Source organism: Rhizobium sp. TH2, assembly GCF_024707525.1.
Taxonomy (GTDB): Bacteria; Pseudomonadota; Alphaproteobacteria; order Rhizobiales; family Rhizobiaceae; genus Rhizobium_E.
The window spans coordinates 1-56,497 of record NZ_CP062234.1; the positions used below are offsets into that span (position 1 = coordinate 1).

Below are 56,497 nucleotides of genomic sequence, written 5' to 3' on the forward strand. Positions count from 1 at the left end.
ATGAACGTCAACATGACTCCTCCGAAGAATTTCGGCGAGACCCTTCTCGAGCACGGCGGCGAGATTTCGTCCAAATTGAACATGCTGAGGAAAGAGCGGTTTCCCCCAAACGCCCAGAAGACAATTAGAGAATTCTCCTTGGCAGAAGCTGCCGAGTTTATCGGTGTCTCAGATAGCTACCTTCGAAAGCTACATCTGGCTGGTAAAAGTGTCGATCCAACCACGGTCAATCAGCTGGGCCGACGCTATTATTCAATCAGCCGCATAAACGAGTTGCGAGAGCAACTTGGCCGCCTGCCCCATCGGAAAGATCATGAAAAACTGCAGATAATTTCGGTCGTAAATTTCAAAGGTGGGTCGGGAAAGACGACTTCAGCCGCCCATTTGGCACAATATTTCGGCCTCCGTGGATACCGAACTCTTGCAATCGACCTAGATCCTCAAGCGTCGCTCACAACTCTGTTCGGAATTCAACCAGAGCTGGATGGGAAGCCGTCGCTCTATGAAACTCTTCGATATGACGACGAGCGCCGGGCAATCAGTGAAACTATTCAACGGACAAATATTCCTAACCTTGACATCATTCCGGCGAACCTCGAGCTCCAAGAATACGAGTATGAGACGCCGCTCTCGATGCAACATGGGTCGAAGGAAGGGCGGCAGTTTCATACCCGGATCACAAACGCCCTTAAGGAAGTCGACATCCTCTATGATGTGGTGATTATCGACTGCCCTCCCCAACTTGGTTATCTTACGCTGACAGCGCTAGGTGCATCTACGGCAGTGTTGATAACCATTCATCCGCAGATGCTCGACGTCATGTCGATGTCCCAATTTCAATTGATGCTGGGGGGTACCCTTCAGACGCTTGATGAGGCCGGCATCGAGATTGGCCTCGACTGGTTCCGTTACATGGTGACGCGGTACGAACCGATGGACATACCCCAGCAGCAAATGGTCGGCTTCCTTCAGTCGATGTTCGCGGAACACCTACTCAAAAAGCCGATGCTTAAGTCGACTGCGATTTCGGATGCCGGCATTAGCAAGCAGACTCTTTATGAAGTGGAACGATCCAACATGATCCGCTCGACCTACGATCGAGCGAGGGAGTCTTTGGACGCTGTGAATGGTGAGGTCTTGGATCTCGTGCAGCAAGTTTGGGGGCGATGATGGTTAGGAAGAACCTTCTCGCAGGGCTAGTGTCTGACGAAGCTGATCGTCAGACGGCACAGAGCTACACGAACCAGGGAGCCGCGAAGTCTCTTAAGACGAATATGGAGTCATTGTCTGAAAAAGCATTAATGGTGGAGCGCGGCGATGTTTTGCTTACACTTGATCCAGGCGTAATCGACCCCTCACCTTTTCGCGATCGTTTGCCGGATTTCGACCCGCAGCCATTCAAAGACTTTAAACAGTCGATCGCAGACGAAGGTCAAAAAGTACCGATTCAAGTGCGCCCGCATCCCTCGGTACCTAAGCGCTACCAAGTGATCTACGGTCATCGTCGACTGCAGGCCGTCACAGAGCTTGGTCTTCAGATCAAGGCTATTCCGATTGAAATTTCCGACGCAGAGCTAGTCGTAGCGCAAGGGATCGAGAATGCGGCTCGCCAGGATCTGAGTTGGATCGAGCGGGCGCTCTTCGCAAAGACCATGGAGGATGCTGGAGTAAAGCCGCGCCATATTAAGGCGGCGTTGGCCATAAACGACAATCAATTGTCCATGATGAGGTCTGTCTATCAAATCCTTCCTACCGATATAATTGAATCTATCGGACGCGCACCGAAAGTGGGACGACCGAGGTGGACTGACCTTTCCAAACGCTTCAAGCAGAACCCGCAAGCCGGTCAAGTGCTTCGAAAAACCTTCACAGTTGTGAAGGTTTTGGACTCAAACGAGCGTTTCGAGATCGCGCTTGACGCTCTGAGGGGCCCACGATTTTCCGCGAAAACTACGGCTTTAGATTTTCAGTTCAAGGATATCGGCAGTGTGAAAGTTATCGCAGATACTCCACTAGGCGAGGCTTTTGCGGGTTTCCTAGAAATCCGACTGCCAGATCTCGTGGCAGAGTTTAGGCTCCTCAAAGGGGAGTTTAAAAAAGGAGAAAGTTAGCAAAAGAAAAAGGCCCCCAAACGTTCCCGTCGTGGAAGCCTTCCTCAGATCTAGACACCCTGAAGATCGCACCTCCACGAATCATTGTCAAGATGGGCACCGTTTCGGTGAGCTGGCCTCTTTTGCCTTATTGAGAGGGTGAAGGACTATGCAGATTGGAAGTGTGACGACGCCCTTTGGGCGGCGGCCGGCGAAGCTTGCGCTTGTTCGGCAGCAAATGGATATGAGCCCCCCTGCCCGATCGGCAGACAAATGGAAGATATTCAGAGATGTTTGCGAGGCGCGAGATCTACTCGGTGTTCCCGACCGCGCCTTGACAGTGCTGAACGCCCTCCTGAGCTTCTATCCGGAGACGGAACTGCGGCATGATGGCCAACTCATCGTCTTCCCGTCAAACAATCAGCTGGCAGCTCGGGCACACGGAATCGCCGGCGCGACCCTGCGACGGCATCTGGCGGCTCTCGTGGAGGCCGGCATCATCATTCGGCAGGATAGCCCGAATGGCAAACGCTACGCCAGGAAAGATCGGGCAGGCGACATCGAGACTGCGTTCGGTTTCGATCTCACATCGCTGCTCGCTCGCGCCGACGAATTTGCCCTACTTGCACAGCAAATCGCTGCCGACCGGGCAGCGCATAGACGGCTGAAGGAAGCACTGACCATTTGCCGGCGGGATGTCCGTAAGCTGATCACAGCCGCCATGGAGGAGGGCGCCGATGGCGATTGGGCGACGATCGAGGCCATGTATATTGACCAGGTCAGCAGGATTCCACGCTCTCCAACCTCGGAGAATTTGAAGGAAATCCTCGAAGACATGCAGATGCTGCGCTTGGAAATCCTCAACATTCTGGAAATGCAGCTAAAATCAGAAAAAACGGACGCCAATGATGACCATTTTGAGCGTCACATACAGAATTCAAATCCCGACTCTATCCATGATCTTGAACCGCGCTCTGAAAAAGAGCAGGGGGTAAAACCTGAGCTGAAAAGCTTCCCCCTGGGCATGGTGCTGAAGGCCTGCCCGGAAATCATCATGTACGGCAAGGGCGGCGAGATTGGCAGCTGGCGTGATCTGATGGCCGCCGCGGTGGTGGTGCGGTCGATGCTGGGCGTCAGCCCCTCGGCCTATCAGCAAGCCTGCGAGGTGATGGGGCCAGAGAACGCCGCCGCCGTGATGGCAAGCATTCTCGAGCGGGGAGGGCATATCAACTCTGCCGGCGGCTATTTGAGGTCGCTCACCGAACGGGCGCGGAAGGGAGAGTTTTCCCTGGGTCCGATGCTGATGGCGCTGCTCAGGGCGAACGGGATGGAATTGCCAAGGACGGGGTGAGGGGCATGCGTATGGTGCGAGCGGCTAGTCCTCCGGCACAAGGCCATCGAACACTTCGAGCAGCGCATCGACAATCGCCTGACCCAGCAAGTTGGCCGTGTCTGCGATCTTGTCCTCGGACATGTCACGCGCAGCAAGGGCCAGATTGCCGCCCTGTTCAGCAACGATGGCGCGTGATCGTTCGATTGCCCATTGGGCAAAGTCGCTGCGGTTTTCGATCGACATGGTTTCGGTTGGGAGCTCGTCGTTCATGTAGGGCCTTTCGGTAGGGGTGACGTGTTGCGTGAAGAGGTGGCGGTGCTTCTAGATGTGATGCGGCACGTTCGCGTCAGGTGTCCTCATCCGCTGCGGCGTGGGTCAGCCTGGCCAGATGCTTCTGTCGCTCCGAGAGCCGGGTTTGCAATCGTCCCAGAAACTTCGCTGTCAGTACCGTGGGCTCACCCAGCCGCTGCAATTCGGCAACCACGCGTTCCTGCTGGGTGATCGCCCGTTGAAGCTCAGAAATCTGGCTATGCAATGAAACGGCATCGTCTGCATCCGGAAACATTGGCTCATTCTCATCAAATTTAGATCTAAGTATCTGGGTAGCGACTGGCAGACCATTTTTTAAGCGATAAAACAAGGAAGACGCGATTGCGGACAACGATCGTATCTCACCAAACGGATGGTTCTCCCCATCAGGCGGCCTGGGCAAAATCAGGTTGGACTGCCGCGATTTCGTTTCGAACGCCCCCAAAACGAAAGTCATTCGCATACGAACGAATGTCGTTTTACTGAAACAAATCATTTCTATCAGGGGTGCCGACACGAACGACTGACCGCGGGACAAAGCATCATGGACGTGATTAACTCGGTTATCGCAGTGGCAGCAACCCTCGCCGGCCTCTGGACATCGGCGGTGCTTCAGGATGTTCGCGCCGCACGAAACGAAGATATCGTCGTAGCGTCCTCTGCAACAAAGACCCGCGGCTTCGATATGTCCGTCGCTTCGCCGGTGCGGGCGGCCCCCAAACCGATCGGGGGTGGGCGACCAATTCGATAATACGATCCGATCGAGGTCGCCACGATCAAGCGCGCGGAACCGGGCTATCTCGTGTCGAACAACGCTCTGTCTCCTTTAAGACCTATTCCGAGCCTCTCCAGGCCAAGCTTGATTTCTGGTGCGTCCATAAAGAGATCCCATAGAAGCCCCGACCGGTGGTTTTCGATCATCGCCACGATCGGCCCCTGGTTTACCGCGAGATAGCTCTTCGAAATCCACTGGCCGCTGGCAGCGAACGCATCGACGAAACCGTAGCGGCCCCAGAGTCGGCCGTCGGCAACTGCCAGATAATGCCTCAGCGCGGCTTCGGCCTCTGCCGGCAGATATGGAAAACTCGAGAGTGCAGCAGTCGGGGCAATAATGCCTAAATCATGGTCCGGCGCGCTCGCCAGGTAATTCCGTGGGCCATGTGACGACGTCAATCCCCAGCAAGCCGCTCCATAGCCGACATGTTGGTTCGGATTGGCGACAGCATGCGCATGGTGGATTGATGCATGGGCCAGGTTCTGTTCCCAATAGTCGCAATATCGGTCCAGCATGCGGCTCGGATCGAGGCCACAGAATGCGGAATGCGCGAGGAAGAGCGGACCTCCGAACGGCCGGCCTACCGGCAGGACGTGACCGTAATAGCTGTTGCCATTGCGCAAGGCGCCATTCCCGGCCCAGCCGTGATGGAACACGCTTTCATCGACTGCGTGTTGTCGTGCACCGGCCGCGAGAACGTAAGCGAGCAGACCCTCGTTCCAACCGGTGATTGGAAGCGCCATCTTCCATTGATGCTTTGGACTCCAATGCCAATACAGCGGCTTGGATGGCTCGGGCGCGTACCAACACCACTCCACCTCATCGATCAATGCCTGGATCGATCTTCGTAGCCGACGCTCACCTGGCGCTTCGCCATCGAAATACTGTCGTGCGCAAATCAAGCCTTGCAGAAGGAGCGCGGTCTCGACGAGATCGCCGCCATCGTCGCGACGTGAGAAAGGGACGACGTCTCCCGTCGCTCCGTTGATGAAATGCGGGAAGGCGCCATGGAAGCGCGGCACTTTCGTGAGAAAGGCAACCATCTGAAGCATCCGCTCCAGCGCCTGTCGGCGGTCGATCCCGCCACGGCTGACGGCGACAATGATTGCCAGGAACGAAAAGCCCGAGCCGCCGATCGAAACGAGATCATTGCGTGGCTTGCCAAAACTCAAACGTCGATCATAGGCAAGCCCGCTGACGGGATGCGCACCCTCCCAGAAATACGAGATCGTTGCCCTTTGAACGTGATTAAGCAGCTCAGCCAGGGGCATTGTATAGGGGGGCGTCAGCATGACGGAAGTTGGTAAACTCGGCATTGTCATTGTCTTGTACCATAACACTGATGCCCGCAATGCGATCCGCGTGTCAGGCATTGTGACGTCGCTGTCCTTTGTTGTATCAGCGGGAACCGACTGAGAGGCTCGAGGATTTCTGGTCCATCTGAAACGCGAGGGTCTTGCGATGGACTGGGATAGAAGAGGCAGCGTGCTTTGGCTTGAGCCATATTCCGAGCAGCCGGAAGCATCACGTTTCGAAACCGATATGGCATCGGTCAAATACCCTCACGCCATAGAGGCGCTTCGCGAGGTTTATACCCGTCTTCAGGAGCCGAACCCGCCCGCGACCGAGCCCTGGATGCTGTGGAACGATGGGACGATTTTCTCGCCGGGCCAGATCATCGCGGTGAAGGACCTGTTCGACCAGGAGAGCAAAGGCCGCGGCGGCCCATTGGGCAGGCCGATGCCAGCCGGGATGATATCTACCGATTGAGACGGCCCCGGCAAATGCACTGCGAGCGGCCGGTCGGCAAAAAAAGGCCGCACGTGGCGGCCAAAGACGGGTCGCAGGGGGCGACCCGCGGGGAATATCTCACAGGGCGCCTAACAGGAGGGGAAGGCCAATGAGAACGTTGGGCTTCTACGACGGCTTTGTTTCGGGTCGATGACATCTGCATTTAGCCGGCCAAAACGCCCCTACTTCCAGTACCGCAAATCACATTCGCCACAGTCGATTTAAGGTGCCCGCACCCGCAGTGACCGGGTCAGTATCGGGAAGTGCGCAATCTCGGATCGCGGTAAGATCGGCCTCGCTCGGGGCGTCGGTTTTCATGTCGGCGGTCTGGCCCGGCGGGTAAGCGCCGATCACCAGGAAATCGGCGGTGGCGCTCAGCCGGCAGTGACCGGTTCCGGCAGGTAGAAGGAGACAGTCTCCCGCCGAGACATCGACGAGCTGCGCGCCCTGGCCACCGAGAGCAACACGCGCCTTGCCGCCGGCTATGCCAAGGGCCTCGTGCGCCTTGGTATGATAGTGGTGATAATTGTAGATCCCGTTTCGCCAGACATGCTGCCACCCGTTTCGGGCAAATTCCGCTTCGAAGGCAGCTGCGAGACCCTCTGGAACTATCAGTGCCTGGCGATAGACGATGACGGGCAGGGCAGGATGGTTGGGAACGAAACCATTCGGTTTCAGCAAGAGGGTTTCGATGTTCATAGGAGCCTCAGGAATTAGGCAATTGAACGTCGGCACAAGGTTGAGGTTCCGTGCTGCGAAGCCCGTCGCTCAACATCCAGCCGTCAGGTCGATAAGACCAGCGCAATGACAATCAACCACATCACGACCTGGACGACATCGATATTGAAATTGACGCTAAATCGAAACCGCTTTTCGCTATTCATGGCAATCTCCATCAAGGAATATAATCCTATATTGGCTGACGAGTCTCGATGAGTCAAGGGGCGCGCGCAGGCGCCTGATGTTAGCGTCTCAATTTCCGTTGCCTTGGGCGATGCAAATCGGCGTTGATGCATCGTGGCCAGGCATTCTGTGCCTATGGCTCGAACGAGACCGTTAAATATATAAGCAAGTTCAGATATTTCTATCGACGCAAGTTTCGCACAAGCTTGGGAGAGTGAACTTCACCTGCGCTGCGCATTAATGCGCGGCCGGTGGGTGGCCCCTTAACCAACTTGCCGGCTGCGTCTAGCATCACAATGACTGACTAGCATTTGCCGCGATTGATCAAACGAGATACTGAGCCGACGACCGGGCGATTTGTGCGAAGTCATAATTTGGCGGGCGGGGGCTTAGCCCGCTTGTTTCTATGCGCTGTCAATCACTTCCTTGCGGGCCGTCTTGGGCGAATGCGACTCCAAGCGGTTCTCGATCCGCTCGCAAGTCCGTACTATTCGCCTGTAACTGTCGGAGTCTGCATGCTCATGACCTCGTGACCTTCCGGGTCGAATATGCGAGCAACGGTGACGCCTGACATCAGATGACGAAGCAAGCCGATGGTTGCTTCGAACTCGACTTTTGCCAATGGACCAGAATGCGTTGTTGTCGCGATGACATTCTGGCCTGATTGATACTCGATCATAAATGTCATGACGGTATTCAGCTCATCATGGACAGGTAAAGGGCCGGAACCGGGAAGCTTAATCCCACAGTGATAGGAACTGTCAGCTTGATCAATTGGAGTTTGAATGTCCTGCGACCATGCCAATGGTAAGTCATGCTCTTATCTCCTTCACAAGAAAAGAAGACGATGTCACTCAGAGAGTCAATCGATTCGGTCGGCGTCGGGAATAATATTCACTGAGACTAGAACAATCTGTCGTTGTTATGTGACTGCCAGTAAGATGATTGAGCTTCAACTGGTCGCGTCGTCTTGGCGTGAGCCGAACAGTGCCATGCAAGCCTGGCTGCAGTCCGCGGCTAGTTTTTGTCTACTAACCTATTGGTCTGGTCTGGGTCACCGCTACCCCGACAATTCCGCTGCCGGGAGCGGCTTGTCCTGACCTCCAAATCGCTGCAGAGTGAGGGCGTTCAATCCAGCGGGCCGTCAGGCCCTAAATATCGAAAGAGAAGATATGGCTACCGGAACTGTCAAATGGTTCAATGAAACAAAGGGTTTCGGATTTATACAGCCGGACGACGGGAGCGCTGACGTGTTCGTGCATGTGTCCGCCGTCCAACGCGCTGGGCTTCGTGGTCTCAACGAAGGGCAGAAAATTTCCTATGAACTGGTGAAAGATCGCAAATCTGGGAAGATGTCAGCCGATAACCTCCAGAGCTGACAGCCATCTTTCGGTATAGATCACTGTGTTGGAGGGAAAGGCACAGTTTGGCATGAACAAAAAGATTGAGGCGGCCAGAAAGTTGGCCGCCCAAAAACATGGCACTAGACTGGATAGTGGGCTTAATGCAGCCGAGATCAATAGAGACATAAGGGAATATCGCTGAGGCCGCCAACTCTGGTCTTCAAAAGCTTTGGGCGCAGGCCTTGGAGGCATGATCTACGTGTGCCGTCGTTGAGGATCAGTCGAACGTCGTGCTATTGAGAAACTCGGACAGTCCGACGAAGGTCTGAACGAACTCCGTATCTGGAGTTGGTTTCCAGGGGGCATGTCCAGCCAACACAAGCCTCGCACTGTGTTCCGCCGCTGAGGCATTCCAGGCCTTTTGATAGCTGCGAGTAGCAACCCGGGAAATGCCTGATGTTCCGGTCACGATGATTAGAGAAGGCCGGAGCTTTCGGAGAAGCTTCTGGATCTCCCCTGGTGGCGGCCCCTCGCCGACAAAAAACACACGCCAGCCCGCTTCGGCTAGAACCAACTCCGCAAGGGATAGCCCGAGTTGATGTCGTTCACCAGGAATTGAGCACATGACAACGCGGGGCGCTCCAGGAGAGCGGGGAAGGTCGCTGGCGCAACTTGCAGCGGCCCGGCGAAGCGCTTCAGTGGCTATGTGCTCCTCAAATATCAGGCAGTCTCCCACTTCCCAACGCCGCCCAAGCTCTACCAAAACTGATGCAAGTTCATCGGCCATTTGGGCCCAACTCAGACGGTGTCGCCGTACCGCCAGCATCTCCGCTCTGATCTCACGTTCCTCACCGGAGAGCAGGCATTCAAGCCAGGTTTGGAGCGGCTCGGGTAAATCGGATTTGCGGGAGGACGCAATATATCTGCGCACTTCAGCGAGAGATATACGGCGATGACCGCCGGCTGTGCGCTCTGCGTCTAAAATTCCAAAATCCACCCATCGCTGAACCGTTGCCGTCGCAACGCCGAGAATTCGGGCAGCTTCACCGGTGGCAACTCGATCTCGTGTCATTGCTAACGACTTTACCTCTATCCATTTCGCTCGCCATCTTACCGAACTTTACCAAATTAGCACTCAAACAAAGTTGACAGTTTGAGCGATTTTCGATATCGAAAATTGATCAAAATGACAACCTGCCATGCCGGGTGACGTCCCCCATAGAGTTTGGATCGACCCGGAGATAGAAGGAATAGCCTAACTCAGTTCATCAAAAACGTGGAGGAATGCACAATGCCGATGCCAAGTATCACAGGAACTGTGTTGTCGCTCAGCGGATCCAGCGGCTACGACGAAAATGGAGACGATTTCGACATCCTGCGCGATCTCCTGATAACCACAGACCAGATCTCCGATGACCCTTTCGGGGGAATAGGCCTGGTCGCGTCACTCGACACTGTCGCCAATCTCACTGTCTTCGCGCCAAAGGACGACGCTTTCGGAAGCCTGGCATCGACGATTGCAGCCGTAACCGGAAATGACGCGCCAACGACCGAAGCAGGGACAATTGGATTTCTGGCTGATACGCTGACATTGCTTGGAAAAGGCGATCCATCGGCTCTGCTAACAAGTATCCTGACCTATCACGTAGCACCCGGCGTGTTGCGGCTGGCGGATATCGCAGCCTTGGGCGATGGTGCGGAACTGACCACACTGCAGGGAAACACGATCACCACTGACCTCGACACCACGCCGCCAAGTTTGATCGATGCGGACGACGGAATAGCGAACCCGGGCGTTGTCGCAACCGACATCGAGGCGTTGAATGGTGTGATTCACGTCGTCGACGGTGTGCTGCTGCCCGTCTCCGTTTCCAGCATTCTTACGAGGAAGGGAACGGACCTGGAAATAGGTGACGATGATAACGAGCGTTTCTCGACCGGGCGGGGTATCGACTTCGTCGACGGAAACGGCGGATCCGACCTAATCAATACGGGTGCAGGACGCGATGTGGTCAATGGCGGCAGCGGGAGCGACTGGCTTATTGGCGGTGTTGGCGCGGATACCTTTGTGTTCGCGGTGGACTCCGGACTGGACATTATCGCGGACTTCCACAATGGCCAGGACAAGATTGATCTGTCGGGTTACGTCGGAATAGAGAGCTTCGATGATATATTGGACAGTATCGAGAATTTCGGAAAAGGCGTGAAAATCGAACTGGACGGCTGCGACAGCCTGCTGTTGTTTGGAGTTCGGAAAGGTCAACTGGACGCCAGCGACTTCACCTTCTGATTTTGCGTCCGATTGCTCCGAAATTCCCGCAAAGTCTACCGGAGCGCGACCGCCGACGGCGCGCTCCCGGCAGATAGAGTATGAGCCGGGAAGGGTTATGTGCGCACGAACACGGAAATAGCAAGGCAACTGTCTCCGTCGAAGGTTAGGCCCAAGCATACCACCTCGCCCCGCACTTCACGCGCTCAACATCCAATCGAGGGAAGTGACATGACGAAGATGAAGATATTGATCACAGTCGCGGCACTGCTTCTGGCAAATCCGGCTTTCGCGCTTGAACCGATCCCGGGGAGCATCACCTACGGGGGCCAGCCGCGCACGAATCTCAAGAAAGCCCCCATCGGAAGTCCTGTAGTTCACCGTTTCGAGAGCGGGGGCATTGAGTATGAAGAGCGCTATATTATTCAACCGGACCGCAGCCTCAAGCTTGTTTCCCGAAGCCGTGGGACCATGCATTAGAAGAATATGCGCGGGTGCCGCGCCTTCGCGTGTCGGTATGGCGACCGTACGGAGGACCGGCAGACTGCGTTTGATACTTGAGAGGCGAGACTGGCTCCAGGTCGCTATTCAGACGACCAGCCTTGCCGCCCGGCCGAGCATACGTTCACTGTTGTTATAATAGCTCGCCGCCTGGGTGAGCGACTTGTGCTGGGACTGCTGCATGGCTTCGGGCAGCGGAATGCCACGATTGGCGGCCTCGGTGAGATAGCCGGCGCGCAGGCCATGCGCGGAATAGGCTGTGGCATCCAGCCCGGCCTGGGCGGCCCGAGCCTTGAGCACCAAATTGACTGACTGTGGTGTCAGCGCCCGGCGGCTGAGATTGCCCCATTGATCGACCTTTCGGAAGACCGGTCCGGCTTCGATCCCCGCCGTTGCCAGCCACGCCTTCAGTGCGACCACCGGCCGGCCGATCAGCAGCACGGTGGCGTCGTCCTCGATATCCGTGGTCTTGGTGCGGCCGAGATGGATGCTTAGGCAAGCCAGCTTTGGCGAGTCCGGGACCTTGGGATCGGTTGGCACCGGATCTTCATCGATGAGATCCTCGACGCGCAGACCGGCGACCTCCGAGCGCCGCCTTCCGCCCGAGGCAAAGGCAAGCAGCAGCAGCGCCCGATCCCTGATATCGACAGGGCGGTCGGTGGCACAGGTCGCGAGTAGTTTGGCCAGGATATCGCCGGTCACTGCCTTCTTGCTCTTGCGTTGCCTTGGCCGGCCGGTGGCGCGAACCGCGAACCGGAGTGCGCTCTTCAGCGACGGGGCGCCAAAACTACCGGTCAGCCCTCTCCAGCGGGTGAGGATCGACCAGCTGGTCAGCCGGCGCCGGACGGTCGCCGGCGCGTGCGGCCCGTCGGTCCTGAGCCAGCCACGGGTCTTGAGATGCTCGGCCAGCTCCGCCGGCATGCCATGCGCCGGATCGGTCTGGCGGCGAATGGGGTCCCAGAGATGATGGGCGATGAATTTCAGGAGCAGGCTTTCCGGCGCCGGCCAGGGCAGGGGCGTTCCGATCGCCGCGGCCGCCCAGGCCTCGAGATAGGCGAGGTCGGAGGCCAGCGCCCTGAGCGTGTTGTCGCCCATGCCCTGGGAGGCCAAGTGCTTGAGGGTCTCGACATCGTCGTCGGTCAGGATTTCGGCGAGCTGGTCGCGGCGGTCGAGCGGCAGGATGGCGTCGAGCGCATCGAGCTCAGTCGATCGCTTGAGCACGGCGTCGCTGGGGATCTCGGGTAGGGGGCGCTTGGCCATCTTCGGCTCCGGGATTATATTCTCGGTCGGGCGACGCGACCGTGATTTGCCCCGAGTCTAGGGTAATGTTACTGCCGCTTCAAAGAAATCTCGCTTGTGGTCACTATTTTCCCCGTCGCCGGGTCCTGATCAGTGGTGATCAGAGTCATTCCCCCATCCCCGACTTTTTGAACAGTGAGCGTTGCGTCGCGGTCACCGTTCACGTTCTTAGCCCAGCGGACGTTAAATGCGAGCGAATTGCCACGTCGTTTACCTCTGAGCGCGGCAGGTCCGGTGCCGGCGCCGAGGTAGGTTCCTCTGTATCCTGTCCCTGTGACTTGAATATCGGCGCCGATCTTCCTGGAAATGACCAGTAGTCCCGTACAAGAACCATTCAGAGAGAGCGACTGAACGTCGGCCGACGATTTGAATTTGCATTTGACGGATATGGGTTTTGATGTCGTACGGAGCTTTACGGTCCCCTTGCCCGAATAGGATCCTTCGAGCGTCTTCAGAAAACTGGCCTCTCCTGCGAGAGCTTGGTTCGCGACCACCACGGCGGATGTCACAAGCAGTGCTTTCCAGATTGTTCGCATAATACAACTCTCAATCTTCTCGGATCGGCTAAGGCGCGGTCCCTATGCCTTCGGTTCCGAGATCGAATGAACCTCTTTTGGCGGCAGCCAAGCATCTCCATCAACACGGTGGAGCCCGCTTGGTTCGTGAAGACGTCTAAGAAATTCACTCCCGACCAATGTCATTCTCACGGCGTCAGTGGAATGACGGAAACCACCTTCCCCTCAAGCCACAGCGTTTTGCGCATTGACGCGACCTGTTCGACAGCGTCTCGCTCGGAACGAGCCCAGATGTCGATGCTATAACGTCGATCGTTGTGGCGATATCCGACGGAGAACATGAAAACTGGATGCCCCTCGGCATCTGTGGAGAGACAATCAGCATCCGGCGCATTTCGCATTGCACGTGCCGTCTCGATATCGATTAACTCTGCCATTTTACGCTGACTCGCATTTCGATCAGGGAACACCAAGGTCGCGATTGAGTTCCTCAGCAATATTCTTGTCATGGAGAGCACCAATGTCCGACGATCCAAAGAAAACGGGCCAAGATCGCAAGCTGGTTTCCAACCAGGAACACGAGATCGCTCATGTCATGAAATCGGCCGGCGTCACGCGTCAAATGGCCAAGAAGGCAATCAAGGAAGCGGGACCAAGCCGAGACAAGGTCATGGCTTATCTGAAAGATCAGAAATAGCTTTCTCGCTTTGTGACGGCGGTGCCGCCTCTACCGTCTCCACGATACCGAGCGGCTTACTGCGTGCTCGCAGAATATCCAGGATCATGCCTCATGAGAGGAACCGGTTCGTCGGGCTCGTTCCAAAAACAATGGGAGAAGACAATGGCAGACGAAAGCCAACTCACAAGACCGCCCTTGGTAACCCAAAACGGTGACCCGCTCGGGATCGAGCCCGCCGCAATCGACGATCAGGCGGCTCAGATCAAGGCATTGAAGGCTGAAATCGAGTCCCTCAAAGAGTCGGTTGCGGCAGTTGCCTCCACTGCCAAAACCCTTGTTGGCACGAGCGCCAATGTGGCCATGGACGACGTCGAGGAGATTTTGAAGCGCAACGTCTTTGCTTCGGTGGGTATCGCAGCTTTCTTAGGCTATTTGTGGGGACGGATTCGTTAGCTGCCTGCAGCCCTAATCCCCTCCGCTATCTCCGACGTCGAAACTCAGAAAGGATTTGGCGGAATTCTTATTGCCGGAGAATAGCCGGCCGTGAGGCGAGCAATGGGGAAAGATTTTGGGTTTGCCCTAAGGTGCGACCGAAAACGCATTGCTGTTCGCCGGCTCAAGCCTCCGGGGCGTAACTTCGGCGAGATATAGGCAATAGTCGTCAAATGCGTCGGCAAGGGACAGCGCCGTCTCGCTCTCGCGCCAGCCGGCCTGGACCATCTGGACCACAAGTTGCCGAGCGATCACTGATGCCGCCTTACGCCTTTCCAAGTCCCGTCGGCGGTCAGACGGAGTGTATTGAGGAACGCACAATTCGATTGTAGCGTGCATAATTAAATCCCTGGATGCATATCGTCCCTCTAATATGAAACCCCTAAAATTTAGGGGTGTCCAGCAAAATTCGGGGAATGATTGAAATAGGTGACCGAGCCGGCGAGCCAATTGTGGCTGGGGGTAGAGTGCCGGCTGGTCAATATTAGAATGAACTGATTTGTTCGACTGAACAATTCGAAATCAGCTCGGGCCGCGGTTCGTCTAAAACGCACGGAGTTGAATTGTTCCGGTGACCCCAGTCAACGGTGGACTGTGCCCTCGTCGAATTAGGCGACGGCGTGATGTCGTATGAAAAGGGGATGCATATTGAGTACGACATGGTGGAAGGCGTCGTACTGATCAACTTTCGCGGCGATCGATACAGGATCGTTCGCAAGTTCAATAGCTACAGCGATGCCATTGCCGCCGGCGAGCAGCGGTGCCGGGAACTCGGCTGGAGCGGCTAGGCAAAAGACGTGGTGTGTGGTTCCCAAGATCGGCTGAGGTGCTGCCGCTTACTTATCGCGATCGACAGACAATGCGACAAGGGCAGCGCGAACCTCTGAGCGGGGCCAGCCTTCCGCTATTGCTGCCGTTGCTAATTTGCGCGGCGTAACCAGGTCAAAATTGCTTCGCAGCGCAGACCGACAGGTGTACGCGCGATTGCGATGCTTTCGGGGCAACAAGGGCGGCGCGATGGGTAGCATGACTGGCACTCCGCCGTCGCAAAGCGCGATGACAGACCCACTATACTCCCTTTTATCACTAGTATGCGACCGCACGCCCAATCGAGTTACTCGAAAGATATGACCAAGCTCTAAGAGCTGATCGATGAAGACGGGTCACCCACGCGATCTGTACGTTTTCGACGAACGCTTGTCTGACGTAAAAACTGGCATATATTTTCAAATTGAGCCGATCTAGCCAGGGGTGGAAAGGTGAACTGCGCCGGCGTGTTTCAGCCTGAGCAATTCGACGTCGTGCGGGACGTGTTCAAACGGATCGCACGTGAACCTTGGTTTGACTCGGATATCGCCCGCCAGCACGAATTCGCCGGACATTGCCTTCACATATACCAATCAGGTGTCACTGACCCTGATCGGCTATTTGAGGCGTGTCTCATCGCAGCGCGAGAGCGCTACGCCGAGACCCTGACTGACGCCCGCGATACCGGGCAACGCCCCACTAAGAGACCATTAGGTGCCCTGTAATGGCTGAGGTGGGAGGAGTGCATGGCACGAGACTGGAGGAGCATCATTCGGGATCAGGGCGAACTCGCAAGGATCAAAATAAAGGTCGCGACGACCCTGCTCGCCGATCCCGATGTTAATCTCGAAACAATTTCCCGGCTTCACCGCGACGTTGAGGAGAAGGCCAAACAGTTCGATGTGATCTTTTTGGAGATGTCCAACGAGCTTGACCTTGAGCATCCGCTTGTGGATGCGGCACTCTCCGTGGAACGCCTCTGGTCCGGCATGTCTGTCAGCGTTGCCAATCGCGTGAGCAAGATGGCAGGGACGGCGCCGATCGAACTTCGGGATGACGGAGGCATGTGACGATTGTGGCGTTATACCGCCGCAGACCATCCAAAGTCCGCGGGCGGCCCGCGCCCTCAAGCATAGTATCGCCGATAGCTGCGCCAGTTCGCGCCGACAGGGTAGATGCACGCGATCGGAATCCCCCAGTGCATTAGCCGCCCCGAAGCTCATTTTCTCCTCGAGCGTCGCGTTGTGCTGGCGACTTTCATCAGGTCTACGATGAGACCGCTACGTCAGGTCTATCCGCGCGCGATTTCTGCCGCTCCTGCCCGGCCGACACGGCCGTGATTTGCTCCGATTCTAACCGCTCCTGGCGCCAAAAGCCATCACTATCGATACTTGATACCTATCGATAGTGATGTGCCAGAAATCAATATCACCCTGTGACGGACAGGAAGTACGCTATAGCATCCGTTTAGCAAATCACATACCATGAATTCAATGCGTTACGATATTTCGAAACTACCTCTCCACACCCTCCTGCGACCGGTTTCGGACGCAGGTGCGGCTTTGGCACGCCTCGACGAGCGGATTGCGCGGTCGCCAGTCGGGCAAGGATGGATCGAACGATCCCATTTTGCCGATGCCTGCGCCTCGCTTTGGGTCGACGGCGAGCTCGTCCATCTCGAGGACCTCGTCCTGCACGATGCCGGCGCCGATATCAGGGCGCCAACCCATGAGCTCACCATCGCCCGCGATGTGCTGCGCGCCCGTCGCCGCATCGCCGCGCAGCCGCCAGGCTGGGCGCTGAGCGTTGACGGCGTTCGCAGCTTGCGTGGCCAGGCGGCAACCGTCGATGATGGTGCCGACGGACATAAGCGGGCAGGGGGGGCGGACACCGACACCCAGGCGCCGGCGATCGAACCAGGGTCGGGAGCGATCGATAACGCCGATGCCCTCGCGGCCGCGTTCGCAGCGATCGATGCGGCTGTGGCGCGCTCGGAGACGGTGTTAGCGGAGGCCAAGGCGCCGGGCCGGCGTGTCGTCCAGGACCGGGATCCGTTTATCTATGATCTCGACTGGGACGAGGACGAACGCCTGGATGAATGGCGCACTGTGCTCGATGAAACCGATGGTATGCCACCGGTGTTGCGGGCGATCATCGTCCTCGACGCCTGGAACACATTGCAGGTTCTGCAGCACGCGCCCTGGCTCGGTCGCTTGCTGGCCGCCGCCGTCCTGCGCCAGGCGGGCCTGACGACGGCGGCGCATCTCACCGCCATCAATCTCGGCCTGAAGTCCATCCCGGTCGACCGGCGCAGGCACCCCGGCCGCAACACGCGATTATTGGCGCTGCTCAACGGTCTCGTGGCGACCGCCGAACTCGGGTTGAAGGAGCACGATCGGCTGTCGCTTGCCCGCCAGGTCCTGCAGCGCCGGCTGGTCGGGCGGCGGACCTCGTCGAAGCTGCCGGAGCTGATCGAGCTGGCGATGGCGCGGCCGCTGGTGTCGGCCGGAATGATTGCCGAGGCGCTTGGCGTGACGCCGCGGGCGGCGCTCAGGATCGTCGAGGAGTTGGGCTTGAGGGAGATGACGGGGCGGGGGAGGTTTCGGGCGTGGGGGGTGTTGTGACCGAGAACGGATGTAAAAGTGCCTACTAGGTTGTGTAGACGAACGCCATGGATCCATCGCCCATTTCCCTCGATCATTGCAAATCTGTTTGTCAACAGACCGAGTGAACGTAGAACGCATATCTATATTGTTGTTGATCATGTTTGCGGACCCTGCGAGGCTACAGATGGATCAAGCTTACCGAGTCAAATCTTTCTCACTTTCGTGATTGCCAGTCATGGTAACTCAGGTCTGGGCGGTCTTCGAGCTTCCATTCTTTACGACCGTTAGCGCTTCGCTGTAGCACGATGGTAGCGGCGGCAGAGGGACTTTTGAAAGGCCACGGTTGTGTAAAAACATATCGATCTCCAGTCGTCCCCACTGTCATCACTCCTCTCTTGATGAGATCGGCGCTGAGTTCTCCATAATTGCCGAGAAGGTGGCCAGTATCCTTTCGCGTCTCTGATCCGGTCATCACCACGAAATCTCCGTCTTGCTCCATTGCGTAAGCCGTGATGCCTGTTTTATGCTTGATCTCGAACCGTGGTACCTCTGGCGAAAGAATCGTGCTGGTGAACGGTTCTGCTTGCAAAATCTTTTGGGAATTACTCACGCCGGGCAACGGCTTCAGAAGGTCGAACCCGACAACGGGAAGCACTGTACGGAGATTACTGAGGAAAGCTTCCATGTTTGCTTTATCCGCCTCGGGCAACCGACGCCTGTCCGCGCTAGGCTGCTGAGAGTTTGCAAGCGAAACCCGTCCCGCAGTTTGAGCAAGCTCCCAAAGCCTCGCTTCCAAATAGCGGACATGTCCCTTTGTGAGCGCATCGTCAGATGTGGTGATCGCGACCGCTAACTCCCAAAATGCATGATTTCCAGCGCTGGTACCAATACGTTCCTTAACAATGTCCGCTTCCCCGATATAAGCCCGCATTCTCAAAGGATCTTCGGTGTCCGGGCCATAGAGAATGTAGACCCCAGTCTTGTCGAGTTCATTCCGCTTTAGCAATTTATCAAACGTTGACTGGCGAGAGACCACCAGAGAACCAGTCCATCCGTGTAGAGTAGCGACAATTAAACCGTTGGCGGTTCCGTCCACGAGGAAAAGCTGGATAGTCCGTCCAAAGGATTGATCAGAATGGTTCACCTCCAAACCCTCTCACAAGTCGAGTGCCATGGGCGATCTAGTTTGCAGTAACACGAGAGGATGCGAACGGCCGCCGCCATTTCTTAAGCTCGTAATCCAACCATCGGCGATTTTGATAAGACGATTACGCTGTCGAGCAGGCAGATGACGGAGCTTCTGCCTCCCATCATTAGTGTCAGCGTGCTCTCGCCAGTCACTTTGATGAAGTTCCAATATCGCGAAATTCAGAACATCAACTGGATGAACAATAATGCTGGGAAGTCGGGGAATGTCATTCACACTTCCGTGCACCTGCATATGGAACGGCGGATGGGCAGCGCTATTATTCCAGCCTCCTTCGCAAGTATCAAAATGGAAAGACTTATGAACCTCTTCGCTGTTCCTGATCGCCACGCAGGTTACACCCTCCTTGACGCGCACACGACCCTTTTCTGAGTCCCACGCGCAAGTGTAATCGACCGTCATCTCTGCATACAGCTCATCGGCATCGCGGTTGGCACCCTTCCAGTTCCGCGACTTTCTTAGTACAATCGGCGAGCCAGAGGCCGTCTCCCACTCAAATGTTTGAGGTCCGCCTCTTTTTGCAGCCTCCACGGCGAAGCCCAGGTCTATTCTCAACCGGTCCAGATTTTGGGTTCTGGACAATAAGAACCTGCTCGCAGCGTTGCCCAGTGATTGCAGATCTTGACCCATCTCAAGGTGATCGAAAGTGAAACTCATTGGAAAAAAAATTCCTTATCGGCAGGGTCGAGCATTGCGCGTAGTAGCGGTTCTTTCTTAACTAGATCAATACAGGCCCAGGGCTCACTAGCCTCAGCGGGCCAGCCGCGGGGGTGCAATTGAACCGCTCCTTCGATGTTGCATAATCCGATTTCGTTCAGATCTTCATCGACCACCACAACAGTTTCTTCGTCACTGTAAACTTCGACATTGAAGCCGGTGAGTTTCTGAAGTGTGGCGGCCAAAGTTTGGGTCGACCCCTGTTCGCTACGTAGCTGCCACCCGGCGTACTCTACACCAGCTGCCCACCATCTTCGGGGAAAGAGCGCGGACGCGGGCCCAAGAAAAACGCATGCACACAGGTCCTTGACCCAACCCCCGCTCGCGTCCGACTTCACTATTTTCTCTAGCGCGGCCGGGGGTATCCCAAGGGTCCATGCTGCTTGCAGGTCGGACAGGAAGAGGCCCGAGTACGGCAATGCCCGCTGTAGAAGCCAACGAAAGACCGGGGAGATCCCGCGAGGAACTTCTGAGCCGATTCCCTCTGAAATGGGAGGCCGCGAGCGCTTCAGATGCTCCTGCGCTGCCTTGGTCCAAGAAGAACTGGACGGCAAACCAAGATAGGCTTCAATCTCGGCAAAACTGCACTTGTCGTTCTCAGCTATGTTTCGAAGCAGGGAGCAAGCTTTCGTTATTGATTCGATTTTATCCAGGACACGATCATCGTCCTTGCGGATCAGCCACTCCACGTCGAGAGCTGGCGCTAGCTTCGCTTCTCTACCAACAAAACTACCGCCAAGGGGAATTGCAGGTCCAACTTCGGGAATCTCGTTGGCAAATGCTTCGTCTTCGCTGGTGTAAATCACTATGGGGGGCATTGCGAGGGCGTTCTTCCGAGCCCAGGAGCGGAGATGTCCGACGAAACTCGCACCGTCAGTCGCTTGCAACGAGATTTCCTGAGGAAGCTGGAGGTTGTGATCAAGTAAAACGACGTCCGAATTTTGGATTAACTCTCGAAAGTCGGCACCAAAGACGTCGAGAGTTGGGTTCTTACGCGTCGCATTAATATTGTCCGGAAGCGGAATTGTTGCCGCTTCATCGTCAATAAGGAGTATCGTTGGTATCATTTTCGCGGTAACTCCACTTCGATAGCGGTCGAGAATGCGCCTGAAGGTTGTACAAAATGGATTCGCCCGCCGTATTCATCCAATAGACTGCGCGTGATTGTTAGGCCCAAGCCCATCCCTTGGCCAAGTGATTCATCGACTACGGACGTCGTGGATTGGAATGGCGCAAACCATCTGTTTGCATCGCTCAAGTCTACCTTATCACCCGTATTTTCGAACCGAATCCGCAATACAAGCGGTGTGAGTTCGGCGCTAATCGAGATTATACCATTGGGGCCAGAAAACTTGATCGCATTGGAAATCAAGTTGGACAAAATCGCGGTAATTTCTGCGGGGAAAAGCGGAGGAGTCTCCAAATCAGCAGGGATATTCGTCTGGATCGTTAACCCCGCCTTCTCAATTGAGCTATTATAGAACGATAGTACTCGTTCTACCCGCTCCGCTAAACGGATGCGCTGACGTCGACGTCTCGCCTCTATACCGGTCATATCAGCAAGGTAGATCGCGTTCCTCCGTAACCTGTCGCGGACCTCCCGGGCCTCGGCGGCTCCCCGACGCAGAAGGATCGACGCCTCAGGTTCTCTAGATTGGACGGCGAGGCGCTCCAGAGTCGTCGCTAACGACTGTGCTACTATCGCGATACTTCGAACCTCATGCACGAACGCGGCTTGCTCGAGGCCGATGGACGCTGCTACGCGAAACATAGTCGCTTCAGATGCGGTTTCCCGGCTGAAACTTGCGGCCTCCTCAACTTTTTTCTCCGCTTCGTTGAGTTGCGCAAGTGCGCTTTGCGTGTCACCCCGAGCAAGGGCTGCGCGGGCGCCGGTTAGGGTCTCTATAGTACTCGCATGCGTCTGTTCTAACGTATAAGCGCTTGGCGACTGAGAGCTTGAGGACTCTTCGGCCGCCCTCGATTGCTGATCGGGTTTGTCATTCCTTGGTGTGGGATGTAGGTAGGTTGCCGCGACCCGGACGCGGACCTGAAGGTCAATGGCTAGACGAACCGTATCCGTAATGAACTCAAATTGAGCGCTTGGAAGAAAACCCTCTCGATTTACAAGCATTTGTAGTTGCGGTGCGCTTGCTTTAGTCAAGAGGACAGCGCCAAAAAATGACGGGTTGCCTTGACTACGCAAGGCTTCCGATTCCTTTGATTTTGGTAACACCAAATCGGACAGATCCTGAAGCCTGTTAAATTCCTTTTTACGAGAGCGATAATCTTGATCCAGGCTGAGCCAGTCATCTCGCTTGTCGCCGTAAGGAAGGACTCTGAACCCCTCGTAGTATACGCGTACACCTTGGAACCGCGCCGGCCACAAACCACGTCGCTGAAGGATGCGAGCGCGAAAGCCCACTGGCGCGGTGAAAGCGTCGAGTTTGGCCGTATAGTGATACGGGCTAGCCTTCGGATGTTTTATTAATGTCCCGACTGTGGGTCCTACAGAGATACGTAGCCGATTGCTTACATCGTCGCAGTCGATCTCTATCACCCAATCAGCTGCCTCTGCTGATGCGGGAACTTCTGATTCCGCTAAGCGTAGTTCGCCAGCAAAATTAATCTTGAAGTCACCGTCCGACCCCTGCTCATGCGAGAGGTCTTGAAGTAGGATGGGCGCTGGCACGACAGTCGCAGAGAGTTTCTCTATCAGAGGGCGCGGCGGCGTCAATGTCGCGACCTCATCGAAGAAATTTTCCAGATCGCTATCCGACCAAGCTTTACGAAGCGGTGAAAGCGTAAGACGAGTGCCTGCCCGCCCTGCCGTCTTAGCGAAGTGGATGGCGCTGACTGCGCCGCTGCCCGCAATTTGACTTATCTCTTCCAGAGCTTCGATCGCATCCCAATCGATCGTCGCCACAACCTTGCTCGACGCATTAAATCCGATTAGCGGGTCGCGAGTCAGGCCATCCCAGCGTCTTGAAATGACCTTCAAGTTATGAGCGAGCTTATGGGCGGCAAGGCGGCCTACCCCTTTCTCCCCAGTGAAGCGTCTGTGGAACCAAGCGGAGCGGCGATTGGCGTCGGCTTTTGATCGACCGGCTATTCTCAGGAAGCCGCTGGAGAACTCCGCTTCGTTCATTCCGATGCCGTTATCTGCAACGACGATTTTACCCTTCGCCAAAATCTTGAGGTTCTCGCCCAAGATGGTGACTTCGGTTGCGTCAGCATCATAAGCGTTCTTGATTAACTCCACCAACGCCGTAGACTCTCGGCCAACCAACAGTGCACCAAGCTCTCGGAAAAGTTTTGTATCAACAGAAAAAGTAGTCAATGATCCCAACCTGCGTCGTGCCGCGGAGCTCTTTTGCCGGCCATCCAAGCTTTCGGACGGTAGCATGCCATACTTATAGTTGCGTTAACCGAATGCTTTCCAAACGCTCGACCCCAAGATGGCATCGTGGCGGTGCGACCGGATGCCCAAAGTTGTTTATCTCCGCAATTAGAATTTTGAAAGCTCGCTTGATCAAGATAGCTTGCGCCCATGAATCTGATCCCAGCACTTTCAATACCTGACGAAGAGACTCCGTTTGATAACATTTCGCGGGCTCCAAGTCGGGGCGTAGCCGAAAGGCGTCGCCTCGGCGCATACTACACCCCCGAACGCTTGAGCAGGCTTTTATCGCATTGGGCCATTCGGACCGGTGACGAAACAATTTTGGAACCGAGTTTCGGTGGCTGCGGATTTGTTTCAGCGGCAATGGAGGCGCTAAAGAAGGCAGGTGCCACCAACGCAGTATCGCAAATTTACGGGTGCGATATCGATCCGTGTGCGTTCGACTATTTGTCTGAAATGCTTGGTGAGGCGCACTTACCAGCTAACTTCCTTCTGCAGGATTTTCTCGATTACAATAAAATGGAAAGTTGGCCGGCAACTTTCGATGTCGTGTTGGCGAATCCACCCTACATACCCCACCATCGAATAGGACGGGACCGCGTTCGAGAACTCAGCGAGCGCTCATGGACAGTGCCAAACATGGGAGGGCGCGCTAGCCTCTGGGGATACTTCATAAACCATACTCTGACGTTTCTTCGGCCAGGCGGACGAATGGCGTGGGTGCTGCCCGGAGCGTTTTTGCAGGCGGATTATGCTCGCTCAATCAGGACATATGTATCCGCGAACTTCGAAAGAGCAGTCGCTTTCGTGGTCCATGACCGGATTTTTTTGTCGGAAGGGACGGATGAAGAGACGGTGGTTCTACTAGCCGAAGGATATGGCAATGGCCAGGGCGAGCCTATTCTGAAGCTTGGCGAGACATCATCTCTTGATGAACTTGAAGAATTGATCTTCAGGTGGGCGAATTGCCAATGGGAGAGCGAGCCCAATCGAGGCTCAGCAGCTTCACTGAGCCTTACCGGAGAGAGCAAGCAAGTTTTCGATGAGCTCGCGTCCTCGCATTTTTGCTCGGACTTCGCTGCAATTGGAAAGGTTCAAATTGGCCTTGTGACTGGAGCAAATGATTTCTTTGTTTTAAGCGAAAGTCAGATTTCAGCGGCAGGTTTGGCGGCCGAAGATTGCAAAATGATCTTGTCAAAGTTCAAGGCTGCCAAAGGCCTGGAGCTTTATACAGAAGATTTACTAGAATATGCGCAGAATGGGGGCAGATCATACTTGGTTACCTCGAGATCGCCAGACGATGACTCTGCCATAAGTCGATACGTCCAGACGTTCGACCAAACTCGTAAAGCGCTGAACAGTACCTTCCGAAAGCGCGCGGTTTGGTCACAAACTTGTGACGATCGTATCCCAGACGCATTTTTTCCTGTCATGCATCACGGTGGTCCTCGCATCGTCCTGAACCGCTGTTCAGTCAATTGTACTAACACAATACACCGGATATTCTTTCGCGATGGCAGGTCGCCGCACGAATTAAAGCTGATTGCTATATCCTTCCTGACGTCATTTTCGCAAATTTCGGCGGAACTAGTTGGGAGACGCTATGGTTCTGGAGTTTTGAAGCACGAGCCACGAGACGCCGAAAAGATTATGCTTCTGCTCCCCATATGCGATCCGGGCGAAGTGGATCTGATCTATGAAGGAATCGACCTGGCTCTACGTGGTGGTGACGAGCTAGAAGCAATGAGTATTGCTGACGCATTCATTTTTTCACAGCTTAATATCAGGGATGCTCACGGCACGAGCGAAAAATTAATATCTTCGCTCAACCGAATACGCAAGCGCCGTCGCCCTGACAGATCGCTTCGGGCAAACATCGCACAAGACGGCGCGAGTTGATCACCAGAGTCCAGACACTGCTGCAACGTCTCCGAGATTACGGCCATCCAAAATCACTATGCGCCGAGCAACTTAGCATCGTACGAACTGCAAATATTGCATTCGGGGACCGATAAAGGGCTGGCAATGAGCCGGCATAAAACGAGCACCCCTTATGTGGGCATTACCATTGAAACCGCCGTGTGCAACAGCGTGCGCGCTCGCAAGAAAGTGCTTATCAAATCGATGTGTGTGAGGCGTCGTTACGCCTTGCGTTTGCCCTACACCAATCCCTTCATGGCATCCGCTTTGAGAGCCTCAAACTCCATGAGATTGATCGTCCCGGAATCGAGCATAGCTTTGAGCTCGCTAATCCTCTCGGCAACGCTTTTGTTTGTTGCAGGAGAAGCAGCGGGAACACTCTGCTGCGTAGTCACAGTCGACGGGCTGACGACCGCAATATTGTGCTTGGTGGTACCGAGCGACCAGATCAAAGCCCAGATCCAGCCGGCGACACTCCATCCCAGCAAAATATTTACGGCAATGATTGAACCCTTCGACGGGTGCTTGCGGCTCCATGCGATCCATGAGGGCAAGAGATATAGGAAAATCATAATGGCAATGGCCAGCCGATTTTCCTGCAAAAAAGTTGGCGACGTTGATTGGGCGAAAACATTGCTCGGCATTACGATCGATGCAGTGAAGGCAAACAGGCGTCTCATACTCATTGGCTCCCCGAATCCAAATTAATCATGGATTTATCAATACTGGATTTATTAGCCGTGGATTGTCAAGAGTATGTTGGCCTTCCATTAAAAAATGGAAGCACGACAATTACTCGCCTGGAATGTCCGTAAGATCCGCGTTGAGCGACAGATTTCGCAAGAGCGCCTTGCGTTGGACGCTGGCATCGACCGGGCGTATTACGGACGTGTGGAACGGGGTGAAGAAAATCTGTCGCTTGCCACAGTCGATACCTTGGCCAGGGCCTTAAGCCTGCCGGTGGCAGCGCTATTCCGCATTCCTGAGCTTGGGGAAGAAGAACCTCAGACCCTTAAAGCCGGCCGAAAAAAGTTGAAATGATATGTGTCGGCTCCAAGGCGCGATTGGAAACAAGATCGGCTGCTTACCGACCGAACAGCCACCCGAGAAGACCCTTACGAACTGGAGGCGCACTTTGGGTCGCAGGCTCTGTAGGACGGGCCAAAGGAATACTCGGACGCTGGGCTGGTGCTGGCCGCAGCTGCGGCGGCGGAGATGATCGCTGACGGTGATCCGAGCTGCCCGCTGTCTTGCGAGATGTCTCGTCGACTTGTTCACGTCGTGGCGCGATCCCGCGTTCTATGAAATCCATGATCGGGGATGGGACCTCCAAGGATTCTTTGGCTCGGGTTAGTGCCACATACAGTAGGCGCAGTTCAGCAGGATCTGGCCCGGCGTTCTTATCGTCTGTCGGGCTACTGCGAAGAAAGTCATCCATCAGCCGGACGGACTTCCACTCGCGGCCCTTTGCCTTATGTGCCGTCGATATGACGATGTCTGCGTTTTCTTCGTCAACGGTGCGGCCCAGTGCCCACATCAATTGCCGCTCGCCGCGTTTCTCAACAAGGTTGACAAATGTAACCAAGTGAGCGCCTTCGTCGCCGCGTGCGAACTCGACGACCTCATCCCATTTCTTGAACCCGAAGAATGCCGGACAACTTGTTGGCTCGCCCTCCTTAAGAGACTGCACTCCCCGTAGCATATCCATGAGTTCGGTTTTGTCGCCCACGAGATGCGGTCGGCGATTTGCGTCAAGGGCTTCGATTACCGCGCTGATGGTCGTTGCGTTAGTGCGGGCGAGAACTGCGTCGGGATTGGTGGGGCCTATCCTACTGTTCATCACGGGGTTGCCCCGAACGGGCCTGGACTCGCCCAACTTAACAAGCATTTTCGTCGCGAGGTCCGCGATTGCAGGTCCAAAACGAAAAGAGGTTGTGAGATATGTGCTTGCCTCGGTGTCTATTGTCTCCATGGCGTTCACCGCGCCTCGCCATTCATAGATCTGCTGGTATTTGTCACCCACGTAGACAAGTTGGCCCCGTTGCCGTTGGAGCACGTCAAGAACCACAGGGTTTGTGTCTTGAGCCTCGTCGAGCATAATGAAGTCGGCCGCGATGATGGGACGCGATAGACCCCACAGTTTCAGATAGCCGTCATGGCCGAGCGGTAGCGGATCGCGTTCCGACATCATTCGTGCCCACACGGCACGTGCGCCTTCGAGCGCAAAGTGCGAAACTTCCTCAAGTACATCTTCCGGAGCGCCCCGTAGCGCGCCGAGTATCGGCACATGTGTTGATGCGAGTTCACTGTCCGCGCTCTGAGCATAGCGGCGGATCGTCTCAAGATAGAGATACCCTTGGGAATCGGGAGTTACCGTAAATTTATCACCGAAACGACGGCGTTTGAGCGTGAGCATTTCGACCAACTGCTTTGCCGTGCACTTCGATGTTAGCTTGCCAATGTCCTTCTTGTACCCGCCAGGCGCCGCACGAAATGCCAAGCTGTGAGATGTCGAACAGTCGACTGTGCTGGGGAACTTGTCACCCGCATCTGCAACAATGCTCTTGTTGAATGCGATGTATTGACCACGTAGACCCGTCGCGTTCGCCAGCAGCTGAAGCGTAGAGGTTTTGCCCGTGCCTGCAAAGGCATTGATCTTCAGCGACTTGCCTTGCACGAATGCGTCAAGTGCTACCCGCTGCTCGTCGGTTGGCGCAAATTTCGGCTTCTTGCGACTGCTCGGTTTCGTATGCCTGACCTGATGACTTCTCGAAAGAACCCGGGGCTGCTCGAACAGCTCCGCCTGCTGGGCCGGCGCCTTCGCCAGCGCTTTGGTGACGAGCTCCCTAAGCGCCGGCGTTTTTTGATTTTTGTTGCGGAAGGACAGTTCGTGATCGAGAAGCTTAAGATATTCTCCGTCGCTTTCGCGCGAAGCTTTTCGGACGAGGTCTTCCAGTTCGTTGAATGAGCGGGAAATGAAGGGGCGCTGCACGACTGAATTCAATTCCCTTCGATTTGCCGACGAGCGTTAGTATCAACCATGGTTTTCAGGCAGGCAAGCGATGAAAAGCATCGAGGTGCGACCAATCCCGAGATTAATTTGGGTTGATGCTGGCATGCAGGCGGGCCTTTACATCCTGGACGCTCCCGATCGTGCGGCGGCCGATCGGCGTACAGTCGCCATGGCGGTCGAAGCCTAGCGGGTTACCGAGAAATTCGCAGCGAAATCGGAAGGAAAGGCGGCGCTATTGCTCGATCCGGTTACAGAGCTTGAGAGTTTGCGACATGATCTCCCGAACCACGCCTTTTGTGCGGAAGGGGAATGTCTCTATTTTGCTTGTCCCGTCGAGTTGGCATTTGGCGCGTAATGAATCGGTCGACCAGGATAGTATCTTGCAATCCATTTTGCGGCCGACGATTGTTGTATCGTCCATCCACCAGAGCCCATCGACTTTGCCGGTCTCGGTGGGTGTAAGCGCTCCGGTTGATCGATACTGATCACAGACATCGGAATTCGCGTAGAGTGCCCCGGTCAGTTCCTCTGGGTCAGTGGCAGGCGGCTGGAATAGAACGAGTTCTTTGGTTTTACGGCAGGACAGCAGCTTAAACACGTTTGCAGGCAGAATCCGTTCGTCGGTGGGTTTTTCGAAATCATTGTACCAGGTGACCTTAAGTCCGCCGTTGTAGTACAGATTTTGGGCGGCGGCTGCCAGTACCGCCCAATCGGCGACGCCATTGTTGTCTGCGTCGATGCTCTCAATCACGACACCAGTAGACGCGTCATTCCCTGTGAGCCCACTGTCATTATCGAGCATGGCATAGCAGATGGACGCTCCATTGGAACACGTGGCTTTGCCTGTTGCGCGCCATGCCAACTTTCCGCCCCGCCATTCTTCGATGTAGATGGAGCTGCCATACTGAACTCCCTCCGTGCCGTACAAAATTTGTCGCGTGTCACCTTTGTCGAATGCCCATACGGCCCGCGCGTTGTCACACGGTTGTTCCTTTCCCGCAGCGCCGGCGGTCGTCCAAGCCAATGAGAAAAATGCTATAAAACCGATTACTCTGATCATTGGCCCATGATTTCGCATTGGTAGATTGTTTCAACAAGCGCAACGCGACGCCTGACGAACTCAGCCAAGCGCCTCACGCTGGACAAAGGAAGGTCATGGGAAACATGTCCTCACCGTAGTGATGCAGTCGCGTGTGATGTTGCCGGCATAACCAACGTACTTGCAATGGCTGATCGTAACAATCGTGGTGCGCGTCGACGGCCTCAACACCGCAAACTTCGCACACGCCCCGTGCTAACGACCCACTTTTCAGTGCTCGTTGAACCGCAAGGTGAGCATCGTATTTCTGAGGATTGGCGCGACGCCAATCTGCTTGCCGCGTTTCGCTCTCGATCATCGCTTTAAGTCATCGTGGGTAATCTAGCTTCACCTCAGTCTATCAGCTTACCATCGACAGGCAAAGTGCACGGACTAATGACCCACCGACGTAGTAGGTCACTTGGAAAGACAAACTCCAACCTAAGACGGTCAGCAATCGTGCGTTGAGATGCAATTTTTCTGCAAAGTAAAGGACCTCGCCTCTAATAGTAATAAGGTCGGCTTACCGCACTAGGCTAGGGCAATCACCACTGGAACGATTCGTTGTGTTAGCAACACGAGTTTGCTGTTTGGCAAGTCGCCGTCTTAGTAGAGGTCTATACACGGGCAAAAATTTTCAAAATTTCTCTGGACTTGCGGTATCTCATAATATATTGTTATCTGCCAAAAAAGAAATTGACATACCCGAATCAATGAAGTATATATGAAGCATGACGACGGTATTAAGAAGTCGTTGTTACGTGGTACGGTATTCAATTGTTCGGCTTGATCGCCGCTGTGATGCCGTGCGCCCCAACCGCTCGAATAGATGGAGTGAATTAAAAGGTAGAATTCATATATTGACCGCGGCTCCTCGGCGGCATTTCAAACCAAATGACATTTTCGAACTTCATAGTCAGAAGAGCCACATTAGAAAAGGTTGCTTTTGCAACGCCATTTCAAAAGGCTCGCCGAATTTTTGGCTACAGGTTCCGACCGTTTGTGCCGGCAATCATCAAGTCAAAGGGTCCGTGATATCAAGGATGTTTAGTTTGGTCGCCGGCACTTAAATGCTGGCGATGACGAGCGTCCACCAAACCATACGTTAACATGCCCTCTCGGGGAGCATGGCTGACGCAGCGCGTCGCCCCATGGGCGGTGCAAAAAACATCTGTCAGTGAAGAAGATTTCAATGTCGACGTTTGTCGACAAACGACTCCGCTTGACCAATTTCAACCCCGGGCCATTTTGAGCCCAAGTGAATAGAATAATGAACCAACAAACATTTAAGCAGCCAGCATTGGCAAAACTCTTAGCTGATCTTCCGATCGGAAAAACAGTCCACATTCGCTACGTCACAGATGCCATTTTTTCTGACGAGCATCCTTACCTAACGCGGCACCAGGATCCCGGCGCGGCCCGACACGAAAGTCGTGTTGCACACCTGCTTATTCAACAAAAAGGTCAAAATTAACATGTATATCGATTTCAATTATATTGAAACATCCATTTCAAATTTGGACATGCAATCTGCTGCTGCAGCCGAATACCATCTCTCGCAGCGCTCGTACCACCAACATCATACTTCGATGGTGGATCACGTAAAGGGTTCTATCATCTGCGTGATCCCCGACGATGAATTTGAAGAATGGGCGGCAGACGGCGACGGTGACGCAATTCGCGAAAGCGTTTGGAAGGCTGACCTCGAGTTTGCTGAAACCCACGGTCTGCAAGTCAAATCCGATCATTTCGGACAATATTGTGCATTTGACGTGGGGAAGGTGGACGGACACCTGGCTGTGATCCGCTTCGTGCTGAAGCAGGCTGGACTCATTCCGCTCGGCGAAATCGAATTCTCACACCAAGATCAGTTGATACCACAAGTGTCGAATTGGGAGGAGCTTTTTAAGGTCGAGCCAATTGATCTAAATAATCAGTACAACTGCGGTATTCTTGCGGGCAAGCTTTTGGCCGTTGATCGCCTAGGATACGAGGTTTGGGATTTGGACGATCTCGATCTTTAAGTCAATTAATCGATAGGAAACGCCTTCCGCGGCGTTTCCCTGCTCACAGTGCCTTTTTAGGCGCTCGCTATCTACCCGTCATCGCCTCATGGCGATGTACCAATCACCTGTCAGTGAAAAACGCTTCAATGCCGACGCTCGTCGGCAAGCGCCTTCGCTTGACCATTTTTAACCAGGGCAATTGCGCCCCAGCGATAAAAGTTATGATCGAAATTATATCTCAACAGCCTTCATTGGCAAAACTCCTGGCTGATATCCCATGCGGATACACGCTTCATATTCGCTACAAAGAAGACGACCAATATCGAGTTATCCATCCTCATCTGGCCTTCGACGATCGCGGAAAAACTATGATCCTCGCTCGTCAGATAGGAGGTCCCGATCAGGATGCCGGCACCTCATCATGGCGCCAGTTTCGCCTTCGAGACATCACGGATGTCATTTTCACGGACGAAAAATTCGACCCGCATCCCGATTTTAACCCGGGTGCCAAGCGCTACCGCACCACAATTTTAAAAGTCAATGTTTCCGAAAAAGGCAAAAAATAATGACAATAGAACTATCAAATACCTCGTGTGCCGCGGAATTCGTCGAGAATAAAGCAATCACTCATGACGACTACGTGTCGAACACATTTGCTACATTGTGCGAACACACCTTTTTCGTGAAGTGGGCTCAGAACGGCATTCACAATGCCCCTGAAGGCTTTGAAAAAGTGTTTACTGAGCATTTTCGTTCCTACTTGGTTTTCGCGAAGTTCGATTTTCGGCCCATCTACGGGATTCGTGATGAACGCGTGTCGCAGTTTATCGCGGGGGAAAAATTTACCGACTTCTTATGCAATCAAACATTAAAAATGATGTGGGCGGACGCAGGCGGAGAGGAACCAGATAATCCGAAGGATCTAACGCCGCTCGCGATAATGTTTAATCAAAGCACCCCAATTCCATTTAAGAAAAAATATTGGGATGAGGATTCGTTCGACATGGTGTTGTTATTCCATCCTGAGATGATGCCATATTTCGAGCGGTATGTCGCTACCCATAATAAGGTGGAAGACGAGATCTTGCTGCTGTTCAACAAGAACTTTCCGTTTCGCTCAGTGAAGCTCACACGTCACGACCCGGATCGTGAAAATATCCATGATAAGATCGAGCGGCGTGTCGCTAAAATGGATCTCTCTGACTTTGATGCGCTCTTCCCCGAAAGCTATACTTTCCTCCAAGAAGTTCCGTCACGCGTTCACTTCAACACTGATTTTTACGCTTGGCAGGAAAATATGCCTGAAACTTCCGAGGAAGATCATGCCGCAATCGCGGCATTGATCGCGAAGCGTGAAGCTGCCGAAGCTGGCTCTGCTGTCTAACTGCCACGCCTCATTAACCTACAAACGTCGGTCGGTCGATACGCAGTCGGCCGCCCTGCACCCCATCCATAGTGAACAAAATGACTAAGATAGAAACTGCAATACGTGCGGCGATGGACCGTCGTCGCATTATCGAATTCTCTTATTATGGGACGCCAGTGGCTAAACGCTTTGCGCCCTATCGTATCGTCAAAAATCGCGAAGGCGAGCTCGAGGTCCACGGCCGCTATTATCACGGCAATCGGAAGCACGACGCTATATTTCGGCTGTCGAAAATGTCGGACATCATCATCTCTTCGCAGACGTTTCGGCCTGCCAAAGGCTTCGAGCAGAATTCAGTGGCTCGAAAAAACGACGTGTACCACGTCTAAGGCAAAATCAAACCACCCGTGCTGCACCTGTTGACCACACGATGCAGAGCCCGCGAGTTCGGACGATTAGCGATCTCAAAGTGGCGACGCTCACAACGAAAATCCAATAAATTTATCAATAAGGAACCTAAAATTGAACAAACAAAACGCCACCCCGTCATACGACATTATATCTTTCGACGACGGTATCTCGGTCTGGGACTACCAACCGGATCGACTGCTTTTCGAACGAATGCTTTTGGCTGAGATTGAATCAAAAAAATCCATGGCAATCCGTTGCCAAGGCGAAGACGCTGACCGAATTATTTACCCATACATCGCTGCCTACGATGACGCAGACGAACTCTACATTCTGTACACCGAACATCCAGGACCGGCTGAAGACGGGTCATCCCCGGAGACGAAAACCGTATTCTTGAAGGACGTTGTGGACGCAAAATTCCTAGACGCCGAATTTTCGCCTTGCGCCGTTCTCGATCCGCGCCATCCGAAATACTACGAAAAAATTATTCGGTCATGTGACCCCTCGTGGATCAAACTTAGCCGTCAAGGGGATATGGAAGACGATGACTTCGAAGAATGGCACGAAAGCTTTTATGGAGTGGATGTCGATCGTCGCCGTTCAGATCTGCTAAAGGCTGAAGACTATTATCGGAATATCGCTTGGTACACCCGCTCCTTTCTACGCACAAAAGCCGATTACCAAGACGGCCTAGTTAACGAAGAACTTTGGCAAAAAATACGCGCATATGCTGCCCAACTTGAAGCGCGGATCGGCGTTGCAAATCTGATTGTCCTAGATGATCACGAATGGGGCATCGTTTACGGCAAATTGTCGGCGCTTCGCTGGGCGCTTAATGACTACTGGGATAATCTCGACACCTAATTCGGCTGGTAGCTCCGACGAGGCGCGTGCCGTAACGCGGCGCATCGCTGTTCATGCACGGCACAAAATGCGCGCCTTCGTCTGGATATTTCAATCAAAACTCGTGCTCGCATATTGAGCGCGATCTTTCTCAAATTCAAAGGCATAAATGATGCAAACCTATAATAAATACATCAATATCGGTCCCTATGGCGATATCGTCGGGCTCGAGGATAAATTCGGGTACCGTCCGCCGCTACACGTTCTTCACCGCAAGATTGTCTCGGAGATACCCTCTCGTAAATCCATGGCTCTGCGTCTGAACGGAGAACTCGAGTACCGGACGATGGACGTTTACGTTGCCTACAAAGACGACAACGACGATATAGCCCTGACGTGCTATGAGACGGATAATCCGAACGTCAAGTCATTCATGCCAGGCTACGTCACGTTGGAACTGGCGCTTGTTTCTGACGCGATCTTCCTCGACCGGGAGTTCGTCCTTCGCGACGATTTCACCATCAACCATCCCAAATATTCCGACCGCGTTTGTGACGCCTGTGATCGCGATCTTCTTCGACAAAGTCGACGAGGGACGTGGTCAGATGAGGAGCTTGAAGAGCTTTACGAGGAGGCCTACGGACCGACGATATTCCCTCGACGTCGCAACGAGATTCTGGCGGCGGCCGAATATCTATCTAACACTCTGTGGTACAATCACGTCTACCTTCCGGCGAAGACTGAGTTCGACGCTGGAAAGCTCGCGGATAGTCTTCGGTGGCAAGAAATGTCGATTCAGGCCTCTGATCTTGAACGCTTCGCTGGATCGAAATGCCTGATCATCGCAGACGAGCAGCAGGAGCGTGAAATCCTCGGAAAATTGTCCGCCCTGCGATGGGCGTTTGGTGACGATTGGGACGAATACCAAGACATGTTCGAGGATTACCAGGCCGACGTATCGATCGATCCAGACCGGATGCGTCGCCGTCTGACGACGATTTATGGACAGTTTTCTAAGTGCGTTAGCCTATCTGAAAAGCTTAGGATTCCTCCCGTCTATTAAAAACGGCTGACCACAATCGACCTATCCTCAACGAAAAAGCACAGCGGCCGAGCACACTCGCTCGGCCGCACCAAAAACCATGCATAGAAGAAAAGGAAAATCATATTTATGCATCTGAACTATAATGAATCCACCAAAAAGCTATTTGCCCTGAACGAAAATCACATCCTGATCAAATCGAACGGCAAACTGAAAATCCTTGATATCGAAACTGATCCCGCGGGATATCACGTCTTCAATTTCACTACGCCGCACGATTTTTGCACGTTCTACTCCAATCAAAAAATTCCATCTGAGCGAGGCCTGGTGAAGGTGGGTAACGCCTGGATGGAGTGGGAGGGTCGAAATCAGAAATACGGTCTCGACTTCGATCCCAATGGCGCGCCGGACAACATTTTCAACATGTACCAGCCGTCGAAGATCGCTGCCATCGAAGGCGATTGCCAACTTTATCTCGATCACATCTTCCACGTCATCGCCGGTGGAAAACCGGAGCGATACGAGTTTGTCCTAGATTTCTTGGCCGACGGCGTTCAAAATCCTGGTGTCCGTCCTGGCGTCGCAATTGTTCTACGTGGGCAACAGGGCACCGGTAAGGGGCAGTTTGTCCATTACTATAGCCAACTTTTCGGACCTCAATTTGCGCATGTAGTGAATTCGGATCAAATTTTTGGCCGCTTCAATTCCATGCTCATGAATAAGCTGCTGATTTTCTTGGACGAGGCCACTTGGGGCGGCGACAAAGAAAAAGAGGGAAAACTGAAGGCCCTCGTCACGGAACCCACCGTGATCATCGAAAGGAAGGGCCAGGAAGCATTCGTCCAAAAGAACTTTGCCCGGTTGATTTTCGCTTCGAACAATAAATGGGTTATCGCTGCAGGTGACCGGGAACGCCGGTTCTGCGTCTTTGACGTCTCAGTTTGCCGCCGCGGCGATACCGAATATTTCGCCGCAATGGCGCATCAAATGAAAAATGGTGGCCTGGAAGCGCTTATGCATCTCCTGCAAAATCGCGACCTCACGGGCGTCAATATTCGCAATTTTCCCCGTACATCAGCTCTTGATGAACAGGTTCGACGCAATTTCGACGCCTTTCATGCCTGGTGGAATGACTGCCTCACGCGCGGCTATATCCTTCCGCCGGAACTCGATCCCCATGGTCATTTCGACCATTGGGAAAACGCCGTACCGATTGAACTTTGCCATGACTCCTTGGTGATTTCAGCGAAGAAGCGCCTTGTGAAAAATCATCTTAGCGAAACCGAACTGGGTATCGAGTTGCGTAAGGTCCTACCGAACGTCATTGTCAAGAAAATCACGCTTCCAAAGGCGCCGGGTTCGAACGGTAAAACGATCCGCAAAAATGCATATGTCCTGCCGCCCTTGGACGAATGCCGTCGCTATTTCGATTCCTTGATTGGGACCGAGACTGAATGGATAAACGCCGAATAACAATGACTTCCCCGTCAAGCGGGGAAGGCTTCGCATAACTGGTGTCCTTGACGTCATACTAGTCATACCTTTTTTAAAATATTGAGTATTAATATAATAATAAAAAGTATGTAGAATATTGTTATGACAAGTATGACGTTTGGCGAAGCCAGCGCGAAGCGCCCCTATCTATATGTTGTGATTGCAAGGGATGATAGTTACAAGTTGAAGTCCCCTCTCTATTTCAAATATGATAGCCATTTATGAGAGTCACCTGCTATCAGATCGATAAATATATTTCCATTCGAATAAAAGATACATAACTTTATTGACATACGCTATTTAATGTGGCACTATAACAGAATAGAGCACATGCTTTGACAAAGCTTATTATGACGCTCTTTTCCCCGTTATCGAAGAATTTGAACGACACCTTTAATGGTGTTCGTTTCGCTATCTTAGCTCCTGTGACCAGAACCATCCTTTGGAATCCCAAGTTTCCGAACCTGATTTCTGTTGTCGGCAGGGTGAACCTTCTTAAACCAAACTGGCTGCCCAACCAGCCACAATCAGATGATGAACCATAGAAAGTAAACAATGGAAGAAAATGAATTTCCCTCGAATGTAGTTGATATCGCTGAATTTCGAGATCTAAAAAAGTTAGGGCAGATCGGCATCGATCATGATGAGTACTGCACCACCGCCCTGACGAACCTTTATGACAAAACCTATTTCGACATCGGGCCTTTCGACCCAGAACAAATGCTAGCTTATCACGAGACGCATCTGTTTCTCTTGGCGTTTGAATTCAATCTCGATGAACCTGCTTTCCAGGACGATATCGGTGGTGTCCATCAAGTTCGAGGCGTCAAGTTGGCGGGAGTTATGACCGCCTACGACTTGGCAATCGACAAAATGATGACAGACATCAAAACATGCCACGAGGAAGAAAACTTCCCGTGGGGTATGCAGAAGGAACATTTCGAAGATGCAGATCTAACACCCTATTGTATCGCGTTCCTGACCAAAGAGCACCGCCAGTTCGATCGTCGCGCGCCTGTAGGCCCGGGCAACTTCGACGCCTTGATGCTGGTGCCGCCAGCCCTCTTAGCATTTTTTGACCGCTACATTCGAAAATTTGGCGTCACAACGTTCGGCAACCTACTCGCCTATACGAAGGACTCCGTTACGGTGACGATGAAGGTTGCCCCATATCATCGCTCGTTTGGTTCATTAGCGGAGTTGGTCAACGATAAGGTGGCGTCTATGAACCCCTTGGATCTGGCGCCAATATTGCCCGATGCCGATCCTCTCATGGAGATTCCCTCCCGTCTGGAATTCTTCACCGAGTTTTACGGTTGGCAAGAACGAATGCACGGTGCGTCCGAAGAGCATGACGGTGCATCTCTATAATGTTCGAAGGAAGCGCTCCCGGGCGCTTCCTATCGTCCCACTCTAGACGTCCCGCCGTTGTTGCCATCCATTTTAGGGCTTGAAATCAGTCGCTAGTCGATGAATTTGACGACAACCCCCGGCTTACCATATCTGCCAGCTCCTCGGCATCCCAATTCGTCAAACGAACACATCCATGCGAACCGACCTTGTCGATGAGTTCCGGCTCGGGCGTTCCGTGAATGCCGTAGGTTGGCTCGGTCAGATCAATCCAAACCGTGCCAACCGCCTGGTAATTCCAATGCCTTTTTGTTCTCACCCTGTTGGAAATTGACCTTTGGATTGTAGGAATAAACTGGCATGCGTGAGACACCCTTCACCTTATGGGTCCTTTGGGGGAAGGGGAGTCTTCACTGCCGATGGTGGCGGGATACACGCTGAGCAGCGATCCATCCTCCGCAAACGCGAACGCTTCCGCAGATCTTCTGCGAATTTCGATCCGTTTGACCGTACCGGACTTTGCCGCGCCGGGCATAGCCACTTCGATCTTTTCGCCTGGGGTAAAGGCAGCGGAGGGATTGAGCGCCTTAAGCAGGCCCACATCCATGTGAAACCGTTCAGCGAGTTTTTCCTCGACGTTGGTATAGGCCAAGTGCTCCATTTTGGCCTGCTCTGCGTAATCGTTTGGAATGCGCTCAACCAAATCTTTTGCGTCATCTGCCGTGATTACATAGGCCTGAATGACAGGCACTTTGTCCTCAAGCCTATCCAGCACCTTGTTGTCCAGCTTCCCATCGACCGGCATATCCTGCATTGCCTCGAACCCGGCGACAGCCTTGTTGAGGTTTTCGCCGAAGTATCCGTCGATAACTCCTGGCGAAGCACCAGCTCGATCGAGCAGGACCTGAAGATGGACAATGGCGGGATCAGGCTCGGAGGGTGTTGCATTTGGCGCTTCACCTGGCAAGGCGGCAATATCGGCACCGTTGACAGCTTGCGCGTCGAACGAAGCTGCGAAAGCCGGACTGCAGAGAGTCAGAGCTGTCGAAAGGGCTAGGTGGCGGATCGTGTTTCTCATCACCGTAGAAGTTTGTGCAGCTCAAGTTGTTCCCTTCGGCTCGTCAAGTGCAACTGGTTGGCACCCGCCTCGCAGTGTCCGTTGGACGCAATGACAAGCTTACAGCCATGTCGCTTTTGCTTAAGACTGGATCGGCACCCATGATTAGTCTGTTAATGTCGAGCTTCTGGTCGACAGGTACGAGTTCCTCCGCGGCTTCGAACCGGGCGATTAATTCCCTCCGGGGCCAGCTCAACCGCCATGGCCATCGGGTGCTTTGCATTTTATTAACATTGTTAGCAAAGACTGTCGGCCACGCAACGGTTGGAAACGGTCGAGGTGAGTTGCCCCTCAAATCGAGCGACAGGCGATCACGATGTCATCTAAACTCACAGTACTCGTCGTCGAGGACGAGCCCATGATCCGGCTCGCGCTTGTGTCCGTCCTCGAGGACGAAGACTACGCCGTAGTCGAGGCCCGAACAGTCCTTCAAGCGATTGCCATGCTAGCCAAGTACGATGTCCATGCTGTGGTAACCGATGTCGACATGCCCGGAGGACTTTCCGGTCTAGACTTGGTCGACATGGTCGCTGGATTTTCCCGAACGATGGGTATCATTGTCACGTCCGGTCGGGCGATACCCAGTGAAAGCCCCTTGCCAGCTGGCGTCATTTTCCTTCCCAAGCCTTACGAGTTGGAGACCGTCGTAGCCGAACTTGCAAGCCAACTTCGCATGCACCCCGCCGCCATGGCTCGGGGACAGAAATCGCGAAAACAAGGTTCCTAGACGATCTCAGCGGCTTGGCGGGCAGACACCATAGAGGCCGCGCGGATCATGAACTCGGAGCGTGAGGCGCATAAGGCAACGGGCCGCTCTCCTGGGATACTGGCCGACGCCACAGACGCTGCCCGGCCCAGTATGAACTATCTTCCACATGTCCGCGTCAAATGATCCTCATCTCGACGGTTTGCTCCCGGTCTGGCGGCCGGTAATGCATTCGCAGCTGCGGCAAGTTTAGCCACTCGTAATTTGAGATGAAGCCTGCAGTTAACAGGGTCGTTGGTTCTGATCCGATTAAGGCGGACGTGGGGACCTTGCCAACAGAATCTAACTCCTGCAGACAAGCCGCATTATCGTCTCGATGTTGAAGTTGATGCGCTCCTCTAGGGCCTCGGCGGCCATCAGATTGCGCTCGAAGACGATGGAACCGGTGAAGCGGTTGGTGAGATAGTAATAGTTAATCGCTGCGATCGTGATGTTGAGCTGGACCGGATCGATATCCTCGCGGAACACGCCAGCGTCGACGCCACGCTGCAGCAGCGTTCCGACCATGTTGATGAACTTGCGGCTCAGCGTATGGATGACCTCGGACTTCTTGAGGTGCTTGGCCTTGTGCAGGTTCTCGGAATTGACCAGCGTGATGAATTCCGGATTGGCCAGATAGTATTTCCAGGTGAAGCGCACGAGCTTTTCGAGCGCGGTCTTCGGATCGAGATGGTCGAGTTCGAGCTTCTGCTCGGCGGCGCGGATGTCGCCATAGGCTTCCTCCAGCACTCGCTGGAACAGCGTCTCCTTGCTTTCGAAATAGTGATAAATCATGCGCTTGTTGGCGCTCGCCTGCTCGGCGATGATATCGACGCGCGCGCCGCCGAGCCCGTTTTTGGCGAATTCCTTCTTCGCCGCGGCCATGATGCGCTTCTGCGTTGCCTCCGCATCGCGGGTGCGTTTCTTGGCGGCGGGCGGGGTAGTTATTTGCATGAAGCGTCTTCCGTGGATTGACGAAACTCAACTCTCTAACCGCGCGGCTGCCACACCGGAATCGGGCCGTGTCCGGCGATTATAGCCGATTGCAAACGCGGTCATAGACCCAACCTTTGCGCAAGGTATTCTAAAGTCCAGCGCAGCGATTGTCATTCGAAAAGTATCTAAAGAGATATTTACAATGGTGAGGTGAAACCCGCGCATACGAACATCTTAAGCGCCTAACCCAGCAATTCGGCGGTCTATTGACACGAGCAATCTTATAAAGTAACTAGTTAGTGCGTTGATGGCGAAAGATTGCCGTCGCAAGGAGGATCGGGAGGCCGGGAGAGGCCAGTCCGAACGACAAGGGAGAGAGAAATGTCCTACGTGAAAGATTTCATCGAGAAAGAGACGCTTCGCCGCCGCGAGTTCTTGATCGGCACCGCACTCGGCCTGGGCGGCGTTGTTGCCGCATCCGCTCTCGGCACCAGCCGCGCCATGGCCGGCGAAAATCCCGCGCTTGCCTGGAGCTACCGCGACCGCACCAATCCGTACTGGAACTCGATAGTATCAGGCGCCGAATCCTTTGTCGAAAGCCTCGGCAAGCCGAAGTCCGAACTGATCCACTTGATCCACGATGGTTCGAACGAGAAATGCGTCGCGGACATCAAGGCGCTCCTTTCGAAGACCAACGGCAATGCGGCGATCGCCTGCGACCCGAACGACAGCCCGAATTGCCGCCCGACCGTTGAGGCCGTGAAGGCAGCCGGTGGCCATGTCTTCACCATCTGGAACAAGACCGACGATCTGCATCCCTGGGATTTCGGCGACAATTGGGTCGGCCACATGAGCTGGTCCGATCTCGAGCCGACCACCAAGACCGCGACCATGCTGTTCGAAGCCATGGGCGGCTCCGGCGGCGTCGTCGGTCTCGGCGGTATCGCGGCCAACATCCCGGCCATCGAGCGTCATCAGGGCATGATGGAAGCCACCAAGAAATTCCCCGATATCAAGGTGCTCGACTACCAGGCAGCCGATTGGGATACAACCAAGGCGAACGAGATTATGGCCGCCTACCTCACCACCTATGGCGATGAGATCAAGGGCGTCTTCTGCGCCAATGATACGATGGCCTATGGCGCGATCGAGGCATTGCGCGCCGAGGGTCTTGCCGGAAAGATCCCGGTCGTTGCCTATGACGGCGGCGCCCAGGCGATCGAATATATCCTGAAGGATGAGCTGCTGGTGACCTGCTATACCGATCCCTATTGGGGCGGCGGTATTGCACTGTCGCTCGCTCACGCGGCTTCGACCGGCAAATACAAGCCGAGCAATGAGCCGAAGGAACATCGCGAGTTCTATGGTCCGACGCTGCTCGTGACCAAGGCGGATGCGCAGGCATTCTACGACAAGCATCACAAGTCGCACCCGGATTACAATTGGGGTGACTATTTCGGCCCGACCAACGGCCAGATCGCCTACAACCGCTACTGATCCCCCGAGGCGTGAGCGGAGGGCCGAACGCTCTCTCACAGTCCCGCGAAAGTGGGACGGCAAATGGCTGTAGCCCTCTGCCGTCCCCGACGTTGATAATCAGAGGAGCATGCGAAGGTGGCGAGCATCGTGGAGGAGGGTGCGAAGGTGACAAATGTCTTTGCATTCAATGAGGTCAATATCCGCAAATGGGCGCCCGTTCTGGTGCTGCTCGCGGTGTGCATCGGCTTTGGTCTGATGAATCCGAACTTCCTGTCGGTCAGGAATTTCGCCCGCATCGGCGTGCTCGCGGCACCGGCTCTGCTGGTGGCCATCGGCGTGACCTTCATCATCGTCATGGGGTCGATCGACCTTTCCATGGAAGGCGTGGTCACGTTTTCGGCGGTTATCTTCGCCACGATTTTCAAAGCCTTGGGCGGCACGATGTTCGAGGGCTGGCTCGCATTCCCGGCCGCGCTGGCGGTGGGAATCCTGATGGGCCTGATCACCGGGATCGCCCATGTCAAACTCAAGATCCCGTCCTTCATGGCGAGCCTTTCAATGGGTTTCGTTGGTGCTGGCGCGGTCGTCATCCTCTCAGGCGGCTATCGCATCACCATCGATGACGCGATTTTCCGGTCGCTGCTGACGGTCCGCGTGCTGCAGATGCCGCTGATGCTCTATTTCGCCCTATTCATGGTTGCCGTCGCCTGGTTCATCGAGCGGCATACTGTTATCGGCCGCAACATCTACGCCGTCGGCGGCGGCGAGGACCTGGCGAAGGCCTCGGGCCTCAACACCGAGCGCGTCCGCATCATTGGCTTTGCGCTGGCCGGCGTCTTTTATGCACTGGGCTCGCTGCTGGCGGTGGCCCGTGTCGGCATCGCCGATGGTCAGTCCGGTTCGAATCTCATGTTCACCTCGATCACTGCTGTCGTGGTCGGGGGCACGTCGCTGATGGGCGGCACGGGCGGCGTGCTCAACACGCTGGTCGGCGTGCTGATTGTCGCGTCCATCATGAACGGAATGGTCGTTGTCGGACTGCCCAGCTACATCCAGAGCGGCGTCCTTGGCGTAATGGTCATCGTTGCCGTCGCGCTGTCGATCAACCGCAAAGCCGTTTCACTGGTCAAATAGGCGCCGAAATGTTCAAGCTCTCCAAGATCGAAAAGTCCTTTCCAGGCGTGCATGCGCTGAAAGGCGTCGATTTCGAAATCCGAAAGGGCGAGATCGTCGGGCTGGTCGGCGAAAACGGCGCCGGCAAATCGACGCTGATGAAGGTCATGTACGGTGCCTATGTGCCGGAATCCGGCGACATCTCGCTCGATGGCAAGTCCGTGCGCTTTGCCAATCCGCGCGATGCCCAGGACAAGGGCGTCGGCATGGTCTTCCAGGAACAGTCGCTGATTTCCAACCTGACGGTGATGGAGAATATCTTCCTCGGCTACGAGGCGCCATTCGTACGCTTCGGGCTGGTCAACTGGAAGAAAATGGCCGCCGCCGCGCGCAAGCAACTCGATAAGGTCAAGCTGGATATCGATCCTGCGACGATCACGTCGGAACTGTCCTTCGCCCAGCGCCAGCTTGTCGAGCTTGCGAAAGTGCTCTCGGTCGAAGAGCGAGTCCACGGTGATCTGGTCATCCTTCTGGACGAACCCACCTCAGTCCTGGCGCCTGAAGAAGTCGAGATGCTGTTCCAGCTGGTGCGCGATCTCAAGTCCCGCGCCTCCTTCATCTTCGTCTCGCACCGCATGGATGAGATCATCAAGCTGAGCGACCGCATCTACGTGATGAAGGATGGCGAGGTTGTCAGCGTTGTCAACTCGGCCGATGCCGTTGTCGAGGACATCCAGCGGAAGATGGTCGGCCGCGATGTCGACGCCGAATACTATCGCGAGGCGCGCCAGCTCGCTTATCAGCCGGGGCAGCCCTTGCTTGAAGTGCAGGGCATTTCCCGCGCACTGAGCTACAACAACATCTCCTTCGACCTCCACCCCGGCGAAGTGCTGGCGCTGGTCGGCACCGAGGGCTCCGGCACCGAAGAGATCATGCGGACCATTTTCGGCATGGTCAAACCGCATCTCGGCAAGATCCGGGTCGGCGGGCAGCCCTTCGACAGTTTCTCGCCGGCCAACGCGGTCGAGCACGGCATCGCCTATGTGCCGCGCGAGCGGAAGGTCGAGGGCATTGCCGCCGGCATGAACGTCTATGAGAACATCACGCTGCCCCAGCTCGGCAAATATTCGAGCTTCGGCCTGCTGCGCAGCGGCGAAGAGCGCGTGCTGGCCAAGGACTGGATCAAGAAGCTTTCGATCAAGGCCTCGTCGGAGGATGCGGATTGCGGCCGCCTGTCCGGCGGCAACCAGCAGAAGGTCGTGCTCGCCAAATGGCGGAGTGCCGGTTCGAAGATCGTCATCCTCGATCATCCGACACGCGGCCTCGATATCGGCGCCAAGGAAGATGTCTATGAGATGGTGCGCGACATGTGCGCCGATGGCTGCGGCGTGATCCTCGCCGCCGATACCTTGGAAGAGGCGATCGGCCTGTCGCACACCATTCTTGTTATCAAGGACGGCCGCATCCAGGAACGGTTCGAAGGCAGACCCGGCGCCAAGCCGACGCTCTTCGACCTCGTCCACCACATGGTTTGAGGAAGCCACCATGAACGCGCAAAAACTCAAGCCCTATTTTCCCGTGCTCACGCTCTTGGCGCTGGTCGTCCTCGTCGGCGGCATGGATCCGAGTTTTCTCCGTCCGGCCAATCTGTTGATCGTCGCGGCCGACGTTTCGGCGCTGTTCGTCATGGCGCTCGGCCTGACCTTCGTGATCTATATCGGCAGTATCGATCTCTCCACCCAATCGGTCGCCAGCATGACGACGGTGCTGGTGACGATCTGGTTGAACTCGTTCGGCATCGGAGCGGCGGTAATCGCGCTGGCGATCGGTGCCGGATTTGGCGTGCTCTCGGGCTATGCCTCGATCAAGACCAAGATACCGACTTTCATCGCGACCTTGGCGGTGGGCGGCATCGCCTACTCGGTGGCCCGTTTTGCATCGGGCGAGAAGGGCGTGTCGATGATCGAGACCGAGCGCAGCTACTATCTCGGCTGGCTGTTCGGCTACTCTGGTCCCATTCCCAACGAGATCATCTGTGCAGGTGTGCTGCTGCTGGTCGCCCTATTCATCGAACGCAGAACCGTCTTCGGTCGGGTGCTGAAGGCTGTCGGTGCAGCGGAGCACGCAGCCATCGCCTCGGGGGTTCGGGTGGAGCGCTACAAGATTGCGGCGTTTGCCATCTGCGGCCTCCTCGCGGCCTTCTCTGGCCTGATGCTGTCGGCCCGGCTCTCGGGTGGTTCTTCGCTCGCCGCCAACCAGTTCCTGCTGCCAGCCATCGTTGCGGTCCTAGTCGGCGGAACGCCGCTAACCGGCGGCGTCGGTGGCGTGCTCAATACGCTGATCGGCGCGCTGATCGTCGCCGTTATCCGCACCAGCATGGTGTTCCTCAATATTCCCGCAGACGCACAGCAGATATTCTTCGGTGTCGTGCTGATCATCGCCATTGCGCTGACGCTCGACCGCAGCAAGGTCCTGACGGTGAAATGAGGAGGATCGCGCCATGCAGAGCATGAAGGCTGCGGTTCTCGTCGAGCCGCACACGTTTGAGGTTCGCGACGTGTCGGTGCCAGCCATCGGACCATCGGACGCGTTGATCAAGGTCGAACGCTGCGGCATTTGCGGCACCGACATGCACATGTTCAACGGGCATTACGCGGCTGACAAGCTGCCGATCATTCCAGGTCATGAATTCTCCGGCACGATCGCCGCACTCGGGGGCGAGGTCACGCATCTCAAGACCGGCATGCGTGTCGTCGCCGATATCAATATCGGCTGCGGCAACTGTTTCTATTGCCGTCGCAACGAAATCCTCAACTGCACCGAGATGCGCCAGGTCGGCATATCGCGCGATGGCGGCTTCGCCGAGTATGTGTCGGTGCCGGCTAGGCTAGTCATCGCTGCAGCGCCGGACGCTGAATTCGACCTACTAGCACTGGTCGAGCCCGTCGCCTGCGTGGTGCGCGCGGCCCGCAAGGCCGATGTCCGCTTCGGCCAATCGGTCGTCATCATAGGGGCCGGGCCGATCGGCAACCTGCATATCCAGATGATGCGGTTGGTCGGTGCCGCGCCCATCATCGTCGTCGAGCCATCGCTGCAGCGCGCCGAGATGGCCAGGCAGGCGGGTGCCGATGCGGTGGTCACCGACCCGGTCACGGCGAGAGATACGGTGCTGGCGATGACCGGCGGCCGGGGCGCCGATGTTGTGATCGAAAGCGTCGGTCTGCCGAAGCTTTATCAACAGGCGCTGACGCTGATCCGCCCCGGCGGCCATATCGCCGCCTTCGGGATTGCAGGGGTCGCGGACACGCTGCCCTTGCCGCTGCTCGATACCGTGCTCCGCGAATATTCGATCAAGGGCTCCGTCGCCGGAATGGGCGAGGACATGCATGACGCCCTGACATTGCTGACGCATGGGCGCTTCGATCTCAGGGCTTTCAGGGGCGTCAGCTACAGGCTGGCCGATATCCAGCAGGCATTCGAAGATCTGCCAAAGCGCCCCGACGCCCTCAAGATCCAGATCGAGATTGGGCAATGAATGTAGTCGAGCAGGTGCCAAACGGCATTGCTCCGAGAAGAGGTCGATGACATGGATATGAACACGGGAAAGATCGAACTGCCGAAGCAGGCGCGCGAATTTGGCTTCTTCGTCGATGGCAAATGGGTAAGCGCGGGCGCACGCAAGCTCATCGAGCGCCGGAGCCCGGCGCATGATGTTGCCGTTACCCGCATTACCCGCTGCACGGTCGAGGATCTCAATCATGCCGTCTCAGTCGCGCGGCAAGCGTTCACCGATCGCCGCTGGTCCGGGCTCTCGGGCACCGATCGCGCCGCCGTGCTCCTCAAGGCAGCGGAAGGCATCCGCGCCCGTGCCGAAGAACTGGCGCTGCTCGAAACGCTGGAGAGCGGCAAGGGTATCAGCCAGTCGCGCGGCGAAGTGCTGGGTGCTGCGAGCATCTACGAATATGCCGCCGGCGCGGCGCGCGCGCTACATGGCGATACGTTCAACAATCTCGGCGACAACATGCTTGGTCTCGTCACCCGCGAGCCGATCGGTGTCGTCGGGCTGATCACGCCGTGGAATTTCCCGTTCTTCATTCTGTCGGAGCGGGTGCCGTTCATCCTCGCCTCGGGTTGCACCATCGTCGCCAAGCCGTCGGAAGTGACGTCCGCCACGACATTGGTGATGGCCGAGATCCTGTCGGATGCGGGTCTCCCCGCCGGCGTCTTCAACGTCGTCACCGGCAGTGGCAGTGAAATCGGCCAGGCAATGACCGAGCATGACGATATCGACATGCTTTCCTTCACTGGCTCGACGGCGGTTGGTCGTCGGGCCTTGCTGGCATCGGTGGGTAACTTCAAGAAACTCGGGCTCGAACTCGGAGGCAAGAACCCGCAGGTCGTGTTCGCCGATGCCGATCTGGACGAGGCGGCTGATGGTGTAGTGTTCGGCATCTGCTTCAATGCAGGCCAGTGCTGCGTCAGCGGCAGCCGACTGATCGTGGAGAAGTCTGTCGCTGCGGATTTCGAGGCCCGCATCGCGGAAAAGCTCTCTCGTGTCAGAGTCGGCGATCCGCTGGACCCAAGGACGCAGGTTGGTGCTATCGTCACCGAGCAGCAGCATGACACGATCCTTTCCTATATCGGCAAGGGCAGGGAGGAAGGCGCGCGTCTGGTTTGCGGCGGCGGCCCGCTGGTCACAGATCAAGGCCGGTTTGTGATGCCCACGGTCTTCTCCGACGTGACCATGGACATGGCCGTGGCGCGCGAGGAAATATTCGGTCCGGTGCTCACCATCTCCACTTTCGAGACCTTCGATGAGGCGATGGAGTTGGCCAATGACACGGTCTACGGGCTGGCGGCCAGCATATGGACGAAGAACCTGGACAAGGCGACGAATGCTTTCCGCCGGGTGCAGGCTGGTCGAGTCTGGGTCAACACTACGATCGCGGGTGGGCCCGACCTGCCGATCGGCGGCTTCAAGCAATCTGGCCACGGGCGGGAGACCGGTATCTACGGTGTCGAGGAATATACCGAGGTCAAGACGGTGCATATTGCGCTCGGCAAACGTGATCTCTGGGTGTGAGCATGGCCGGACAAAGCTTTGATTATGTGATCGTCGGTGGTGGCAGTGCCGGTTGCGTTCTGGCAAGCCGGCTGAGCGAGAATCCGGATAGCAGTGTACTGCTGATTGAGGCCGGCGGCCGCGACACCAATCCCTATATTCACATGCCTGTCGGGTTTGCCAAGATGACGACGGGCCCGCTGACCTGGGGCCTCGTCACGGCACCCCAGAAGCATGCGAACAACCGGGAAATCCCATACGCGCAGGCGCGGGTGATCGGCGGCGGCAGTTCCATCAACGCCGAGGTTTTCACGCGCGGCGTCCCATCAGATTACGATCGCTGGGCGAACGAGGAAGGCTGCGAGGGCTGGTCATTCAAAGACATACAGCCCTATTTCCTGAGGTCGGAGGGCAATGAAACCCTGTCAGGCGCGTATCACGGCACCGATGGCCCGCTCGGCGTTTCGACACTCAATCCGCAACCGCTCACCCGGGCCTTCATCCGCTCCTGCCAGGAAGTCGGCATGCCCTACAATCCCGATTTCAACGGACCTGTCCAGGAAGGCACGAGTGCCTACCAGACCACCATTCGCGGCGCCCGGCGCTGTTCGGCGGTTGTCGCTTATCTCCGGCCGGCCATGACGCGCAAGAACCTGACCGTGGTAACAGGCTGCCTCACGCGCCGCATCCTGTTTATAGGCAACAGAGCCACCGGTGTCGAATACGTTCAGAACGGGCAATTGCAGACGGCTCTTGCGAACAGCGAAGTGATCGTCACATCAGGTGCCATCGGCTCGCCAAAGCTGATGATGCTTTCGGGCGTCGGTCCGGCGGAGCATCTGAAGAATGTCGGTATCTCGGTCGTGCTGGATTCGCCGGGTGTCGGCCAGAATCTCAGCGATCATTTCGGCATCGACATCGTCTATGAGCTCAAGGAGCAGACGAGCCTCAACAAATACAACAAGCTGCATTGGATGGTCTGGGCCGGGCTGCAGTATGCGCTGTTCAAGACCGGTCCGGTGACCTCCAATGTCGTCGAGGGCGGGGCCTTCTGGTATGCCGACGAGGCGCGGAGCGAGCCGGACCTGCAATTCCATTTCCTCGCCGCCGCAGGCGTCGAAGCCGGGGTGCCCGCCATCCCGTCCGGCTCCGGCTGCACGCTCAATTCCTACACGCTGCGGCCGAAAAGCCGAGGCAGCGTGACGCTTCGCAGCGCTCGTGCGGAAGACAATCCCATCGTCGATCCCAATTTCATCGCCGAGCCGGATGATCTCCGGGTCTCGGTCGAGGGCGTGAAACTGAGCCGCGAAATCCTCAACCAGAATTCGATGTTGAAATACATCCGCAGCGAGCATTTCCCCGGAAAAGGCGTCGGCACGCAGGCGGATTTCGAGGACTATGCGAAACAATACGGCCGCACCTCGTACCATCCGGTTGGAACCTGCAAGATGGGCACCGATGCCATGGCAGTCGTCGATCCGCAATTGCGGGTGAGGGGGCTCGAGGGAATCCGCATCTGCGATTCATCCGCCATGCCAAGCCTGATTGGTTCGAACACCAACGCCGCGACCATCATGATCGCCGAAAAGGCCAGCGACCTCATTCGCGGCAATCAATAAGCTCCAAAAGCAAAGGGCCGGTCGAACCGGCCCCCCAGATCCTCAATCCCATTCTGGCGCCCAGGGCACGAGGTCGCGCCCGACAATCCGGTAGCCAGTCCTGGTCAGGGCCTCGATTTTCGCCATATCCATGCTCGACAGCGTGAAATCCATGATGTCGAAATTGGCGCGGATATTCTCCGGCTTGGTCGACATCGTGTTTATCGGGACGCCCTTCTGGAGGATCCAGCGCAGCACGACCTGTGCCGCGGATTTCCCGTAAGCTTTGCCGATCTCCGCAAAGAGCGGATATTTGAACACCTCCCCGCGCGCGACCGAGCAGTAGGACGAAATCTCGATGCCGGTTTCCAGCGCAGCATCGAGCAGAACGGTTTGGTCGAGCAGGGGGTGAAACTCGACCTGGTTGACCACCAGCGGTTCGTCGATGATTTTCACTGCGTCGCGCATCATCTGAACGGTATAGTTCGAAACGCCGATATGCTTCGCCAGACCGCGCTTCTTGGCGTCGGCCAGCAGCTTGAGCGAAGTGGCAATTTCCCCGCCGATCGGCGGCCAGTGCAGCAAAAGCACATCGACATAGTCCAGCCGGAGATCTTTCAGGCTCTTTTCGACGGCAGGCAGAAAGGCGACCTCGGTGAAGTCGTCGGGATGGGCCTTGGTCGTCACGAGCATATCCTCGCGCTTCAGGCCAGTGGCTGCGAGGCCATCACCGACATCGGCCTCGTTTCCGTACATCTTGGCTGTGTCGAAGGACCTGTATCCTGCGTCCGCGGCCGATTGCATGGCTGCAAGCAAGACCTCGCCGTTCAAGGGATACGTGCCAAAGCTGCGCTGGTATGTGCGCTCGAAATAGATGCTCAATTTTCCCTCCCGTGGATGTGACGAGCGCCGGTCATCGATCGATAGAGCTCAATCGATATAGCGCCTTACTCTCTCAGATCAATCGCAGAAAACCGCTTGATCGCGAAATGCTTATGAGCTATTTTATAACCACCTAGTTACTTAATAGCAAGTTGAATTCGCGAAGCCGGGGAGTGAGATGTCCAAAATAAGAACTGCGGTGCAGGCTGCGGCGGAAATTCCCGATGACGCTGTCGTCGCCGTGAATTCCTCGAGTGGCCTCTGCTGCCCGGATGCTGTGCTTGCAGCGATCGGCGAGCGGTTTCGCGCTGATGGCGCGCCGCGCAGGCTCACCACGATCCATCCAATCGCGGCCGGCGATATGTTCGGTACAAAGGGAGTCGATCATCTCGCGCAATCCGGGTTGATCTCGACCATCATTGGCGGATCCTATCCCTCGGGCCCATCTTCCTCCGAGCCGCCGCTGATCTGGCAGATGCTGGGCCGCAACGAGATTGCGGCCTACAACATTCCAAGCGGCATCATATTCGATATGCTGCGAGAGGCTGCGGCGCACCGGCCCGGCGTGCTGACCAAGGTTGGGCTCGATACATTCGCCGACCCGGCACGCGAAGGCTGCGCGATGAATGAAGCCGCGACGGCCAAGCCCGTGGTCAGGAAGGTGGAATTCGACGGCGAGGAATATCTCTATTTCCCCGCGATCAAGCCGACCGTCGGCATCATCCGCGCCTCTACGGCCGATGAGCGCGGCAACCTGACATTCGAGCACGAAGGCGCCTATCTCGGCGCGATGGAGGTGGCGCTCGCCGCGCATAATTGTGGCGGCATCGTCATCGCTCAGGTCAAGCGTATCGCCCAGGCGGGGTCGCTCAAGCCGCATGACGTGCGCGTGCCGGGCATCCTCATCGACCATATCGTGGAAGCCGAGGATCAGTTGCAGACCACGGCCACGGTCTATGACCCTGCCATATCAGGCGAATTGTTCCGGCCGCTCGATACGTTCCGCATCCCGCCATTCGACGCCGCCAAGGCGATGGCGCGGCGCGCGGCGATGGAACTGAAGCCCGGCTGGGCCGTCAATCTCGGCTTCGGCATCTCGGCCAATGTGCCGCGCATCTTCCTCGAGGAAGGTAGGCACGGTGATGTGACCTGGGTGATCGAGCAGGGCGCGGTCGGCGGCATTCCGCTGCTTGATTTCAAGTTCGGCTGCTCATCGAATGCGGAAGCTTTTGTCGCCTCGCCGCATCAGTTCACCTATTTCCAGGCAGGCGGCTTTGACGCCTCGCTGCTCTCCTTCCTGCAGATCGGCGCCGATGGCTCGGTCAATGTGTCGAAGCTCGCTGCACGCCCCCACGTGACCGCCGGTGCCGGCGGCTTTGTCGACATCACGACGCGTGCGAAGAGGATCGTCTTCTGCGGCTATTTCAATGCCGGTGCGAAGTTCGCCATCGAGAATGGGAAGCTCAGGATCGAGAAGGAAGGCAAGGTCATCAAGATCGTCGAAGAGGTCGATCACGTGTCCTTCTCCGGCAGGCGCGCGGTCGCCCAGGGGCAGGACATAACCTATGTCACCGAGCGCTGCGTGCTGAAGCTCACGCCGCAGGGCTTGCTGGTGACGGAAATCGCGCCGGGCATCGAAGTGGAGCGCGACATCATCGCACAATCGGCGGCACCGCTTAAGATCGCCGAGAATGCCAAGCTCATGGATACGGCATTGTTCCGGCCCGAAAAATTCGGCCTGGCGATCGGGTGACGAGATGGAAACGCAAGCTCACCTGACCGTCGAGACCGAAAATAGCGTGGCGACGATTACTATCCGCCGCCCTAACAAGCTTAATGCCCTGAACGAAAGCCTGATCGAGGAACTCGCATCGGCCTGCCGGACAATTGAGCGCGATGAATCGGTGCGCGTGGTGATCCTGACGGGAGAGGGCGGCAAGGCCTTTTCATCAGGCGGCGATATCGACGCCTGGAGCGAGCTTGAGCCTGTGAGTTTCAGCGGCCACTGGCTGCGGAACGGCCATCAGGCCTTCGATGCGCTGGCTCGCCTGCGCCAGCCAGTGATAGCGGTCCTGAATGGCCATGCGCTTGGCGGTGGGTTGGAGTTGGCGGCCTGCGCCGATATCCGCATTGCCGAGGAGCACATCAAGATCGGCCTGCCCGAATCCGGCCTCGGCGTTATTCCCGGGTGGTCCGGCACCCAGCGCACCGTGCGCCGCTTCGGCAGCCAGATCGTCCGCCGTCTCGTACTTTTCGGTGAGATGCTCGAGCCGGCCGATGCTCTGAAGTACGGCATTGCCGATTATGTCACCCCGGCCGGGCAAGGCATGGCCAAGGCCAAGACGCTAGCCGAGCGCGTGATTGGCAGGGCGCCGGTCGCCACTGAACTCTGCAAGATGCTGATCAATGCAGCTGAGGGCGAAGAGCGCGAGCGGCCGATCGAGGCCATCGCCGGCCTGGCGGCAGCGCAGACTGCCGACCTCCGCGAGGGCGTTGCGGCATTCCACGAAAAGCGCAAGCCAACCTTCACCGGGCGTTGACGCGATCCAAAATCTCTATCACATGCAACAATCTGGGAGGACAATCATGATCCGGCATTTCGTATTGCTACGCTTCAGGGACGATGTCAGCGAAGAAACCAAGGCGTCGATCTACGGCGATCTCGATGCCCTGCGCGGCCATATCCAGGGCATCCGTCATTTTCAGGCAGGACCCAATGTCTCGGTCGAATATGACCTGATCTGTGGGTTCAAGGATGCATTCTGGTTTGATTTCGAGAATACTGCGGTCCGCGACGCCTACCTTGTTGATGCGGCCCATCAGGCTGCCGGAGCGCGGATAGTAGCCCACACCGTCGGCGGTCCCGACGGTGTGATTGTTGTCGATATGGAAATCTGACCGGTACCTAAGCGATCGGCACCGGCGCATCCTCGCGCAACAGGCCTTCCGACTTCAAGTCGGCCCAGAATTCCACCGGAATAGCATGGTTGAACCACTCGATGTTCTTTTCGAGTTGTTCGACCGTGCGGGTGCCGGCGATGAAGGACGGGATCGCGGGATGGGCGACGACGAACTGCATCGCCGCCGCCGGCAGAGGCACGTTGTAGCGCTTGCAGACGGCTTCGATCCTGCTCACGCGCCGCATGATGTCATCCGGCGCCGGGGCGTAGTTGTATTTCGCGCCCGGCACGGCGCCCGTCGCCAGGATTCCCGAATTGAATCCACCGCCGACCACCACGGCCGCGTTGCGCTTCTCGCAAAGCGGCAGGAACGTATCGAGCGAATCCTGCTCCAGCAGCGTGTAGCGCCCGGCCAGCAGGAAGCAGTCGAAGTCGCGCTGTTCCAGTGCGGCCTGACATACTTCCCACTCGTTGACCCCGACGCCGATGGCGGTCACCAGCTTTTCGTCGCGAAGCTTCGATAGCGCCTTCCAGCAGCCATCCATCGCTGTCTTGAACACCTCGGGCTGGTCGGCGCCGCGTGTGAAGACGTCGATATCGTGTATGAAGCAGATATCCATCCGTTCGAGCGCCAGTCGCTGCAATGAATCCTCGAACGAGCGCATAGTACCGTCATAGGAATAGTCGAACACCATCTCGTTCGGCGCGGCATTGTTCCACGGCGCAAAGTCGATGTCGGACCGCCGCTTGGGCTTCAAAATACGCCCGACCTTGGAAGACAGGACGAAGTCGTCGCGCTCCTTCCAGCGCAGCGAATGACCGCTGCGTAGCTCGGAGAGGCCGTGGCCATACATCGGCGCCGTGTCATAATAGCGGATGCCGGCATCCCAGGCCGACTGAATCATGCCATCGGAAACCTGCTCGTCGATCGGCTTGAAAATGTTGCCGATAGGCGCCGTGCCGAATGCGAACGTTGTCACTTCGAGATTCGTTCGGCCGAATTTCCGTCTGTCTGAAACCTTCATCAGATCCTCCAATTAAGATGTAACCAGTTAGTTATTTATGTTAGCCCTGTTTTGATATCTGGCAAGCGAAAAATGCCTGGCTTCCAGAGATTCGTGTCTCACGATTGAACGCTGATGTCTCCAGGAAATCATGAAGGCTCAGCCGCTTGACGATCCAATTTTTCGCTGTTAATAAGTAACTATATAGTTACAATCAGGAGTGAGAAATGTCTCTATCGGAGGAGCACATTCAGGTGCGCGACATGGCGCGGCAGTTCGCCGATGACGTCGTCCGTCCTGTGGCCGAGGCGCTGGATCGGGAAGAGCGGTTCCCCGCCGAGATCTACGACCAGATGGGAGAGCTTGGCCTGTTCGGCATCGGCGTGCCGGAAGCCATGGGCGGTCCGGGTTTCGACACGCTCGCTTACGCGCTTGTTATGGAGGAATTGTCACGCGGTTACGCCTCGGTGGCCGACCAGTGCGGTCTGCTTGAACTGATCACGACGTTGCTCGTGCGCCATGGATCGCCGGAGCAGCAGGGGCAATGGCTGAGGCCGGCAATGACCGCCAAGGTCCGGGTCGCTTATTGCCTGACCGAGGCTGAGGCGGGGAGCGATGTCTCCGGCATTCGCACCACCGCGCGCCGGGATGGCGAGGGATGGGTTCTCAACGGCTCCAAGATCTGGATTCATAATGCGCCCGTTGCCGATATCGGCTTCGTGCTTGCCAAGACAGACAAAGAGGCCGGCCATCGTGGCATGTCGATCTTCATCGTCGATCTCAATGCCAAGGGCGTCGAACGCGGTCCGAAGGAACACAAGATGGGCCAGCGTGCCAGCCAGGTCGGCGCGCTGCATTTCGACAATGTCGTGATGGGGCCGGAGAGCTTGCTTGGCGAGGAAGGACGCGGCTTCCATATTATGATGGGCGCACTGGACAAAGGCCGCGTCGGTATCGCCTCGCTCGCGGTCGGCATCGGCCAGGCGGGCCTCGAAGCGGCGCTCGAATATGCCCAGCAGCGCAAGCAGTTCGGGCAGAAGATTTCCGATTTCCAGGGCGTACAATGGCTGCTCGCCGATATCGCCAAGGATGTCGAGGCGGCCCGCCTGCTAGTCCACAGCGCGGCGGAAAAGATCGATCGCGGAGAAAATGCCACGAAGGCCTGCTCGATGGCCAAGTGCTTCGCCGGCGACATGGCGGTAGCGCGCACCGCCGATGCGGTGCAGGTGTTCGGCGGCAGCGGATATATCAGGGGCTTCGAAGTCGAACGGCTTTATCGCGACGCCAAGATCACCCAGATCTACGAAGGCACCAATCAGGTGCAGCGGATGATCATCGCCCGCGAACTTGTCAAGCATGGAGCACGGGGATGACCGGGCAGGCGGCACTGGTCACGGGTTCCAGCAGGGGCATCGGCCTCGCTATTGCGCTTAATCTCGCAGAGCGCGGGTTCAATATCGCCTTGAACGGCCATTCCGATGGTGACGAATTGCAGGCGGCCGAGACGGCCGTCCGGGCCAAGGGGGTCGAGGTCGTCCGCATCGCCGCCGATGTCAGCGATCTCCCGGGCCACCAGGCTATTCTCGATCGCGCCGAAAGCGTTACCGGACCGCTGACAACGCTTGTAAACAATGCCGGTGTGTCTGTTCTTTCGCGCGGCGACATGCTCGACGTGACGGAGGAAAGCTACGACCGCTGCATGGCCGTCAACGCTAAGGCGCATTTTTTCATGACGCAGGCCTTCGCCCGGCGGGTGCTCGGCGGCCCCCGTGATCAGAACCTCAACTATACGATCGTAAACGTCACCTCTTCTAATGCAAACGCTGTATCCATCGCGCGTTCCGAATACTGTGCCTCCAAGGCCGCCGCCGCGATGATTTCGCGCGCCTTCGCGGTCCGGCTCGGCGCCGAGAACATCGTTGTCTTCGATGTCCAGCCTGGCCTGATCGAGACCGACATGACCAGGGGCGTCAAGGATGTCTATGCGAAACGAATCGAGGATGAAGGGCTGACCGTGATTCCCCGGCTCGGCCAGCCCGACGATATCGGCCGCATGGTGGCAACGCTCGCCTCCGGCGGCATTCCCTACGTCACCGGACAGG

55 protein-coding genes and 1 pseudogene (1 of these 56 cut by a window edge) are annotated in these 56,497 nt (G+C 56.0%); 35 read left to right on the forward strand and 21 right to left on the reverse strand.

Features of this window, described 5'->3' with window-relative positions:
* The 3 genes from repA to repC all read left to right on the forward strand — a co-directional run bounded on the left by repA (position 1) and on the right by repC (position 3,441).
* Positions 1 to 1,170: a plasmid partitioning protein RepA gene (gene repA, locus IHQ71_RS31350; protein WP_258163572.1), complete on the forward strand. Its 1,170-nt coding sequence runs from the start codon at positions 1 to 3 to the stop codon at positions 1,168 to 1,170.
* Complete coding sequence (gene repB / locus IHQ71_RS31355) at positions 1,170 to 2,111, forward strand: plasmid partitioning protein RepB (protein ID WP_258163576.1); 942 nt, start codon at positions 1,170 to 1,172, stop codon at positions 2,109 to 2,111. Before repA ends, repB begins: the two co-directional genes overlap by 1 nt.
* 148 nt (positions 2,112 to 2,259) lie before the next feature.
* Positions 2,260 to 3,441 carry a plasmid replication protein RepC gene (gene repC, locus IHQ71_RS31360; RefSeq protein WP_258163580.1) on the forward strand — a complete coding sequence of 394 codons (1,182 nt, stop codon included), beginning with the start codon at positions 2,260 to 2,262 and terminating at the stop codon, positions 3,439 to 3,441.
* 24 nt (positions 3,442 to 3,465) lie between these two features.
* Here repC and IHQ71_RS31365 read toward each other — a convergent pair whose 3' ends face one another.
* From IHQ71_RS31365 to IHQ71_RS31375, 3 genes are all read right to left on the reverse strand, one after another.
* Positions 3,466 to 3,693, reverse strand: a complete 228-nt coding sequence (locus IHQ71_RS31365) for a hypothetical protein (RefSeq protein ID WP_258163582.1) — start codon at positions 3,691 to 3,693, stop codon at positions 3,466 to 3,468.
* 76 nt (positions 3,694 to 3,769) lie between these two features.
* Positions 3,770 to 4,249, reverse strand: a complete 480-nt coding sequence (locus IHQ71_RS31370; RefSeq protein WP_258163584.1) for a hypothetical protein — start codon at positions 4,247 to 4,249, stop codon at positions 3,770 to 3,772.
* 278 nt (positions 4,250 to 4,527) lie between these two features.
* Positions 4,528 to 5,880 carry a glucoamylase family protein gene (locus IHQ71_RS31375; RefSeq protein ID WP_258163586.1) on the reverse strand — a complete coding sequence of 451 codons (1,353 nt, stop codon included), beginning with the start codon at positions 5,878 to 5,880 and terminating at the stop codon, positions 4,528 to 4,530.
* Between the two features lie 112 nt (positions 5,881 to 5,992).
* Between IHQ71_RS31375 and IHQ71_RS31380 the strand changes: the two genes are divergently transcribed.
* A complete protein-coding gene (locus tag IHQ71_RS31380) occupies positions 5,993 to 6,277 on the forward strand; it encodes a hypothetical protein (RefSeq protein WP_258163588.1) in 285 nt (94 codons plus the stop codon).
* 222 nt (positions 6,278 to 6,499) lie between these two features.
* Here the strand turns inward: IHQ71_RS31380 and IHQ71_RS31385 are convergent, their stop codons facing one another.
* Together IHQ71_RS31385 and IHQ71_RS31390 are read right to left on the reverse strand one after the other, a co-directional pair.
* On the reverse strand, positions 6,500 to 6,997 hold the full coding sequence (locus tag IHQ71_RS31385) for a cupin (RefSeq protein ID WP_258163594.1): 498 nt from the start codon (positions 6,995 to 6,997) through the stop codon (positions 6,500 to 6,502).
* Between the two features lie 691 nt (positions 6,998 to 7,688).
* Entirely contained in the window at positions 7,689 to 7,889 is a 201-nt protein-coding gene (locus IHQ71_RS31390) for a hypothetical protein (protein ID WP_258163595.1), read from the reverse strand.
* A gap of 484 nt (positions 7,890 to 8,373) precedes the next feature.
* On the opposite strand from IHQ71_RS31390, the gene IHQ71_RS31395 reads away from it, so the two are divergent.
* Entirely contained in the window at positions 8,374 to 8,580 is a 207-nt protein-coding gene (locus IHQ71_RS31395; protein ID WP_258163596.1) for a cold-shock protein, read from the forward strand.
* Between the two features lie 241 nt (positions 8,581 to 8,821).
* Here the strand turns inward: IHQ71_RS31395 and IHQ71_RS32140 are convergent, their stop codons facing one another.
* Positions 8,822 to 9,616: an excisionase family DNA-binding protein gene (locus tag IHQ71_RS32140; protein WP_374990089.1), complete on the reverse strand. Its 795-nt coding sequence runs from the start codon at positions 9,614 to 9,616 to the stop codon at positions 8,822 to 8,824.
* A 219-nt stretch (positions 9,617 to 9,835) separates the two neighbouring features.
* On the opposite strand from IHQ71_RS32140, the gene IHQ71_RS31400 reads away from it, so the two are divergent.
* Together IHQ71_RS31400 and IHQ71_RS31405 are read left to right on the forward strand one after the other, a co-directional pair.
* A complete protein-coding gene (locus IHQ71_RS31400; protein ID WP_258163597.1) occupies positions 9,836 to 10,834 on the forward strand; it encodes a fasciclin domain-containing protein in 999 nt (332 codons plus the stop codon).
* Between the two features lie 210 nt (positions 10,835 to 11,044).
* Positions 11,045 to 11,293 carry a hypothetical protein gene (locus IHQ71_RS31405; RefSeq protein WP_258163598.1) on the forward strand — a complete coding sequence of 83 codons (249 nt, stop codon included), beginning with the start codon at positions 11,045 to 11,047 and terminating at the stop codon, positions 11,291 to 11,293.
* Between the two features lie 108 nt (positions 11,294 to 11,401).
* On the opposite strand, the gene IHQ71_RS31410 is transcribed toward IHQ71_RS31405, so the two are convergent.
* From IHQ71_RS31410 to IHQ71_RS31420, 3 genes are all read right to left on the reverse strand, one after another.
* Entirely contained in the window at positions 11,402 to 12,574 is a 1,173-nt protein-coding gene (locus IHQ71_RS31410) for a site-specific integrase (protein ID WP_258163599.1), read from the reverse strand.
* A gap of 68 nt (positions 12,575 to 12,642) precedes the next feature.
* Positions 12,643 to 13,149, reverse strand: coding sequence for a hypothetical protein (locus tag IHQ71_RS31415; RefSeq protein ID WP_258163600.1), 507 nt, complete (start codon positions 13,147 to 13,149; stop codon positions 12,643 to 12,645).
* A gap of 167 nt (positions 13,150 to 13,316) precedes the next feature.
* Positions 13,317 to 13,637 carry a hypothetical protein gene (locus tag IHQ71_RS31420; RefSeq protein WP_258163601.1) on the reverse strand — a complete coding sequence of 107 codons (321 nt, stop codon included), beginning with the start codon at positions 13,635 to 13,637 and terminating at the stop codon, positions 13,317 to 13,319.
* Positions 13,638 to 13,648: 11 nt separating this feature from the next.
* On the opposite strand from IHQ71_RS31420, the gene IHQ71_RS31425 reads away from it, so the two are divergent.
* From IHQ71_RS31425 to IHQ71_RS31445, 5 genes are all read left to right on the forward strand, one after another.
* On the forward strand, positions 13,649 to 13,825 hold the full coding sequence (locus tag IHQ71_RS31425) for a DUF3606 domain-containing protein (protein ID WP_258163357.1): 177 nt from the start codon (positions 13,649 to 13,651) through the stop codon (positions 13,823 to 13,825).
* Between the two features lie 144 nt (positions 13,826 to 13,969).
* Positions 13,970 to 14,260 (forward strand): hypothetical protein, encoded by a 291-nt coding sequence (locus IHQ71_RS31430; protein ID WP_258163603.1) that lies wholly within the window; start codon positions 13,970 to 13,972, stop codon positions 14,258 to 14,260.
* 662 nt (positions 14,261 to 14,922) lie between these two features.
* The gene (locus IHQ71_RS31435; protein WP_258163604.1) at positions 14,923 to 15,087 is read left to right on the forward strand and encodes a hypothetical protein; all 165 of its coding nucleotides are present in this window, start codon (positions 14,923 to 14,925) and stop codon (positions 15,085 to 15,087) included.
* 765 nt (positions 15,088 to 15,852) lie between these two features.
* Positions 15,853 to 16,176 (forward strand): hypothetical protein, encoded by a 324-nt coding sequence (locus IHQ71_RS31440; protein WP_258163605.1) that lies wholly within the window; start codon positions 15,853 to 15,855, stop codon positions 16,174 to 16,176.
* Positions 16,177 to 16,590: 414 nt separating this feature from the next.
* Entirely contained in the window at positions 16,591 to 17,730 is a 1,140-nt protein-coding gene (locus tag IHQ71_RS31445; RefSeq protein WP_258163608.1) for an RHE_PE00001 family protein, read from the forward strand.
* 196 nt (positions 17,731 to 17,926) lie between these two features.
* Here the strand turns inward: IHQ71_RS31445 and IHQ71_RS31450 are convergent, their stop codons facing one another.
* From IHQ71_RS31450 to IHQ71_RS31465, 4 genes are read right to left on the reverse strand one after another with little or no spacing between them, the layout of a single operon-like run.
* Positions 17,927 to 18,856 (reverse strand): GIY-YIG nuclease family protein, encoded by a 930-nt coding sequence (locus IHQ71_RS31450; RefSeq protein WP_258163610.1) that lies wholly within the window; start codon positions 18,854 to 18,856, stop codon positions 17,927 to 17,929.
* Between the two features lie 12 nt (positions 18,857 to 18,868).
* A complete protein-coding gene (locus IHQ71_RS31455; RefSeq protein WP_258163611.1) occupies positions 18,869 to 19,576 on the reverse strand; it encodes a hypothetical protein in 708 nt (235 codons plus the stop codon).
* Positions 19,573 to 20,703: a hypothetical protein gene (locus IHQ71_RS31460; protein WP_258163612.1), complete on the reverse strand. Its 1,131-nt coding sequence runs from the start codon at positions 20,701 to 20,703 to the stop codon at positions 19,573 to 19,575. Before IHQ71_RS31460 ends, IHQ71_RS31455 begins: the two co-directional genes overlap by 4 nt.
* On the reverse strand, positions 20,700 to 22,982 hold the full coding sequence (locus IHQ71_RS31465; protein WP_258163613.1) for an ATP-binding protein: 2,283 nt from the start codon (positions 22,980 to 22,982) through the stop codon (positions 20,700 to 20,702). Before IHQ71_RS31465 ends, IHQ71_RS31460 begins: the two co-directional genes overlap by 4 nt.
* A 201-nt stretch (positions 22,983 to 23,183) precedes the next feature.
* On the opposite strand from IHQ71_RS31465, the gene IHQ71_RS31470 reads away from it, so the two are divergent.
* The gene (locus tag IHQ71_RS31470) at positions 23,184 to 24,935 is read left to right on the forward strand and encodes an SAM-dependent methyltransferase (protein WP_258163619.1); all 1,752 of its coding nucleotides are present in this window, start codon (positions 23,184 to 23,186) and stop codon (positions 24,933 to 24,935) included.
* A gap of 260 nt (positions 24,936 to 25,195) precedes the next feature.
* On the opposite strand, the gene IHQ71_RS31475 is transcribed toward IHQ71_RS31470, so the two are convergent.
* Positions 25,196 to 25,642, reverse strand: a complete 447-nt coding sequence (locus IHQ71_RS31475) for a superinfection immunity protein (protein WP_258163624.1) — start codon at positions 25,640 to 25,642, stop codon at positions 25,196 to 25,198.
* A gap of 91 nt (positions 25,643 to 25,733) precedes the next feature.
* Between IHQ71_RS31475 and IHQ71_RS31480 the strand changes: the two genes are divergently transcribed.
* Complete coding sequence (locus IHQ71_RS31480) at positions 25,734 to 25,997, forward strand: helix-turn-helix domain-containing protein (protein ID WP_258163625.1); 264 nt, start codon at positions 25,734 to 25,736, stop codon at positions 25,995 to 25,997.
* Positions 25,998 to 26,040: 43 nt separating this feature from the next.
* On the opposite strand, the gene IHQ71_RS31485 is transcribed toward IHQ71_RS31480, so the two are convergent.
* From IHQ71_RS31485 to IHQ71_RS31495, 3 genes are all read right to left on the reverse strand, one after another.
* Complete coding sequence (locus IHQ71_RS31485) at positions 26,041 to 27,960, reverse strand: UvrD-helicase domain-containing protein (RefSeq protein WP_258163633.1); 1,920 nt, start codon at positions 27,958 to 27,960, stop codon at positions 26,041 to 26,043.
* Positions 27,961 to 28,201: 241 nt separating this feature from the next.
* Positions 28,202 to 29,029, reverse strand: coding sequence for a hypothetical protein (locus IHQ71_RS31490; protein ID WP_258163637.1), 828 nt, complete (start codon positions 29,027 to 29,029; stop codon positions 28,202 to 28,204).
* Positions 29,030 to 29,102: 73 nt separating this feature from the next.
* On the reverse strand, positions 29,103 to 29,366 hold the full coding sequence (locus IHQ71_RS31495; protein WP_258163641.1) for a hypothetical protein: 264 nt from the start codon (positions 29,364 to 29,366) through the stop codon (positions 29,103 to 29,105).
* 1,156 nt (positions 29,367 to 30,522) lie between these two features.
* On the opposite strand from IHQ71_RS31495, the gene IHQ71_RS31500 reads away from it, so the two are divergent.
* From IHQ71_RS31500 to IHQ71_RS31535, 8 genes are all read left to right on the forward strand, one after another.
* Positions 30,523 to 31,071 (forward strand): hypothetical protein, encoded by a 549-nt coding sequence (locus IHQ71_RS31500; protein WP_258163643.1) that lies wholly within the window; start codon positions 30,523 to 30,525, stop codon positions 31,069 to 31,071.
* Between the two features lie 128 nt (positions 31,072 to 31,199).
* Positions 31,200 to 31,619, forward strand: coding sequence for a WYL domain-containing protein (locus IHQ71_RS31505; protein WP_258163645.1), 420 nt, complete (start codon positions 31,200 to 31,202; stop codon positions 31,617 to 31,619).
* Positions 31,619 to 32,437: a hypothetical protein gene (locus tag IHQ71_RS31510; RefSeq protein ID WP_258163647.1), complete on the forward strand. Its 819-nt coding sequence runs from the start codon at positions 31,619 to 31,621 to the stop codon at positions 32,435 to 32,437. Before IHQ71_RS31505 ends, IHQ71_RS31510 begins: the two co-directional genes overlap by 1 nt.
* Positions 32,438 to 32,517: 80 nt before the next feature.
* Positions 32,518 to 32,808: a WYL domain-containing protein gene (locus IHQ71_RS31515; protein WP_258163648.1), complete on the forward strand. Its 291-nt coding sequence runs from the start codon at positions 32,518 to 32,520 to the stop codon at positions 32,806 to 32,808.
* Between the two features lie 133 nt (positions 32,809 to 32,941).
* Entirely contained in the window at positions 32,942 to 33,694 is a 753-nt protein-coding gene (locus tag IHQ71_RS31520; protein WP_258163649.1) for a hypothetical protein, read from the forward strand.
* A gap of 148 nt (positions 33,695 to 33,842) precedes the next feature.
* The gene (locus tag IHQ71_RS31525; protein WP_258163650.1) at positions 33,843 to 34,736 is read left to right on the forward strand and encodes a hypothetical protein; all 894 of its coding nucleotides are present in this window, start codon (positions 33,843 to 33,845) and stop codon (positions 34,734 to 34,736) included.
* Between the two features lie 108 nt (positions 34,737 to 34,844).
* The gene (locus IHQ71_RS31530) at positions 34,845 to 36,188 is read left to right on the forward strand and encodes a DUF5906 domain-containing protein (protein ID WP_258163657.1); all 1,344 of its coding nucleotides are present in this window, start codon (positions 34,845 to 34,847) and stop codon (positions 36,186 to 36,188) included.
* Positions 36,189 to 36,764: 576 nt separating this feature from the next.
* The gene (locus tag IHQ71_RS31535) at positions 36,765 to 37,580 is read left to right on the forward strand and encodes a hypothetical protein (RefSeq protein ID WP_258163661.1); all 816 of its coding nucleotides are present in this window, start codon (positions 36,765 to 36,767) and stop codon (positions 37,578 to 37,580) included.
* 92 nt (positions 37,581 to 37,672) lie between these two features.
* On the opposite strand, the pseudogene IHQ71_RS31540 reads toward IHQ71_RS31535, so the two are convergent.
* A pseudogene (locus IHQ71_RS31540) lies at positions 37,673 to 38,637 on the reverse strand (L,D-transpeptidase family protein).
* Positions 38,638 to 38,992: 355 nt separating this feature from the next.
* Between IHQ71_RS31540 and IHQ71_RS31545 the strand changes: the two are divergent.
* Positions 38,993 to 39,403: a response regulator gene (locus IHQ71_RS31545; RefSeq protein WP_258163667.1), complete on the forward strand. Its 411-nt coding sequence runs from the start codon at positions 38,993 to 38,995 to the stop codon at positions 39,401 to 39,403.
* A gap of 321 nt (positions 39,404 to 39,724) precedes the next feature.
* Here the strand turns inward: IHQ71_RS31545 and IHQ71_RS31550 are convergent, their stop codons facing one another.
* Positions 39,725 to 40,375, reverse strand: coding sequence for a TetR/AcrR family transcriptional regulator (locus IHQ71_RS31550; RefSeq protein ID WP_258163671.1), 651 nt, complete (start codon positions 40,373 to 40,375; stop codon positions 39,725 to 39,727).
* A 363-nt stretch (positions 40,376 to 40,738) separates the two neighbouring features.
* Between IHQ71_RS31550 and IHQ71_RS31555 the strand changes: the two genes are divergently transcribed.
* The 7 genes from IHQ71_RS31555 (at position 40,739) to IHQ71_RS31585 (ending at position 49,630) form a co-directional block, all read left to right on the forward strand.
* Positions 40,739 to 41,854, forward strand: a complete 1,116-nt coding sequence (locus IHQ71_RS31555; RefSeq protein ID WP_258163676.1) for a sugar ABC transporter substrate-binding protein — start codon at positions 40,739 to 40,741, stop codon at positions 41,852 to 41,854.
* A gap of 117 nt (positions 41,855 to 41,971) precedes the next feature.
* Positions 41,972 to 42,970: an ABC transporter permease gene (locus tag IHQ71_RS31560; protein WP_258163679.1), complete on the forward strand. Its 999-nt coding sequence runs from the start codon at positions 41,972 to 41,974 to the stop codon at positions 42,968 to 42,970.
* Positions 42,971 to 42,978: 8 nt separating this feature from the next.
* The gene (locus IHQ71_RS31565) at positions 42,979 to 44,484 is read left to right on the forward strand and encodes a sugar ABC transporter ATP-binding protein (protein ID WP_258163682.1); all 1,506 of its coding nucleotides are present in this window, start codon (positions 42,979 to 42,981) and stop codon (positions 44,482 to 44,484) included.
* A 10-nt stretch (positions 44,485 to 44,494) separates the two neighbouring features.
* Positions 44,495 to 45,436, forward strand: a complete 942-nt coding sequence (locus IHQ71_RS31570) for an ABC transporter permease (RefSeq protein WP_258163690.1) — start codon at positions 44,495 to 44,497, stop codon at positions 45,434 to 45,436.
* A 13-nt stretch (positions 45,437 to 45,449) separates the two neighbouring features.
* Positions 45,450 to 46,484: a zinc-binding dehydrogenase gene (locus tag IHQ71_RS31575; RefSeq protein WP_258163691.1), complete on the forward strand. Its 1,035-nt coding sequence runs from the start codon at positions 45,450 to 45,452 to the stop codon at positions 46,482 to 46,484.
* A 51-nt stretch (positions 46,485 to 46,535) separates the two neighbouring features.
* Positions 46,536 to 48,032: an aldehyde dehydrogenase family protein gene (locus IHQ71_RS31580; RefSeq protein ID WP_258163692.1), complete on the forward strand. Its 1,497-nt coding sequence runs from the start codon at positions 46,536 to 46,538 to the stop codon at positions 48,030 to 48,032.
* 2 nt (positions 48,033 to 48,034) lie between these two features.
* Entirely contained in the window at positions 48,035 to 49,630 is a 1,596-nt protein-coding gene (locus IHQ71_RS31585) for a GMC family oxidoreductase (RefSeq protein WP_258163693.1), read from the forward strand.
* Between the two features lie 42 nt (positions 49,631 to 49,672).
* Here the strand turns inward: IHQ71_RS31585 and IHQ71_RS31590 are convergent, their stop codons facing one another.
* Positions 49,673 to 50,491, reverse strand: a complete 819-nt coding sequence (locus IHQ71_RS31590) for an aldo/keto reductase (protein ID WP_258163501.1) — start codon at positions 50,489 to 50,491, stop codon at positions 49,673 to 49,675.
* Between the two features lie 178 nt (positions 50,492 to 50,669).
* On the opposite strand from IHQ71_RS31590, the gene IHQ71_RS31595 reads away from it, so the two are divergent.
* Genes IHQ71_RS31595 through IHQ71_RS31605 form a run of 3 tightly spaced genes read left to right on the forward strand, consistent with a single transcriptional unit; the run spans position 50,670 to position 53,389 of the window.
* Complete coding sequence (locus IHQ71_RS31595; protein WP_258163502.1) at positions 50,670 to 52,244, forward strand: acyl CoA:acetate/3-ketoacid CoA transferase; 1,575 nt, start codon at positions 50,670 to 50,672, stop codon at positions 52,242 to 52,244.
* A 4-nt stretch (positions 52,245 to 52,248) separates the two neighbouring features.
* Positions 52,249 to 53,031, forward strand: coding sequence for an enoyl-CoA hydratase/isomerase family protein (locus tag IHQ71_RS31600; protein WP_258163503.1), 783 nt, complete (start codon positions 52,249 to 52,251; stop codon positions 53,029 to 53,031).
* A 46-nt stretch (positions 53,032 to 53,077) separates the two neighbouring features.
* Positions 53,078 to 53,389 carry a Dabb family protein gene (locus IHQ71_RS31605; protein WP_258163504.1) on the forward strand — a complete coding sequence of 104 codons (312 nt, stop codon included), beginning with the start codon at positions 53,078 to 53,080 and terminating at the stop codon, positions 53,387 to 53,389.
* 7 nt (positions 53,390 to 53,396) lie between these two features.
* On the opposite strand, the gene IHQ71_RS31610 is transcribed toward IHQ71_RS31605, so the two are convergent.
* Positions 53,397 to 54,416 carry an aldo/keto reductase gene (locus tag IHQ71_RS31610; RefSeq protein WP_258163505.1) on the reverse strand — a complete coding sequence of 340 codons (1,020 nt, stop codon included), beginning with the start codon at positions 54,414 to 54,416 and terminating at the stop codon, positions 53,397 to 53,399.
* Between the two features lie 206 nt (positions 54,417 to 54,622).
* On the opposite strand from IHQ71_RS31610, the gene IHQ71_RS31615 reads away from it, so the two are divergent.
* Positions 54,623 to 55,768: an acyl-CoA dehydrogenase family protein gene (locus IHQ71_RS31615; RefSeq protein WP_258163506.1), complete on the forward strand. Its 1,146-nt coding sequence runs from the start codon at positions 54,623 to 54,625 to the stop codon at positions 55,766 to 55,768.
* Positions 55,765 to 56,497 carry the 5' portion of a 3-ketoacyl-ACP reductase gene (locus IHQ71_RS31620; RefSeq protein WP_258163507.1) on the forward strand. It continues 41 nt past the right edge of the window, so 733 of the gene's 774 nt are visible here — the first part of the coding sequence; its start codon is at positions 55,765 to 55,767; its stop codon lies off the right edge, out of view. Before IHQ71_RS31615 ends, IHQ71_RS31620 begins: the two co-directional genes overlap by 4 nt.

What these genes read in the sequence shown, in the direction of transcription:
- IHQ71_RS31470 (WP_258163619.1), top strand. Translation starts at nt 23,184, where the DNA reads ATGAATCTGATCCCAGCACTTTCAATACCTGACGAAGAGACTCCGTTT.
- IHQ71_RS31385 (WP_258163594.1), bottom strand. Translation starts at nt 6,997, where the DNA reads ATGAACATCGAAACCCTCTTGCTGAAACCGAATGGTTTCGTTCCCAAC.
- IHQ71_RS31435 (WP_258163604.1), top strand. Translation starts at nt 14,923, where the DNA reads ATGTCGTATGAAAAGGGGATGCATATTGAGTACGACATGGTGGAAGGC.
- IHQ71_RS31425 (WP_258163357.1), top strand. Translation starts at nt 13,649, where the DNA reads ATGTCCGACGATCCAAAGAAAACGGGCCAAGATCGCAAGCTGGTTTCC.
- IHQ71_RS31405 (WP_258163598.1), top strand. Translation starts at nt 11,045, where the DNA reads ATGACGAAGATGAAGATATTGATCACAGTCGCGGCACTGCTTCTGGCA.
- IHQ71_RS31445 (WP_258163608.1), top strand. Translation starts at nt 16,591, where the DNA reads ATGAATTCAATGCGTTACGATATTTCGAAACTACCTCTCCACACCCTC.
- IHQ71_RS31460 (WP_258163612.1), bottom strand. Translation starts at nt 20,703, where the DNA reads ATGATACCAACGATACTCCTTATTGACGATGAAGCGGCAACAATTCCG.
- IHQ71_RS31580 (WP_258163692.1), top strand. Translation starts at nt 46,536, where the DNA reads ATGGATATGAACACGGGAAAGATCGAACTGCCGAAGCAGGCGCGCGAA.
- IHQ71_RS31480 (WP_258163625.1), top strand. Translation starts at nt 25,734, where the DNA reads ATGGAAGCACGACAATTACTCGCCTGGAATGTCCGTAAGATCCGCGTT.
- IHQ71_RS31395 (WP_258163596.1), top strand. Translation starts at nt 8,374, where the DNA reads ATGGCTACCGGAACTGTCAAATGGTTCAATGAAACAAAGGGTTTCGGA.
- IHQ71_RS31505 (WP_258163645.1), top strand. Translation starts at nt 31,200, where the DNA reads ATGCCGACGCTCGTCGGCAAGCGCCTTCGCTTGACCATTTTTAACCAG.
- IHQ71_RS31420 (WP_258163601.1), bottom strand. Translation starts at nt 13,637, where the DNA reads ATGACAAGAATATTGCTGAGGAACTCAATCGCGACCTTGGTGTTCCCT.
- IHQ71_RS31585 (WP_258163693.1), top strand. Translation starts at nt 48,035, where the DNA reads ATGGCCGGACAAAGCTTTGATTATGTGATCGTCGGTGGTGGCAGTGCC.
- IHQ71_RS31475 (WP_258163624.1), bottom strand. Translation starts at nt 25,642, where the DNA reads ATGAGTATGAGACGCCTGTTTGCCTTCACTGCATCGATCGTAATGCCG.
- IHQ71_RS31390 (WP_258163595.1), bottom strand. Translation starts at nt 7,889, where the DNA reads ATGACATTTATGATCGAGTATCAATCAGGCCAGAATGTCATCGCGACA.
- IHQ71_RS31535 (WP_258163661.1), top strand. Translation starts at nt 36,765, where the DNA reads ATGGAAGAAAATGAATTTCCCTCGAATGTAGTTGATATCGCTGAATTT.
- IHQ71_RS31600 (WP_258163503.1), top strand. Translation starts at nt 52,249, where the DNA reads ATGGAAACGCAAGCTCACCTGACCGTCGAGACCGAAAATAGCGTGGCG.
- repC (WP_258163580.1), top strand. Translation starts at nt 2,260, where the DNA reads ATGCAGATTGGAAGTGTGACGACGCCCTTTGGGCGGCGGCCGGCGAAG.
- IHQ71_RS31555 (WP_258163676.1), top strand. Translation starts at nt 40,739, where the DNA reads ATGTCCTACGTGAAAGATTTCATCGAGAAAGAGACGCTTCGCCGCCGC.
- IHQ71_RS31570 (WP_258163690.1), top strand. Translation starts at nt 44,495, where the DNA reads ATGAACGCGCAAAAACTCAAGCCCTATTTTCCCGTGCTCACGCTCTTG.
- IHQ71_RS31615 (WP_258163506.1), top strand. Translation starts at nt 54,623, where the DNA reads ATGTCTCTATCGGAGGAGCACATTCAGGTGCGCGACATGGCGCGGCAG.
- IHQ71_RS31515 (WP_258163648.1), top strand. Translation starts at nt 32,518, where the DNA reads ATGACTAAGATAGAAACTGCAATACGTGCGGCGATGGACCGTCGTCGC.
- IHQ71_RS32140 (WP_374990089.1), bottom strand. Translation starts at nt 9,616, where the DNA reads ATGACACGAGATCGAGTTGCCACCGGTGAAGCTGCCCGAATTCTCGGC.
- IHQ71_RS31510 (WP_258163647.1), top strand. Translation starts at nt 31,619, where the DNA reads ATGACAATAGAACTATCAAATACCTCGTGTGCCGCGGAATTCGTCGAG.
- IHQ71_RS31500 (WP_258163643.1), top strand. Translation starts at nt 30,523, where the DNA reads ATGTATATCGATTTCAATTATATTGAAACATCCATTTCAAATTTGGAC.
- IHQ71_RS31550 (WP_258163671.1), bottom strand. Translation starts at nt 40,375, where the DNA reads ATGCAAATAACTACCCCGCCCGCCGCCAAGAAACGCACCCGCGATGCG.
- IHQ71_RS31375 (WP_258163586.1), bottom strand. Translation starts at nt 5,880, where the DNA reads ATGCCTGACACGCGGATCGCATTGCGGGCATCAGTGTTATGGTACAAG.
- IHQ71_RS31440 (WP_258163605.1), top strand. Translation starts at nt 15,853, where the DNA reads ATGGCACGAGACTGGAGGAGCATCATTCGGGATCAGGGCGAACTCGCA.
- IHQ71_RS31605 (WP_258163504.1), top strand. Translation starts at nt 53,078, where the DNA reads ATGATCCGGCATTTCGTATTGCTACGCTTCAGGGACGATGTCAGCGAA.
- IHQ71_RS31495 (WP_258163641.1), bottom strand. Translation starts at nt 29,366, where the DNA reads ATGATCGAGAGCGAAACGCGGCAAGCAGATTGGCGTCGCGCCAATCCT.
- IHQ71_RS31455 (WP_258163611.1), bottom strand. Translation starts at nt 19,576, where the DNA reads ATGAGTTTCACTTTCGATCACCTTGAGATGGGTCAAGATCTGCAATCA.
- IHQ71_RS31575 (WP_258163691.1), top strand. Translation starts at nt 45,450, where the DNA reads ATGCAGAGCATGAAGGCTGCGGTTCTCGTCGAGCCGCACACGTTTGAG.
- IHQ71_RS31430 (WP_258163603.1), top strand. Translation starts at nt 13,970, where the DNA reads ATGGCAGACGAAAGCCAACTCACAAGACCGCCCTTGGTAACCCAAAAC.
- IHQ71_RS31595 (WP_258163502.1), top strand. Translation starts at nt 50,670, where the DNA reads ATGTCCAAAATAAGAACTGCGGTGCAGGCTGCGGCGGAAATTCCCGAT.
- IHQ71_RS31545 (WP_258163667.1), top strand. Translation starts at nt 38,993, where the DNA reads ATGTCATCTAAACTCACAGTACTCGTCGTCGAGGACGAGCCCATGATC.
- IHQ71_RS31415 (WP_258163600.1), bottom strand. Translation starts at nt 13,149, where the DNA reads ATGCGAACAATCTGGAAAGCACTGCTTGTGACATCCGCCGTGGTGGTC.
- IHQ71_RS31565 (WP_258163682.1), top strand. Translation starts at nt 42,979, where the DNA reads ATGTTCAAGCTCTCCAAGATCGAAAAGTCCTTTCCAGGCGTGCATGCG.
- IHQ71_RS31530 (WP_258163657.1), top strand. Translation starts at nt 34,845, where the DNA reads ATGCATCTGAACTATAATGAATCCACCAAAAAGCTATTTGCCCTGAAC.
- IHQ71_RS31365 (WP_258163582.1), bottom strand. Translation starts at nt 3,693, where the DNA reads ATGAACGACGAGCTCCCAACCGAAACCATGTCGATCGAAAACCGCAGC.
- IHQ71_RS31610 (WP_258163505.1), bottom strand. Translation starts at nt 54,416, where the DNA reads ATGAAGGTTTCAGACAGACGGAAATTCGGCCGAACGAATCTCGAAGTG.
- repB (WP_258163576.1), top strand. Translation starts at nt 1,170, where the DNA reads ATGGTTAGGAAGAACCTTCTCGCAGGGCTAGTGTCTGACGAAGCTGAT.
- IHQ71_RS31400 (WP_258163597.1), top strand. Translation starts at nt 9,836, where the DNA reads ATGCCGATGCCAAGTATCACAGGAACTGTGTTGTCGCTCAGCGGATCC.
- IHQ71_RS31410 (WP_258163599.1), bottom strand. Translation starts at nt 12,574, where the DNA reads ATGGCCAAGCGCCCCCTACCCGAGATCCCCAGCGACGCCGTGCTCAAG.
- repA (WP_258163572.1), top strand. Translation starts at nt 1, where the DNA reads ATGAACGTCAACATGACTCCTCCGAAGAATTTCGGCGAGACCCTTCTC.
- IHQ71_RS31490 (WP_258163637.1), bottom strand. Translation starts at nt 29,029, where the DNA reads ATGATCAGAGTAATCGGTTTTATAGCATTTTTCTCATTGGCTTGGACG.
- IHQ71_RS31525 (WP_258163650.1), top strand. Translation starts at nt 33,843, where the DNA reads ATGATGCAAACCTATAATAAATACATCAATATCGGTCCCTATGGCGAT.